Annotated in this window: 53 protein-coding genes and 3 pseudogenes (1 of these 56 only partly in view); 7 read left to right on the top strand and 49 right to left on the bottom strand. The window is 43.1% G+C overall.

The genetic code is table 11. The features are described 5' to 3' along the window. From LKD36_RS06975 to LKD36_RS06940, 8 genes are all read right to left on the bottom strand, one after another. Positions 1–1943: the 5' portion of a PcfJ domain-containing protein gene (locus LKD36_RS06975; protein WP_118668488.1), read on the bottom strand. Its footprint begins 244 nt before the window's first position; 1943 of the gene's 2187 nt are visible here — the first part of the coding sequence; the start codon lies at positions 1941–1943; its stop codon lies beyond the left edge, outside the window. A 1-nt stretch (position 1944) separates the two neighbouring features. Further along, complete coding sequence (locus LKD36_RS06970; RefSeq protein WP_050624134.1) at positions 1945–2487, bottom strand: DUF7666 domain-containing protein; 543 nt, start codon at positions 2485–2487, stop codon at positions 1945–1947. A 25-nt stretch (positions 2488–2512) separates the two neighbouring features. Next, on the bottom strand, positions 2513–3433 hold the full coding sequence (locus tag LKD36_RS06965; protein ID WP_182439116.1) for a PcfK-like family protein: 921 nt from the start codon (positions 3431–3433) through the stop codon (positions 2513–2515). A gap of 72 nt (positions 3434–3505) precedes the next feature. Next, on the bottom strand, positions 3506–3754 hold the full coding sequence (locus LKD36_RS06960) for a hypothetical protein (RefSeq protein WP_025529719.1): 249 nt from the start codon (positions 3752–3754) through the stop codon (positions 3506–3508). Between the two features lie 15 nt (positions 3755–3769). Beyond that, entirely contained in the window at positions 3770–5563 is a 1794-nt protein-coding gene (locus LKD36_RS06955) for a YodL domain-containing protein (RefSeq protein ID WP_118668487.1), read from the bottom strand. Positions 5564–5605: 42 nt separating this feature from the next. Next, entirely contained in the window at positions 5606–6763 is a 1158-nt protein-coding gene (locus LKD36_RS06950) for a hypothetical protein (protein WP_118668486.1), read from the bottom strand. Between the two features lie 69 nt (positions 6764–6832). Further along, positions 6833–9106, bottom strand: coding sequence for an SF1B family DNA helicase RecD2 (recD2, locus tag LKD36_RS06945; protein ID WP_118668485.1), 2274 nt, complete (start codon positions 9104–9106; stop codon positions 6833–6835). Between the two features lie 14 nt (positions 9107–9120). Then, the gene (locus tag LKD36_RS06940; protein WP_118668484.1) at positions 9121–10188 is read right to left on the bottom strand and encodes a YqaJ viral recombinase family nuclease; all 1068 of its coding nucleotides are present in this window, start codon (positions 10186–10188) and stop codon (positions 9121–9123) included. A 915-nt stretch (positions 10189–11103) separates the two neighbouring features. Between LKD36_RS06940 and LKD36_RS06935 the strand changes: the two genes are divergently transcribed. Together LKD36_RS06935 and LKD36_RS06930 are read left to right on the top strand one after the other, a co-directional pair. Continuing rightward, on the top strand, positions 11104–11304 hold the full coding sequence (locus tag LKD36_RS06935) for a hypothetical protein (RefSeq protein ID WP_003501914.1): 201 nt from the start codon (positions 11104–11106) through the stop codon (positions 11302–11304). Positions 11305–11356: 52 nt separating this feature from the next. Beyond that, the gene (locus LKD36_RS06930; RefSeq protein ID WP_006874387.1) at positions 11357–12589 is read left to right on the top strand and encodes a site-specific integrase; all 1233 of its coding nucleotides are present in this window, start codon (positions 11357–11359) and stop codon (positions 12587–12589) included. 128 nt (positions 12590–12717) lie between these two features. Here LKD36_RS06930 and lysS read toward each other — a convergent pair whose 3' ends face one another. The 11 genes from lysS to LKD36_RS06875 all read right to left on the bottom strand — a co-directional run bounded on the left by lysS (position 12718) and on the right by LKD36_RS06875 (position 21803). Beyond that, entirely contained in the window at positions 12718–14772 is a 2055-nt protein-coding gene (gene lysS, locus LKD36_RS06925; protein ID WP_308459190.1) for a lysine--tRNA ligase, read from the bottom strand. Positions 14773–14783: 11 nt separating this feature from the next. Continuing rightward, on the bottom strand, positions 14784–15266 hold the full coding sequence (gene greA, locus LKD36_RS06920; protein ID WP_308459189.1) for a transcription elongation factor GreA: 483 nt from the start codon (positions 15264–15266) through the stop codon (positions 14784–14786). Positions 15267–15323: 57 nt separating this feature from the next. After that, a complete protein-coding gene (locus tag LKD36_RS06915; protein WP_308459188.1) occupies positions 15324–15743 on the bottom strand; it encodes a hypothetical protein in 420 nt (139 codons plus the stop codon). 40 nt (positions 15744–15783) lie between these two features. Next, the gene (gene dusB, locus LKD36_RS06910; RefSeq protein WP_308459187.1) at positions 15784–16746 is read right to left on the bottom strand and encodes a tRNA dihydrouridine synthase DusB; all 963 of its coding nucleotides are present in this window, start codon (positions 16744–16746) and stop codon (positions 15784–15786) included. After that, positions 16743–17078 carry a DUF6145 family protein gene (locus LKD36_RS06905; RefSeq protein ID WP_118770509.1) on the bottom strand — a complete coding sequence of 112 codons (336 nt, stop codon included), beginning with the start codon at positions 17076–17078 and terminating at the stop codon, positions 16743–16745. The genes dusB and LKD36_RS06905 overlap by 4 nt, the downstream gene beginning before the upstream one ends. A gap of 12 nt (positions 17079–17090) precedes the next feature. After that, a complete protein-coding gene (locus tag LKD36_RS06900) occupies positions 17091–18077 on the bottom strand; it encodes a biotin--[acetyl-CoA-carboxylase] ligase (protein ID WP_308459186.1) in 987 nt (328 codons plus the stop codon). Continuing rightward, complete coding sequence (locus LKD36_RS06895; RefSeq protein WP_118770507.1) at positions 18074–18343, bottom strand: hypothetical protein; 270 nt, start codon at positions 18341–18343, stop codon at positions 18074–18076. The genes LKD36_RS06900 and LKD36_RS06895 overlap by 4 nt, the downstream gene beginning before the upstream one ends. A gap of 15 nt (positions 18344–18358) precedes the next feature. Beyond that, on the bottom strand, positions 18359–19345 hold the full coding sequence (gene argF / locus LKD36_RS06890; protein WP_308459185.1) for an ornithine carbamoyltransferase: 987 nt from the start codon (positions 19343–19345) through the stop codon (positions 18359–18361). A gap of 91 nt (positions 19346–19436) precedes the next feature. Next, entirely contained in the window at positions 19437–20354 is a 918-nt protein-coding gene (locus LKD36_RS06885) for an SPFH domain-containing protein (protein ID WP_118770505.1), read from the bottom strand. Then, positions 20351–20806: an NfeD family protein gene (locus LKD36_RS06880; RefSeq protein WP_308459184.1), complete on the bottom strand. Its 456-nt coding sequence runs from the start codon at positions 20804–20806 to the stop codon at positions 20351–20353. Before LKD36_RS06880 ends, LKD36_RS06885 begins: the two co-directional genes overlap by 4 nt. Positions 20807–20876: 70 nt before the next feature. Further along, positions 20877–21803, bottom strand: coding sequence for a tRNA-dihydrouridine synthase family protein (locus LKD36_RS06875; RefSeq protein WP_308459183.1), 927 nt, complete (start codon positions 21801–21803; stop codon positions 20877–20879). 167 nt (positions 21804–21970) lie between these two features. On the opposite strand from LKD36_RS06875, the gene LKD36_RS06870 reads away from it, so the two are divergent. Further along, a complete protein-coding gene (locus LKD36_RS06870) occupies positions 21971–22405 on the top strand; it encodes a MarR family winged helix-turn-helix transcriptional regulator (RefSeq protein ID WP_308459182.1) in 435 nt (144 codons plus the stop codon). Positions 22406–22466: 61 nt separating this feature from the next. Here LKD36_RS06870 and LKD36_RS06865 read toward each other — a convergent pair whose 3' ends face one another. From LKD36_RS06865 to LKD36_RS06765, 23 genes and pseudogenes are all read right to left on the bottom strand, one after another. Next, positions 22467–23465, bottom strand: coding sequence for an ABC transporter permease (locus tag LKD36_RS06865; RefSeq protein ID WP_118770526.1), 999 nt, complete (start codon positions 23463–23465; stop codon positions 22467–22469). Between the two features lie 6 nt (positions 23466–23471). Further along, positions 23472–24578, bottom strand: coding sequence for an ABC transporter permease (locus tag LKD36_RS06860; RefSeq protein WP_118770504.1), 1107 nt, complete (start codon positions 24576–24578; stop codon positions 23472–23474). Beyond that, positions 24571–26103, bottom strand: a complete 1533-nt coding sequence (locus LKD36_RS06855; protein WP_308459181.1) for an ABC transporter ATP-binding protein — start codon at positions 26101–26103, stop codon at positions 24571–24573. Before LKD36_RS06855 ends, LKD36_RS06860 begins: the two co-directional genes overlap by 8 nt. 127 nt (positions 26104–26230) lie before the next feature. After that, complete coding sequence (locus LKD36_RS06850) at positions 26231–27499, bottom strand: BMP family ABC transporter substrate-binding protein (protein WP_308459180.1); 1269 nt, start codon at positions 27497–27499, stop codon at positions 26231–26233. Between the two features lie 223 nt (positions 27500–27722). Continuing rightward, on the bottom strand, positions 27723–30887 hold the full coding sequence (locus tag LKD36_RS06845) for a DEAD/DEAH box helicase (protein WP_308459179.1): 3165 nt from the start codon (positions 30885–30887) through the stop codon (positions 27723–27725). Positions 30888–30964: 77 nt separating this feature from the next. Then, complete coding sequence (locus tag LKD36_RS06840; protein WP_308459178.1) at positions 30965–31558, bottom strand: VanZ family protein; 594 nt, start codon at positions 31556–31558, stop codon at positions 30965–30967. 427 nt (positions 31559–31985) lie between these two features. Then, complete coding sequence (locus LKD36_RS06835; protein ID WP_308459177.1) at positions 31986–32300, bottom strand: TfoX/Sxy family protein; 315 nt, start codon at positions 32298–32300, stop codon at positions 31986–31988. Positions 32301–32319: 19 nt separating this feature from the next. Then, a complete protein-coding gene (locus LKD36_RS06830) occupies positions 32320–32952 on the bottom strand; it encodes a GyrI-like domain-containing protein (RefSeq protein WP_308459176.1) in 633 nt (210 codons plus the stop codon). A gap of 5 nt (positions 32953–32957) precedes the next feature. Beyond that, positions 32958–33374, bottom strand: a complete 417-nt coding sequence (locus LKD36_RS06825; RefSeq protein WP_308459175.1) for a VOC family protein — start codon at positions 33372–33374, stop codon at positions 32958–32960. Further along, positions 33371–34288 carry a helix-turn-helix transcriptional regulator gene (locus tag LKD36_RS06820; protein WP_308459174.1) on the bottom strand — a complete coding sequence of 306 codons (918 nt, stop codon included), beginning with the start codon at positions 34286–34288 and terminating at the stop codon, positions 33371–33373. Before LKD36_RS06820 ends, LKD36_RS06825 begins: the two co-directional genes overlap by 4 nt. 180 nt (positions 34289–34468) lie before the next feature. Further along, positions 34469–34666 carry an RNA methyltransferase gene (locus tag LKD36_RS17480; protein ID WP_331465184.1) on the bottom strand — a complete coding sequence of 66 codons (198 nt, stop codon included), beginning with the start codon at positions 34664–34666 and terminating at the stop codon, positions 34469–34471. Between the two features lie 275 nt (positions 34667–34941). After that, a pseudogene (locus LKD36_RS06810) lies at positions 34942–35112 on the bottom strand (PDDEXK nuclease domain-containing protein); the annotation flags it as partial. A gap of 1 nt (position 35113) precedes the next feature. Beyond that, complete coding sequence (locus LKD36_RS17550; RefSeq protein ID WP_308459172.1) at positions 35114–35215, bottom strand: DUF1016 N-terminal domain-containing protein; 102 nt, start codon at positions 35213–35215, stop codon at positions 35114–35116. Positions 35216–35317: 102 nt separating this feature from the next. Next, positions 35318–36199 (bottom strand): DUF6414 family protein, encoded by an 882-nt coding sequence (locus LKD36_RS06800; RefSeq protein ID WP_118770500.1) that lies wholly within the window; start codon positions 36197–36199, stop codon positions 35318–35320. Between the two features lie 22 nt (positions 36200–36221). After that, the gene (locus LKD36_RS06795; protein ID WP_308459171.1) at positions 36222–36422 is read right to left on the bottom strand and encodes a hypothetical protein; all 201 of its coding nucleotides are present in this window, start codon (positions 36420–36422) and stop codon (positions 36222–36224) included. Between the two features lie 237 nt (positions 36423–36659). After that, the gene (locus LKD36_RS06790; RefSeq protein ID WP_308459170.1) at positions 36660–37652 is read right to left on the bottom strand and encodes a virulence RhuM family protein; all 993 of its coding nucleotides are present in this window, start codon (positions 37650–37652) and stop codon (positions 36660–36662) included. Positions 37653–37998: 346 nt separating this feature from the next. After that, a complete protein-coding gene (locus LKD36_RS06785; protein ID WP_308459169.1) occupies positions 37999–39864 on the bottom strand; it encodes a hypothetical protein in 1866 nt (621 codons plus the stop codon). A gap of 158 nt (positions 39865–40022) precedes the next feature. After that, positions 40023–40880: a macro domain-containing protein gene (locus LKD36_RS06780; RefSeq protein WP_308459168.1), complete on the bottom strand. Its 858-nt coding sequence runs from the start codon at positions 40878–40880 to the stop codon at positions 40023–40025. Further along, on the bottom strand, positions 40877–41485 hold the full coding sequence (locus tag LKD36_RS06775; protein WP_308459167.1) for a hypothetical protein: 609 nt from the start codon (positions 41483–41485) through the stop codon (positions 40877–40879). The genes LKD36_RS06780 and LKD36_RS06775 overlap by 4 nt, the downstream gene beginning before the upstream one ends. A 230-nt stretch (positions 41486–41715) precedes the next feature. Then, positions 41716–42069 carry a recombinase zinc beta ribbon domain-containing protein gene (locus tag LKD36_RS17545; RefSeq protein ID WP_334301339.1) on the bottom strand — a complete coding sequence of 118 codons (354 nt, stop codon included), beginning with the start codon at positions 42067–42069 and terminating at the stop codon, positions 41716–41718. After that, entirely contained in the window at positions 42069–42530 is a 462-nt protein-coding gene (locus LKD36_RS17475; protein ID WP_331465192.1) for a recombinase family protein, read from the bottom strand. Before LKD36_RS17475 ends, LKD36_RS17545 begins: the two co-directional genes overlap by 1 nt. Before the next feature lie 66 nt (positions 42531–42596). Next, positions 42597–42983: pseudogene (locus LKD36_RS17470) on the bottom strand (recombinase family protein); the annotation flags it as partial. A 37-nt stretch (positions 42984–43020) separates the two neighbouring features. Beyond that, the gene (locus LKD36_RS06765; RefSeq protein WP_308459166.1) at positions 43021–44607 is read right to left on the bottom strand and encodes a phage portal protein; all 1587 of its coding nucleotides are present in this window, start codon (positions 44605–44607) and stop codon (positions 43021–43023) included. A gap of 211 nt (positions 44608–44818) precedes the next feature. Here LKD36_RS06765 and LKD36_RS06760 point away from each other — a divergent pair, with 211 nt between their 5' ends. Continuing rightward, the gene (locus LKD36_RS06760; RefSeq protein WP_308459165.1) at positions 44819–45340 is read left to right on the top strand and encodes a type III toxin-antitoxin system ToxN/AbiQ family toxin; all 522 of its coding nucleotides are present in this window, start codon (positions 44819–44821) and stop codon (positions 45338–45340) included. 48 nt (positions 45341–45388) lie between these two features. On the opposite strand, the pseudogene LKD36_RS06755 reads toward LKD36_RS06760, so the two are convergent. Next, positions 45389–45622 (bottom strand): annotated as a pseudogene (locus LKD36_RS06755) (terminase TerL endonuclease subunit); the annotation flags it as partial. Between the two features lie 58 nt (positions 45623–45680). Between LKD36_RS06755 and LKD36_RS06750 the strand changes: the two are divergent. From LKD36_RS06750 to LKD36_RS06740, 3 genes are all read left to right on the top strand, one after another. Further along, positions 45681–45860, top strand: a complete 180-nt coding sequence (locus LKD36_RS06750) for a helix-turn-helix domain-containing protein (protein ID WP_308459164.1) — start codon at positions 45681–45683, stop codon at positions 45858–45860. A 191-nt stretch (positions 45861–46051) separates the two neighbouring features. Continuing rightward, the gene (locus LKD36_RS06745) at positions 46052–46438 is read left to right on the top strand and encodes a BlaI/MecI/CopY family transcriptional regulator (protein WP_007885363.1); all 387 of its coding nucleotides are present in this window, start codon (positions 46052–46054) and stop codon (positions 46436–46438) included. Position 46439: 1 nt separating this feature from the next. Next, on the top strand, positions 46440–48236 hold the full coding sequence (locus LKD36_RS06740) for a BlaR1 family beta-lactam sensor/signal transducer (protein ID WP_308459163.1): 1797 nt from the start codon (positions 46440–46442) through the stop codon (positions 48234–48236). A gap of 43 nt (positions 48237–48279) precedes the next feature. On the opposite strand, the gene LKD36_RS06735 is transcribed toward LKD36_RS06740, so the two are convergent. The 6 genes from LKD36_RS06735 to LKD36_RS06710 form a co-directional block, all read right to left on the bottom strand. Beyond that, positions 48280–49791 carry a WD40/YVTN/BNR-like repeat-containing protein gene (locus LKD36_RS06735; RefSeq protein ID WP_308459162.1) on the bottom strand — a complete coding sequence of 504 codons (1512 nt, stop codon included), beginning with the start codon at positions 49789–49791 and terminating at the stop codon, positions 48280–48282. A 56-nt stretch (positions 49792–49847) separates the two neighbouring features. Further along, entirely contained in the window at positions 49848–51113 is a 1266-nt protein-coding gene (locus tag LKD36_RS06730; protein ID WP_308459161.1) for a DUF6070 family protein, read from the bottom strand. A gap of 4 nt (positions 51114–51117) precedes the next feature. Next, positions 51118–52392, bottom strand: a complete 1275-nt coding sequence (locus LKD36_RS06725) for a DUF6070 family protein (RefSeq protein ID WP_308459160.1) — start codon at positions 52390–52392, stop codon at positions 51118–51120. Further along, positions 52392–53633: a DUF6070 family protein gene (locus tag LKD36_RS06720; RefSeq protein ID WP_308459159.1), complete on the bottom strand. Its 1242-nt coding sequence runs from the start codon at positions 53631–53633 to the stop codon at positions 52392–52394. The genes LKD36_RS06725 and LKD36_RS06720 overlap by 1 nt, the downstream gene beginning before the upstream one ends. Beyond that, on the bottom strand, positions 53581–55704 hold the full coding sequence (locus tag LKD36_RS06715) for a penicillin-binding transpeptidase domain-containing protein (protein WP_308459158.1): 2124 nt from the start codon (positions 55702–55704) through the stop codon (positions 53581–53583). The genes LKD36_RS06720 and LKD36_RS06715 overlap by 53 nt, the downstream gene beginning before the upstream one ends. Positions 55705–56276: 572 nt before the next feature. Continuing rightward, positions 56277–57602: a hypothetical protein gene (locus tag LKD36_RS06710; RefSeq protein ID WP_308459157.1), complete on the bottom strand. Its 1326-nt coding sequence runs from the start codon at positions 57600–57602 to the stop codon at positions 56277–56279. Positions 57603–57671: the final 69 nt, after the last annotated feature.

Genomic DNA, 57671 nt, shown 5'->3' with positions numbered 1-57671 from the left:
TCAATGTCCTTCTTCTGCCGGTCATATTCCGTCCGTTTCTGCCGCACTGTTCCATCTGGCTCCACTTCCAGCGTGTAATAGGCATGGAAAGGATCAGCCGTTTTACGCAGAAACATCACAAAGCTTTCTCGCCGCTCAATCCGGTCCCAGTAGCGGTCACTGCTGCCTGCACAGTGATGGAGCGCACGCCCCTCGGTAATAATGTCCAGAATACCGTCTGGCACCACTACCATGTAATCCGCATCGGCGTACTCATATTTCGCTTTGATTTCCTGACAGATAGCATTAACATGGGGGAATTTCTCCTCCATCTCCTCGGCCTGCAGTTCAATATCCTTCTCCTGGCATTTGAGCACCAGATCATCGTGGCGCCGCCGCAGTTTTCTGGTGCGATATACGATCTCATCATATACATCCATGTGCAATTTCTTTGCCATGGAAAGATAATCCTCCCAGGTACGCAATACCTCATGGCTGTTTCTCCGGAAGGATGGCATCTGACGCCGTACATAGTTATAGACCTGCACCATGCTCATGCGGTCAGCAATGAACTGGACATCCCTGGGGCTAATGTTCTGCTGACACATCCACAAAAGGACATTATCTGGGATTTCCCTGTCGGTGCCCTTTTCATATTGCAGCCACCGCAGCAGATCACAGCCTCCATTATGGAGCCGAAGTCGCTGAAACCTCCTGCTGTCAAGGCCCAGAGCTTTAATCAGACTCCCGGCACTATGGTTTTTGATTAGTTCACTGACTGTTCCGCAGGAACTGAAACATTCCTTGGTAAGCTTCGGCAGGTTCACCTTGCTGATCTGCTCCATTTGCGGTATCCGTTCAAGCACTGCCAGATATTTTTCCGGGTCAACACTTTTCTGCTTCCGAATCCAGTTGACCAGCCCTGTGCATCGAAGTTCCTTCTGTTCCAGAGTTGGCAGCGTTTTTCCATAGACCCGTCCATCATGTGAACCAGACCAACTATAAGAACAGGGGCTTCCGGAAATCCAGCGCATATTTCGCTGTTTATACAGACCCCAATAGTAGGTTCTTGGTTTTCTTTCCCGGTCATAAATCGTGCGCCGGATTTCCTGACAATAAAGCTTGGAGTTTGGAAGGCTTTCTTTCCCATATGTCCGGTCAGCCTGAAATTCACGAACTACAAAACCGTCTTTGCATCGCTGGATTAGGTAGGCAAAATGTTTTTCTGTCTGCATATACCCCGCTCGTCCATAGGCTTTGAATACCACCGGATGTCGGCAGCAGCTACAGCGGCCTTGTTGATTGTGATGGGGATGCACCTTGATCGGCACTTCCTTTTCGCAGTAGGTACAGTAACCTGTTTTGGCGCCGCCCTTTTTGTAGTGGTAGTAAATGTAATTTTGCCGGATGGCAACCTTATCCACCCAGCGGTTCCAGTCCTTGGGAAGCTCCGGCACCTGTTCCATATCCTTATCCCATGGATCAGTTTCCCGCCGGTGCCGCTGTTCGAGCTGTTCCTCACGCACATTCCGCTGAAACTGCCGGATTGCCTCTACCGCTTTTTTATTGATGTTCAGATATGCCTGTATAGATGTCTCATCTTCCTCGCTGACCCAGTAGGCTTTGGTATACCAGTATCGGCGCTTCCAGTCCAATCTGTCCAGTTTGGCCTCACACCATTTCTGGTTCAGGCTATTATAAGTAATAAATTGCCGCTTTTCTTTATCCAGATACACTTCGTAAGCTGGGCTATTCCCGTCTATGCGAAGATGCTCTGGGAAAAAGAAAGCCACCTTCAATATCCCATCCTGCGTGATGCATCTCAGGTAAACATAATACTCACAAACCTCCTGAACATATCCGTAGGCGATTTTTTCTTTTCTTGGCAAGTCTGACGCCGCGATCTGCTTCATCTCATCCGTCGCTGTCAGCTTGGGAAGTGCCATCAGGGCTCTTTTTTTCATCTCAATTCACCGTCCTTCTTGTCAAATCCACGCCATACCACACATCCGGCAGTAATGTGACACCATCAATTTGTCCTACAGCAACCTGTACGATACTTTCCGAATCCGGCGCTTCCTTCGCAAAAGCAAGGATGTCTCCCAGTCTGCCGGTGGCAACGGGGTCTTTCCCCCGTACCACCGCATAACCGCAGTTCGCCATTGCCCGGTTGGCTGCCACATGGGAACTCCACACCCTGCGCGGGTGATCTACCATGTAGGCCAAACCATGTAAAAACAGCTCCTCTTTGGTTAGCCGCTTAATCACAGTCAACTCCGTACAGGCGATTTTGGAGTCATGCTCATCTTCATCGATGTCGCCGCCGGCGTTGACAATATAATATTCCGAATGCTCCAGGCTGGAATAATAGCTAAGGCAGTCGAGCGGATTTTCCGCACAGTGAAATCCATTTTCCCTGCAATTTGCTTTTTCAGTCGTATTGAGCCCCATCACAAACTGATAGCCACGGCATATCAGCCCGGGGCGAAAACCCTTATAAGCAATCATTCTGCATTTTTCCTCCTTTGCCGGCTCAGCCTGCCTTTGCCATCCCAAAATCCAGCAGCGACATCTGCCCATCCTGAGAAGGCTTTTTTTCCTCCTGCTTGGGTGCCGCCTTGGGTTCCGTCTTTTTCTTCTCTGCCGCCTTCTTGGGTTTGCTCTTTGCAGAGGACTTCCCAGCATACGGCTTGGGAACAAACTTCTCCTCATCCTCATGGTCTTCCTTGGCATCAGGGTCACGGAAATAATCTTCCGCCCACTGATAGCACATATCATCCGGCACATCGCAGCCATATGTCTGCTGTCCGGGACCAGGGCGGGTTCCGCTTGCTTTTAGTTCATCCTGCACATAATCCCATGCCTTTCGGTTGATGTACTGGAAACAGCGGATCATGTTCTTTTTCGGATGCATCGTCAGACGGGCAAACGCCGTATCTTCCATACAGAGCATCTGGATATGCTCGGACACACATTCCTTCATATTTCGCCGTGTCAGTTTTTCTACATCGGTACTCACCCTCTGGGTAGAGGCCGCGATTACTTCTTCATCACTCATCGCTTCCAGACGGGCGATTTGCTCCTGCTCCGCGGCTTTCTTCGCCTGCTGTTTGGCGTCAAATTCCGCTTTGCGCTGGGCTTCAGCCGCCTCATGCTCCGCACGCTTTTTTTCTTCATCTTCTGCGGCGGGCGGTTGTGCCGAATTCCCCTCCTCAGCAGACTTCTCTTCCCCAGCAGGCGCTACTTCATCCGCAGGTTCCTCCTCTGCATCAGCCAAAGCAGTCTCACCGGCAGAAACCGAAGCCGCCGATACTGGGACAGTGTCTGTACCTACAGGCGGCACAGGCAAAGATTCCATCTCCTCCAGCTCAAAGGCTTCATCATCCTCAAAGGCTGCAGACGAATCGAACATACTGTTTTGCTGCTCCATTGCTATTTCTGAAAAAACACCCATTGTAAAATCTCCTTTCGCAAAAAATGGCATGGAGTAGGCCGTTATGACCCTTTCCATGCCATTGTGTGTTGCTCACAGCACATATAAAAGTGTGCTGAAGCTGTCAAAACAGTAGCAGACCACGCCAGTATACTGCCTTGACCATTCCTTGATTTTGTCCTGCACCTCCTGCGCAGTCTTTTGATTGCTCATGTTCCAGGGTGGAGGTACCGTTACGGTAAAGTAGCCATTCTCCAGACAACTTCTGACATCTGCCGGAAGATTGGAGCACTGCTCATACAGTGCTGTAATCTGGCTTTTCTTCTTTTCTGCAATACGCATCTGACCCCTATCCCTTCATTCCTGTTTTTGAGCAGGCTCCGGAAGTCTTTTACACAAGAATGGGGAGAAGCGTACCGGCGCAAAATCCCGGCAGTCATTCACATAGAAGTATGTGCGTTTGCCTTGGCAGTCCAGTTCCACCACATCAGATGGAGCCAACGGACGGCCTCTGTAATCTTCCGGCAAATGCTCATTAAAGTCCAGGAACAGGCGCCCCAGCACTTCCATGTCATTCTGCCCCTTTGGGCAACAGACCTCTGCGCTCCATACCGTCTGATAGGCGGCAGCAGGCGGCTGTTCATATCCAGCCTTACGCAGTGCATCCAGTTGCTTGAACGCGAAAGGTACCGTCTGTGTCTCACCCAGGCAAAGCTGGTAAATGCAAAACCTCCGGAAAACTCTCTGGCTGTCCAGAAGATCCTTCAGCACCTGATTGCCCTGAGCAAGAAATATCTGATACTCTTCCTTTGTCAGCCCCAGATACTCTGTCAGGTCCAAATCTTTCTCCGCTCTGGTGTGCCAAAGCTCGACGCAGCCATCTATATAAGTAAAATCACACTTACCGCACAGATATTGCTGCTTAAAATTCATTCTCTGCACCTCCTTTTCCCTCTGTTCTTTCTCCCGAAGGGCAAGCTGCCAATCATCAAACCCTTTATAATTCGGATTCCAGGTCAGCCGACGACATGCCATTCCATTTTTTCGGGCCATCAGATAGATCTTAGATGCCCCATTAGAGGTCATTTGGTTACTGTACTTATCCATATCATGAGCCTCAATGATCTCCTCAGTGCCATTCTGTGCCAACAGTGCAAACAGCGTATCCAACTGGCTTGTGTTGTTTGCGCCGGCAATCGCCGCAAAAGTCCGGTTTGTCAGGCAGTGTGAGATGTCTGCTTTCAGCAATCCCTCAATGACATAGACCACCCGAGCAGATGGATTGCCGATAAAATGTACCGGGCTCCCGGATGTGACACCCATATTTTTGGACGAGGACGAAAACCAGATGTATTTGGCTCCTGACTTATCCGGTGGATCATCTTTTTGCTTGAGCGGACTATCCAAAAGTATCTGCAGGCCATGTATCATACCGTCGTATCCCACAGCTGGAATCAAAATCCCTGCGTTTTTTCGGTAGAAGTTCATGGTCCAGCGCCCGCTGTCATCCAGATAAAAGCCGGGCACCCCCTCCACCTTGCATCCCTGTTTCATCAGCCGCTCGGTAATGGAGCGGCAAAGGAAAGGGGGTGGAGTGCTCTTGAACCCAATCCGGTCGATCTGTTCATCCGACAGTCCCCGTTTTGGGGAGTGCAGATGGTTGCGGTGGGCAGGCTGAAGAGGCAGCATAGCGAGCAGCAGCGAAAGCGTTTGATGAATTTCCTGTCCGCTGGCCCGTTCTGCTTGCTGCACTGTTTTTAGTTCGCCCCTCCTCTCATATCCGGCAAGGTCGGTCTGAGTCCCCGAAACCGGGGACCCAGTGCCAGCCTGCTGGTTTCCTGCCATCTCATATCCAGAGTTCGGCCGTTCCCTGTGAAAATCGTTGCACAGGGCTTCTCCTATCTCCCAATACGCATCGGATGTAGTCGTATTGTTTAGCCGCGCATAAAGCGCAAGCATACCGCCATGCTCATCACAATAATTGCACCGCCAGACATTTTTGACGAAATTCACATTCATCTTGCCGCGGCGGTCACCACAAAACGGGCAATCCACATATACACTGTTTGCCTGTCGGCGTCTGATTCGTAGATGTAGAAGTTCCACTACATCCATAATACCGAACGGAAAATCTCCTGGATATGAGTCCATCTGTTCTCCCTCCCTTCTTGGCCCCATAGATGGGGCTGCTTATCATCCGGCTTTCTGTGCGGCCATACCATCGAGCATGATCTGCGCCGCAGCACGAACGATATTGTTGGTGCTCTTGTTGCCTGGGGTGAGGTAGAATTTCAGACTCACCGGACGCTCCTTGGCAACTGTTGCCATGGTCTTTCCTTTGCTCAGACCGCTATCCACCACCACATTCTGCGCTTCTTCAAAGGTCATTACCTTCAAGATGTCTTCTACCGGAGTGCTCTCCGTATAAGAAGGCGCCACAGGCTGATCGGGTGCTTCCTGTTGGACAACAGGCGCCACAGGCAGTTCTTCCGGTTCATCCGATTGGAATACGGAGGCGGCCGGCTGCTCAGACGCATCATCCTGTTTTGGACTGCTATCCAATGTAACCTCGCGGCTCGGTACCGGCAGCTCCATATTGGGAGCATTCTCCTCTACCTTGCCGGCAGGCAGTGTATCCATATTCTCCTTCTCTTCTGCAGCCATCTGCTGGACAGTGGGCTGTACCGGAGAAACCGGGGACTGTTCATTCTGAACCGGCTTTGCCGCAGGTTTCTGAATAGGCGCCGGACGAGCAGGCGCATTACGGCGCTCTACGGCGTTCTGAGGCGTTCTCTCCAGCTGGGCATGAACTTCCCCACCAGATTGCCGCAGCGCCGCTCCAGGGGCTTCTACGGGCCTCTGCGCCGCATTTGGCATCGGTTGCTGGATATGAGCTGTCCCGGAAAGCGGAATACTGCTTCCAAACACCTTGCCCGTACTGTCAACAGCAACATCGGCAAACTGCAGACCAAAACCGGCATCCGACAGCGCAGCACTCAATGCCTCATCCTGGGCAGCCTGCACATAGTCGGTACCTTCTTCCGCACTGTGCTGCGAGATGTAACTGCTAATGGGCTCTGCATCACTGCGGTCCAGATAGACTCTGGCCTCCATAATCGCAAGCTGTTCCGTGATCCGCAGGGTAGTCAGTTTCATGCGGCCCTGGGGGTGGCGCAGACGGAACCACAGTTTCTGATAAGGCAATTCCAACTGCAGCATTTCCTCATTTGTCTTTCTGGACACCTTATGGCGCAGAAATTTGAGCGGGTCAAAGCCCGGCACCTTGTTCAGTTCTGCCACTGCCGGAATTGTTTTGTACATCATAGGCATCGGATTACTTTTTTCGTTCATGTTGGAAACTCCTTTCTGACATAAAAATAGGAGACGCCAAGTGCTATTTCTGCATCTGACCTCTCTTTTTTAACTTGCGTTCTTCAATTGTTCTTCCAATGCAGCTGGAATGGGGATACCGGCTTTCTTTGCGTAGGCTTTGAAATACATCTGGATACGCATACCCAGCAGCGTATTTCGCTTTCCAATCTCATTACGATGGATTGCCATAAACAATACCTGTTTCTGCCCAATCAGCACCACCCGCTTTTTAGCGCGCGTGATTCCAGTGTAGAGCAGATTACGATACATCATGATAGTGTGCGCTTTGAGCAGCGGCATAATGACTGTTTCATACTCAGAGCCCATAGCCTTGTGGATCGTAGTAGCATAAGCCAGATCCACATTGCTCAAATCATCTACGCCATATTCCAGCGTCCTGCCAGCACCAAAATCCATGCCGATCTTTTTGCCCTGGTCAGTGTCCTTAATATACCGGATGAAACCCAAATCACCATTAGATACCTTTTCTGTGTTCTTGGTCTGCATGATGCGGTCATTGATCCGGAATATCTTGGGGCCAAACTTGATTTCCTCCTCCGCAGAGCGGAATGGGTTGACCAATTCACGAATGGTCTCATTCAGCTGTTCCGACGACGCGGCGCCTTCTGAACGGAAAGGTGAAAGAATCTGCACATTCTCAATGCCACTCTCCTGTATCTCCAAACAATACCGTTCTGTAATCTTTTCAGCGGTGTCTTCCTGACTATCACCAGACACGAAAACAAAGTCCGGTCCGTAAAACAGTTTGGTATTGCCCTCGTTGATAAATTTGGCATTATAGGCAATCAGACTATCCTTCGACTGACGGAAAATCTGATCCAGCACCGTTACTGGGACGATTTTGGTTTCGATGATTTCACGAAACACATTTCCGGCTCCTACGCTCGGAAGCTGATCTGGGTCGCCTACCAGCACGATTCTGGCATTTATCTTCATGCGTTCAAAAAATTTCTCAGCAAGCCACATATCCACCATGGAAAACTCATCCACAATGATTAAATCGGCCGACAGTGGCTCTGACTTTCTGTTCCGGCTACCCTCATCCTCTTCACTGGTCAGTCCCAGACCACTGTGTAATGTTCGGGCATCCTCAAAGCCGGTACTCTCCGACATCCTGCGGCTTGCCCGACCGGTAGGTGCCATAAGAGCAATTTTGCCATCAGGGTACAGCCGCCGGTAAACCTCAAGTATCGTCCGCAGCACTGTTGTTTTACCAGTACCAGGAGAACCCGTAATCACTGACAAGCCATGCCTAAATGCTGCATAGACCGCAGCCTCCTGCTGTGCAGACAAGCGCAGTCCCATTTCAACCTTGACCTGTTCCAGTACCGGCGCAATATGCTCTACTGGCATCTGGGCGACCAGACGCTGGGCGATCCGGCGCGCCGTTTCGTCCTCTTGGGCAAACACTCTGGGAAGATAGATATTATCCTTCACGGAAACGATTGCTCCATTCAGGATCATTTCCTGCATCATATCCCTGACTTCCTGCTGATGCAGGCGAAGCTCCGGTACAGGTATCTTCTCATTGAGCAGTTTCAGCGCTGATTTCTCCAGTTCTTCAGAACTGATGTACAGATGGCCTCGTTTACTCTTGCCCTCATCCAGCGCACAAAAGACAGCCCCTTTGATACGCATAGGGTCATGGAGATTGCCCCCGCTCTTTTGTACGATTGCATCTACCCGCCGAAATCCAAAGCCGGAGATCTGGCAAAGCTCAAATGGGCTCTTTTCCAAAATCTCTACGCTGGTCGGGCCGAAATATTGATATATTTTCAATGCCGTCTTGGGAGTAATCTTAAACGGTGCCAGCAAGGTCATAATTCCTTGGAGCATACGGTTTTCTGCATAAGAAGCTTTGATGTCCTCCAATTTATTTTCCGTAATGCCCCGGATCTCCAACAGCCGCTCCGGCTGGTGTTCCAGAATATCCAGTGTGTCCACACCGAACCGCTCCACAATGTCTGCGGCGGTTTTGGGACCAATCCCTTTGATAAGCCCGGAGGCAAGATAGCCCTCTACGCCGTTTTTTGTTCTGGGCACAATTTCACGCCACTGCTCCACCTGGAGCTGGACACCATACTTGCCTTTTGCCCATTCCCCATCCAGTTCCAACTCTACCGCATCTGTCCGTGGAATCTCATACCCCACAGCTGTAAAGCGGATCAAATGGTCTTTGTACCGCCTGTTTGACCTGGCCTCAGCTGGCACGCTCTGGTCTGCGGTTTTTACACTGACGATACAAAACTTATTGGCAGGATTATAAAAAATCGTCCCGTCGTAGGTACCAATACAATTCATCCTTTTTCACCTCACTAAGCGGCCTCCATAATCGAGGCTCTAACACTGAACCGTCTGGATTCGGATACTGTAACAAACTGTTCGTAAATATCCGGATGCTCCAGTTTCAACCGAAGCAGGTTATCCTTGTCGATGATGGACTTGCGAACAGGGGTATAGGTAACCGTATAGTTCACTCCCTCCTGCTCACAGACTGCAGTACAGCTGGTACCCATTTCCGCAATCAACAGCGCCTTCAGACGCTGAATATCCTTGTCGATTTCTTTGGAGTACACCTCTGCATTTTTCTTTTCATCCAGAAGCCGCAAATACTGCATGAGTTTTGCAGTCATATCCAGGTCGAGTGCAACGGCCGGGGCATTTTTATCTGCCGGGCCAAAGTGTTTGCGTGCGCTCTCAATAATCAAGGCCCCACTTTCTGTATAGGGCGGCGGCACATGGCGCTGCACATGGTTTTCCCAGAAATACTGCTCCAAAAAGACCATCTCAGCCTCATACTCGAAATCACGCTTGACCTCCCGGATAATAACTTCCTCCTCGTTGTTACCATACAGGCAGCAAAAGAAACATCGGTCAAGATCCGTTACTGCCATATAATGACGCCCCTGAGATTCATAGTAGACTGGAACAGTCTCCTTCCCATTCATCCACCAGTTATCTCTGGCATTATAGTTTGTGGTCTTGATCTCAAGGATCGCTGTGGTGCCATCCGGCAGTTCCACAAAGTAGTCCACATCAGCCAGCATCCAAGGATACTGTGGGTGCTGGAACATCTTTTTGATTTGGTAGACCCGATATCCGGTTTTCCGCTCGAATATCTTTGCTACCAGAGGCTCCAGCAAATGCCCCATTTCCATGGCAACCCAGTTGCCCTCATCATCTTCCACTGACGCTATGTTCAGTTTGTCGTAGTACAGATCCCTGGCTGTCCGGAATGGAGAAGTGCCAAAGATCGCCGATACATCGCTGCCGCCGATTCCACGGCGCCGGTAATCCAGCCAGTCTTCTTCTGAAATATCTGCCGTTTCTACCAGCACCAGCGGTTCATGCCGCTTTCGTTCAGCACTATTGCTGCCGGACATATCAAATCCCCCTTCGTGATCTTCGGGGCAAAATAACTGCCCTCGCCATTGGTGCAACATTTCGGGGCCGGAGCGAAGATACTGCCTGTCTCTTCATCTTCCAGTCCGTGGAATGTGCCGGCTTGACCCGCCGACCATTCTGCTTTCTTTTCTGCTTCACATTCATGTACATGACCTGCCTTTCTCAGTTTTGATTTATCCTTAAAGCCCTTTCAGGCTTACAGGCAATAAAAAAGCGAGAATGACAGACGGCATAAAGCCTGGCGCCCATAGTTGCCTATGAACCGATGTCATTCTCGCAATGGTGGGTAAATCCCATAAAATAAAAAAAGCCAGCAATATACCGGCCTGAAAAGGCGCAGTGATACTACTGACACAAGTACAAAATTAACAGCGTGTGCAATGCAGTCATTACTCCGCAACACAAGCCCTAAAGCCTGTGTACCCTGACGGGCAACGCACAAAAATCAATTACATTGCAATTCTAACACAATATATAGTGCTTGTCAATTCAAATATTCTATATATTGATTTTTGGATTTTCTTTAAATTTTCTTTCCTCTTTGCAGAAGTTCTTTCTTCCCTGCCTATTTATAGGATGTATCGGATCATTTGGTAATACCGGATGATCCCTACACTCTTTTAGTACCTTGACAAGTTCATAACCTCTATGGGGAGTTATACAGGAATTCTGGACAGTGTGCGATGACCACAGAAGCGCGCCCATAATCGAAGTGCTGCACAGCAGCAGCCTGAAATACACGGCAGAACCGTTCTGGCGTAGGAAATGGCCCCATTAGAGTTCTTTTGTTATTTCAATACCTCCTGACCTCAAGACCGTTTTCATTGTTTTTGTTGAAAACCTTCTTCTACAAATCGTAAGGGATCATTGTAATCGAAAAAAGGAGGACGATTATGGAGAAAAGAAAACCGAATGACCTACCGCCGGAGCAGTGCTTGGCTGTTGATACCGATACCCTTTGCAAACTGTTGTGCTGTGGAAGGCACACTGCAGTACAGATTGGGGATCTTGCCAATGCACGCATTACCATGAACACCCGTGTCCTATGGAGTGTCCAGCGTATCAAAGAATATCTTTATGATATTTCCGGCTAAATAACCATGCCAGTAAGGCGCACTACACTTTTATAATCAGGAGGTACCAGTAATGGCAAAAGTGAGAAAAGACAACAAAGGACGAAATCTTCGGCCTGGAGAAACACAACGGGCAGATGGCAGCTATATGTATGTCTACAAATTAGGCACTAAAAAGAAATATCTTTACGACTCCGATCTCGCAAGTCTTCGTGTCAAAGAAAAGCAGATCAACAAAGATAAGGATGATGGCATCCGTACTCAGGAAGCCATGAAGCTTACCCTGAATGATATGTTCAAGGTCTACATGAATAACAACATCAAACTGAAGCCCTCTACCAGAGCAAATTATCTTTACCTGTGGGACTTCTATGTGAAAGAAGAGCCTTTCGCTAACATGCCTCTGCCACAAATCCACAGAAGTGATATTCTCGCGTTTTATACCAAACTGCTGAAACACGGCTTTGCTATCAACTCACTGGAGAGCATCAACACCATTGTTCACCCTACGCTTGAAATGGCCGTGGACGACGATTACATCCGCAAAAATCCCAGCAAGGGCATTTACCGCAAGCTCAAGACGGATGGCAGCGCTCCAAAGCCTAAACGGCGGATCGCACTCACTAAAACGCAACAGCAGAATTTCCTGCGTTTTATTGCCAAGTCCCCTACATACAGCCATTGGCTCCCCATCATGACTGTGCTCCTTGGAACAGGAATGCGTGTAGCAGAATGTACCGGCATTACCAAAAGCGATATTAACTTGAGCGAAAACACAATCTCGGTCAACCACAACTTAATCTACCGGGTCATTGACGGAAAAGCCGGATTTCACATTACCACTCCCAAAACTGAGAGCGGTACACGAATTATCCCTATCCTCTATCCAGAGGTGGCCGAGCAGCTTCGCCTCCAGATTGAAACCATCGACGCATTGTATCCAGACGATCAACTGGTGTTAGGAGGAGTTCACGGTTTTGTTTTCCGCAACCGAACCGGCTCATTCATGAGCGCCCACAATATCAATCGGGCGATTGAGAGAATCAGCGTAACTTACAACATGGAGGAAATGGATCAGGCTGAACTGGAAGACCGTGAACCGGATCTGCTCCCTCATTTTAGTGTTCACAACTTGCGGCACACCTTCTGTACCCGGCTCTGCGAAAGCACCAACGATGTTAAATTCATTCAGCAAGTCATGGGGCATGCCGATTTCTCTACTACAATGGACATCTACACCCATATTACACAAGAGAATATGCAGGAGAAGGCAAAAAACATTAGTGTGAACATGAAGCTGATGTAAAAAGAAAGGCGAATCTGCATTTTATAAGCAGATCCGCCTTTCATATTGCTTCATCCGGTTTCGTAGGGTCTCGCGCAAAAGTTGTAGAAAAGTTGTAGTAACGCGATTTTTTGTAGTAAATGACCTCTTTAGTACAGCTTTGCTCCTGCCGGAATACTGTCATCCAGCATCAAAAGATTTAAGCCTTCCCGTCCGTCATACTCGTACACTGCGGAAATCAGCATACCCTCGGAATCAATACCCATCATCTTTCTCGGCGGCAGGTTTGTGATTGCCACACAGGTCTTACCAACCAGCTCTTCCGGCTCGTAATACTCGTGAATACCGCTTAAAATGGTGCGTTTCCGGTCTGTTCCGTCATTCAGTGTGAATTTCAGGAGCTTCTTGGACTTCGGCACTGCCTCACAGGCTTCGATCTTAACCACTCTGAAATCAGACTTGCTGAATGTCTCAAAGTCTACATCATCTGCAAACAACGGCTCGATTTTCACCTTGGAAAGATCAATCTGTACGCTTGGCGCGGACACGGTTGCATCCTCTGCAGAACCATTTACCGCTGCTTTTTCGGCTTTGTTTTCAGCCTTCTTTGGGTCCAGGGTCTTCATTGTCGGGAAGAGCAGTACGTCACGGATAGCCGGACTGTCAGTCAGAAGCATAACCAGACGGTCAATACCGTATCCGATACCACCTGTCGGAGGCATACCGATCTCCAGTGCATTCAGGAAATCTTCATCTGTATGCTGCGCCTCGTCATCACCTGCTTCCGCATTTGCATCCTGCTGGGCGAAACGCTCTCTCTGATCAATCGGGTCATTCAGCTCAGAATATGCATTACACATCTCCCATGTATTAATGAACAGCTCGAAACGCTCTACTTTATTCGGGTCGGACGGTTTCTTCTTGGTCAGCGGAGAGATAGACAGCGGATGATCCATGATAAAGGTCGGCTGAATCAGCTCTTTCTCACAGTACTCCTCGAAGAACAGGTTAATGATGTCACCCTTTGTATGACGCTCCTCATATTCGATGTGACGCTCATCTGCCAGTCTCTTAGCTTCCTCATCGGTCTCAACGGCATCAAAATCAATGCCTGCATATTTCTTAATCGCATCGTTCATGGTAAGACGCTCAAAGGGCTTGCCAAAGTCGATCTCAATTCCATTATAAGTAAACTTGGTGCTTCCGCAGACTTTCTCAGCCAGATAACGGAACATGCTCTCTGTCAGTTCCATCATGCCTTCATAGTCCGTATAGGCCTGATACAGCTCCATCAGAGTAAATTCCGGATTATGACGGGTGTCTACACCTTCGTTACGATATACACGACCGATCTCGAAGACTCTCTCAAGTCCGCCTACAATCAGTCTCTTCAGATAAAGCTCAAGGGAAATACGGAGCTTTACATCCTCATTCAGTGCATTGTAATGAGTCTCAAACGGGCGTGCTGCTGCTCCACCTGCATTGGAAACCAGGGTTGGAGTCTCTACTTCCATGAAATCTCTTCCTGCCAGGAAGTTACGGATCTCTTTAATGATCTGGGAACGTTTGATGAAGGTATTTTTTACATCCTCGTTCATAATCAGATCTACATATCTCTGACGATAACGCATATCCGTATCGGTAATTCCATGATATTTCTCCGGAAGAATCTGAAGACTCTTGCTCAGAAGCGTCATCTTCTCTGCATGAATGGAAACCTCACCGGTCTTGGTACGGAATGCATAGCCTTCCACACCATAGATATCACCAATATCAGATTTCTTAAAATCTGCGTAGCTCTCTTCTCCGATGGCGTCTCTTGCCACATAAACCTGAATGGTTCCTTTCAGGTCACGGATGTTACAGAAGGACGCTTTTCCCATCACACGCTTGAACATCATACGTCCGGCGATGGATACATGGATCGGCTGTGCGTCCATGATCGCTCTTCTCTCATTATAATCCGCATTCTGTGCGTCTTTTGCCTGTACCTCATCCATTCCATCAGTGTTCAGCGGTGCTCTTCCTGCGAGAATCTTTGCCTCATGCTCTTCGTAAAGAGCTTTTACATCTGAAGAATGATGGGTCTGGTTGTATTTTGTAATCTGGAACGGATCTTTGCCTGCATTCTGGAGGTCAGCCAGCTTCTCGCGGCGAACCTTTAACAGCTGTCCAAGATCCTGTGTGTTATTATTTCCTGCCACTTTCTCTCTCCTTAGTTTGCTCTGTGAATGCTGAGCACTTTATATTTTACAACACCAGCCGGTGCTTCTACTTCCACGACGTCTCCTACTTTTGCTCCGATCAGTGCTTTACCAAACGGGGACTCGTTGGAGATTTTATTCTGAAGACTGCTGGCCTCGGAAGAGCCCACCAGTTTGTATTCCTCTTCTTCGTTATATTCAATATCAAGGACGCGTACCAGGCATCCGATATTAACCACGTCAAGGTCGACTTCGTCTTCATCAACGACCTCTGCATTTTTCAGAATCTGCTCGATCTGCTCAATACGTGCCTCGATGTCTCTCTGCTCATCTTTTGCTGCATCGTACTCAGCATTCTCAGAAAGGTCTCCCTGCTCTCTTGCCTCTTTGATCTTCTGAGCGATCTCACGTCTCTGGTTTACTTTCAAGTCCTGCAGCTCATCCTGCAGTTTTTTAAGACCTGCATAGGTCATAATATTTTTTTTATCCGCCATGTTTAACACCTTCCAATCTATTCAATAAATCTATTGAGTCAAGTTATTTTATCGTACCTAAGAAATAATGTCAAGGTGCATTTCCCAGTCATGAAGGTCCAGAATCAAGTTCCCTGAGGGTTTTTCTGCTCCTGGCTTCTTCATTGCTACAATCAGTCCCCGACTGTCGAACAGTTCTTCTGCCTGTTCCTCAAACTGTTCTTCCCGCTCTGTTACCAGATACAGCACATTCAATCCTGGAACCAGTTTTTCCAGAATTGCCTGCACCTGCCAGACTGGTTCGTTTTCGTTATCGATCAGAACCAGTTCCAGCTTCTTCAGGGGAATTCCCCGTTCTCTTCGCATTCTGGTCAGTATTTCCGGAGTCATCCTCATATATAGGAAGAAACTCTTCTGCTCCTCCGCTTTCTTCTCGGGTAATGCTTCCATCTGCTTCTGATTCTTCAACCATCTGCGAAACCAAATCCACCATCGCATCTAAAGGCACTTCCGGCATATTGTTTCTATAAACTATATGTCACAGCCCCTGAATTAAATGCTCCAGAGCTTCCAGACTTTCGATCTCATTAACCCGCGCCCGGAGTTTCGCCGAATTAGGATATCCGGCTGTATACCAGGCCACATGTTTTCTCATCTCCCGGATTCCGGTATATACACCTTTATATTCCACCAGCATCCTCGCATGCCGTAGAATCATCGCTTTCACTTCTTCCAGATCTGGCTTTGGTTCTTCTTCCCCAGTCTCCATCCAGTGCAGAATCTGCCGGAAAATCCACGGATTACCCTGTGCGCCCCGACCAATCATGATGCCGTCGCAGCCAGTCGTCTCCATAAGCTGCCTTGCAGCCTCCGGAGAAGTCACATCTCCATTTCCAATGACCGGAATCTTCACCGCTTCTTTTACCTGGCGGATAATGTCCCAGTCCGCTTTTCCACTGTAGTACTGCTCTCTGGTCCGGCCATGCACCGCTACCGCTGCTGCTCCTGCGCTTTCCGCAATTCTTGCAATCTCCACCGCATTGATATGCTCATCGTCAAATCCTTTTCGAATCTTTACGGTTACCGGTTTTTTGATGGCTTTTGCGGTCTTACTGACGATCTCTTCCACCAGCTTCGGATTTTTCATAAGGGCGGAACCTTCGCCGTTGCCAGCTACTTTCGGCACTGGACATCCCATATTGATATCCAGAATGGAAAATGGGCGGTTCTCTATCTTTTTCGCCATCTCACTGATGATATCCGGATCGGAACCAAACAGCTGAAGTGACACTGGCGGCTCCCGGTCATCAATGGTAAGCAGTTCTTCTGTATTCTTGTTATTAAAATAAATTGCCTTCGCACTGACCATCTCCATACAGAGAAGCCCCGCTCCCTGTTCTTTGCACAAAAGACGAAATGGCAGGTCCGTAACACCTGCCATTGGAGCGAGGATCAGATTATTTTTCAGACTTACATCTCCGATCTTCAATGTCTGTATCATTCTTCCACATCCTCACCAAGGAAGAACACTTTATAGTACAGTTCCAGTGACTGTAACAGCTCCGCCTTCTCTTTCCTGATCTGCCGGATCTTCAGTTCACTTCCGATATCATCATAAAGCAGATCTTCTTCATTTGCAGATACTTCCAGCAGAAGATTTCCCTCCTCATCAAAAACCAAGGTCAGCACACCGCCAATATCTTCTGTGAACAGCACACACATAATCTTCAGTTCGTCCTGAATCTGCTGCGGAAGTGCCTTAAAATCTTCATTCAGATAATATTTTTTCTCGTAGGAACTTGCTCCGCAGAGCACTACTCTGTCCTGATACATCTGTTATTTCTCCTATACATATCCATACAATCCACGCACGGACACTTCTCCTGCGTAGACGCAGACCGTTTCACCGTCCGCTTTTTTCACAACTAACTCACCCAGATCATTGATGCCGTCAGTCGTTCCGGTGTATTCATGTCCCGGTTCCAGCACACGGATCTCATGACCGCAGGTGACACAGTTTCTATTATACTCATCCTTCAGCGCAGACAGATCTTCCGTCTTCAAAAATACTTCATAAAGGTCTTCCAGTTCTTCCATAATCGAAGCAATCAGTCCGGCTCTTGCCACCGGATGTCCTGCCGACAGTTTCAGTGAACCTGCAATCTCACGGATCTCCTCCGGAAACTCTGTCTGATTGACATTGATACCGGTACCGATAACCACATAATTGATGTAATCTACTTCCGTATTCATCTCCGTCAGGATTCCACAGACCTTATGACCATCCACAACCACATCATTTGGCCATTTAATTCCTGCCTGAAGGCCTGTCTCCTTCTGAATCCCGCGGACTACTGCCATTGCCATAAGAAGGGTCAGGCGTGAAGCATGTTCCGGACGGATCTCCGGGCGAAGCAGGATCGTCATGGCAATATTGGTTCCCTTAGGTGTCTCCCAGGAACGGCCACGACGGCCCTTGCCACCGGTCTGTTCTTCCGCCACCGCCAATGTTCCATTTACTGCACCATCTTCTGCTGCACGTTTCAGATAATTATTCGTGGAATCCACTGTCTCCAGAAAGATACAGTTTCTTCCCATCCATCTGGAATGCAGACGGCTTATAATTTCCGGAACTGTCATCACATCCGGCACGGCATCTTTTTTCAGCAGATAACCTCTGTTCTTCACGGCTTCTATCTGATAGCCTTCTTCCTGCAGCTGGCGGATTACTTTCCAGACAGCCGTCCGTGACACGCCAAAATGATCACAAAGCTGCTGTCCGGACACATAATCTTCTGCCTCCCGCAGGATCTTCAATAATTCTGCTTTCATAATATTCCCCCCATACTAAGGCCGGCCAGTACGACTGCTGCCCACATAAACCCGGTCAGTACAGCATAGATAAGGCTTCCCAGCCGGTTGTCCATCGTCCACTCCCGGGCAGCACCTGAGCCGAAAATACCGGCTCCTGCCAGAAATGCCAGCAGCATGCACGGCATCCGGTTCTCCTGATCAGATGCTCCGACAAACCACATGGCCAGAATGAAGAGACTCAGCCACACAGATATATTTCTATATTTTTCTAGAAAACCTTTCATGATTCCTCCGGCTTTTTATGCTCCCAGCGTTGCTGCCATCACAGCTTTGATGGTATGCATACGGTTCTCAGCCTCATCAAATACAACAGACTGGGATGACTCAAATACTTCGTCGGTTACTTCCATGGCATCCAGATTAAATTTCTCGCTGATCTGTTTGCCGATCTTGGTTCCCAGATCATGGAACGCCGGCAGACAGTGCATGAAGATTGCCTGCTCTCCTGCATTTTCCATCACTGCTTTATTTACCTGATAGGGAAGAAGGTCATGGATACGCTCTGCCCATACTTCATTCGGCTCACCCATGGATACCCATACGTCTGTATAAATGACATCTGCGTTCTTAGTTGCCTTCTGTACATCCTCTTCCAGCGTGATCTTTGCGCCGGTCTCTTTTGCGATTTCCTGGCACTGATCGATCAGCTCCTGGGACGGCCAGTATTTCTTCGGCGCGCATGCAGTAAAGTCCATACCCATCTTCGCACATCCTACCATCCAGGAATTACCCATATTGTAACGGGCATCACCCATGTAAACGACTTTCACATCCAGATTTCCGAAATGCTCACGAATGGTCAGCATATCTGCCAGAATCTGGGTCGGATGGAACTCGTTGGTCAAACCGTTCCATACCGGAACCCCTGCATATTTTGCCAACTCTTCCACGATCTCCTGACCATATCCGCGGTATTCGATACCCTCATACATTCTTCCCAGCACACGGGCCGTATCTGCAATGCTCTCCTTCTTACCGATCTGAGAACCGGTGGGATCAAGGTAAGTCGTTCCCATACCCAGGTCATGGGCAGCCACTTCAAAAGAGCAGCGGGTTCTGGTACTGGTTTTTTCAAAAATCAGTGCGACGTTTTTACCCCTTAAAGTGTCTACCGGAATCCCTTTTTTCTTCTTGTCTTTCAGCTCTGCAGCCAGATCCAGAAGATAAGTCATCTCTTCCGGTGTATAATCAAGCAGTTTCAAAAAATTTCTTCCTTTTAAATCCATGGTGGTGTCTCCTTTTGTATGTATGTGCTTTCATGCAAACAGGCTGGCGCAACATGCTGCGTCAGCCCGAAATGTGTTTCTGCAATGCGAATTACTTCTCTTTCGCTACTTCTGTAACGGAACTTACCAGTCCGGCAAGCTTCTGAATCTCGGACGGAATAATGATCTTGGTTGCCTGTCCGTCGGCTGCCTTTGCAAATGCCTCCAGGCTCTTCAGCTGGATCACTGCTTCATCTACTCCTACTTCTTTCAGGAAACGAAGACCGTCTGCATTTGCCTGCTGTACTTTCAGGATGGCTGCTGCCTGACCTTCTGCTTCCTTGATCATCTTCTCTTTCTCTGCTTCTGCTCTCAAGATTGCTGCCTGTTTCTCAGCCTCTGCATCCAGAATCGCAGACTCCTTATGACCTTCTGCCACCAGAATAGTGGACTTCTTCTCACCTTCTGCCTTCAGAATTGCCTCACGACGTTCACGTTCTGCCTTCATCTGCTTCTCCATGGCATCCTGAATGGCAGCCGGAGGAATGATGTTCTTCAGTTCCACACGGTTCACTTTGATGCCCCACGGATCTGTTGCCACATCCAGGGAAGCACGCATCTTGGTGTTGATGGTCTCACGGGAAGTCAGGGTCTGGTCAAGTTCCAGATCTCCAATGATATTTCTAAGGGTGGTAGCGGTCAGGTTCTCGATAGCCATGATCGGATTCTCTACACCATAAGCGAAAAGCTTCGGATCCGTAATCTGGAAAAACACAACCGTATCAATTCTCATGGTTACATTATCTTTCGTAATTACCGGCTGCGGCGCGAAATCCACTACCTGCTCTTTCAGGGTCACTTTCTTTGCCACACGATCAATGATCGGCACCTTGAAATGGATACCTACCGGCCAGGTTCCGTTATACGCACCCAGACGTTCCATAACAAGTGCGGTAGCCTGCGGTACCACTTTCACACAGGATGCCAGAATGATCAGAATCACCAGAATCAGTACGCCTACTAAAATCATTTTATTTCCTCCTTTATCTCCTCCACGATAAGCTTCACGCCTTCGATGGCACAGATCTTTACTTTGCTGCCTGCCGGGATAATCTTCAAATCATCCTCGCTTCTTGCTGTCCAGCTGATATCGGCAATGTCAACTTCTCCGGTCTGCGCCAGATTATTGATCTCCTTCGTTGCTACGGCTGTTCTGCCGATCAAACTGTCCGCATTGGTTTTTACCTGTCCCTTTTTCATAAAGCGCATGGCTGCCGGTCTTGTAACCAACAGTAAAATCAGTGACAGTACCAGAAAAATTCCTGTCTGGACTCCCATACTCGCACCAAAAAAGGTAGAGATAAATGCTGCTGCCGCCCCGCCTGCGAACCAGACTGTCGTCAGGCCCAACGTCGCAATCTCAATGGCCAGCAATACGATCACCAGCACAAGCCAGATCACTGCAGAGTTCATTCCTGTCATGCATTTTTCCTCCGTTTGCTGTGATTGTTTTTATTATACAATATTCTCATACGGTTGACAACGAAAGGATTTATGAAACTGTCTGCAGCTTTCCCATCAGCTGCTCATACTCCTGCTGCGTCTGCAGTTTTTTGATCTTCTTCTCCAGTCCCTTCACTTCCGGGAACAGTTTCACCTGATAGAGCCACAACTCTTTCATTTTAAATAGCACGTTCCGGTAACCACCCAGATCCCGTTCCAGATAGCCGTGATAGACCAGATCGTGAAACTCCCAGAATTCTTTCCGTCCGGTTTCCGGATGGAGAAGTCCCGGATTCATGAGAAATCCCCTGCCAATCATCAAACAATCTGTATCCGGCCGCTCTTTCTGAAATTTCTCCAGCTTCTCCTGATTGAACAAATCACCGTTATAGCATATAGGATTTTTGCTCTCCTTTGCCGCCAGATCATACATTTCCATTCTGGGGTAATTCTTGTACCCATCGGTCTGTACTCTTGGATGAATGATCAATTCTTCCAGAGGATAACGGTTGAAAATTTCCAGAAGTCTCGGAAATTCTTCCGGCTTTTCCTTCCCGATTCTGGTTTTTACGGATAATTTCAGTTCTGAACCCAGTGCCTCAAAGATGTTGTCCAGGAAACAGTCCAGCTCTTCCGGAAATGCCAGAAATCCGGAACCTTTTCCTTTGGTCACCACCGTTTTGGACGGACATCCAAGGTTTAAATTGATCTCCTGATATCCATAGTCTTTCAATGCTTTTCCGAGGCGGATAAATCCATCTGCCTTGTTGGTCAGAATCTGCGGTACCACATAAATTCCTTCATTATGTTCCGGCAGGATTTCCTGCAGCTCTCTTGTCTTAAAATCCCGCTTCTCATGAGTTTCCAGAAACGGGATAAAATATTTATCAAGAGGTCCGTATACTTTTGCATGAGCCTGTCGGTAGGTATAAGTGGTAATGGCCTCCAACGGGGCCATATAGTAATGCATTCCCATGATCGTATCACCTTATTCTTATGTTATCGAAATTATATTCTAAAATCCCCCAGTGAGTCAATTTGTTTTCTATGAATACATTCCCGTTGACACATTCTTTGATTCATGCTACGCTACTCAAATATGAACAGTTCATTTTTGAATTATCCGGGAGTGAGGTAAAAACCATGAATGTACGTCTGGAATTTGCAAGAAAAATACGATTGGCATACAATGATTATTGCAAATCTTTATGTAAAGAGATTCATATGCCGCAAACAGCCTTTGATATTCTTATGTTTCTTGGCAACAATCCGGAATGCAAAACAGCCAGCGACATCGTGGAAATCCGGAAAATCAAAGCCAATCTGGTCTCTGTCAATGTAGATAAACTGGTAAAAGAAGGATATCTGACCAGAAACAGTATAGAAGGAGACCGACGAAAAATCGAACTTCAATGTACGGAACAAGCACTTCCCATTATCGAAAAAGGCAGAAAGCTTCAACAGGATTTTGAAACCGTTCTTCTTAAAAACACAAATGAGAACGATCGAAATGGATTTTTCAGGACGCTGGAAATCATCGAAGAAAACCTGGAGCAGCTGACCCCTGAAAATCATTAATACTGCAACAGAAAATCCCCGCGGTCCATACCATCGGACCGCGGGGTTACATTTTCTATCTCTATCGTTCTTCCCTGAAGTAGGCCAGGCCCAGACTTGCAGGCGGCTGACTCTCTCTCTTACTGCGGATGCTGGTCACTACCAGTACCACCAGAGTTACCACATACGGAATCATTTTATATAACTCCTGGAACTCCATATGGTCCATTCCGGTCGGAATATAGAGATACAGGATATACAGTCCTCCAAACAGGAAGGATGCCAGAATGCTGATATTCGGACGCCAGATGGTGAAGATTACAAGGGCGATAGCCAGCCAGCCTCTGTCACCGAAGGCATCGTTGGACCATACGCCGCAGGCATAGTCCATAACATAGTAGAGACCGCCAAATCCTGCGATCATACATCCGACACAGGTTGCGATGTATTTATATTTTGCCACGTTAATACCTGCTGCATCTGCAGTACTCGGGTTCTCGCCGACTGCACGAAGCTGAAGGCCCACACGGGTGTGATGCAGAATATAGGATGCTACCAGCGCAATGAGCACTGCCAGATATGCCAGGAAGCCGTAGGACAGGAACAATTTTCCAAACCAGCCCAGTTTTCCTGCAAAGGGAAGGGTCTTGCTGAAAAATCCACTGGTTGCCGTCAGGGTAATGGAGGGAACATCGCTGTCTACCAGTTTGATCAGCGAACCGCCAAAGAAGTTACCAAAACCAACACCAAATGTAGTCATGGCAAGTCCTGTTACATTCTGATTTGCTCTCAGTGTCACGGTCAGGAAACAGTATAAGATTCCCATGAGCAGCGAGCCAAGCATGCAGCATGCCATCGGAATCAGAATGGCGAGGGTTCCGTTCATGGCAGACGCATCCGGCACAGAATGTTCATAGAAGAAAGAACCAATCACACCACAGATGGCTCCCACATACATAACGCCCGGAATTCCCAGATTCAGATTACCGGATTTCTCGGTCACGATCTCACCGGTACTTCCGAACAGCAGCGGAATGCCCTGCACAATGGCTCTTGGAATAAACGCAAGTAAGAAGTTCAACATGATTTATTTTACCTCCTTCTTCTCTGCTTTTTTACGTGACTGCAGCTGATACGAGATGAAGAATTCACAGCCGATGATAAAGAACAGAATAATTCCCGTCAGGATATCGGAGTAAGACTGGTTCAGTCCGAAGTTTGTGGAAATCTCACTGGCACCACGATTCATGAAAATGATCAGGAAGCTGGAGAATACCATGGTCAGCGGATTGAATTTGGACATCCAGGATACCAGAACTGCCGTAAATCCCTGACCTCCTGCAATGGTTGTGGTTATCGTATGATTGATGCCTCCCACCAGCAGAAGACCAACCAGTCCGCAGATAGCACCGGACAATACCACCGTCCGCATGATCACTTTTTCTACTTTAATGCCAACGTATTTCGCCGTGTTCTCACTCTCACCCACAACAGAAATCTCATAGCCATGTTTACTGTAGTTAAGATAAATATACATAAATGCCGTAATGAGCACTGCCACCAGAATGCTTAAGAGGTATTTGTAACCGAATGCCTGGGGCAGCCAGCCCACATTCGTATTCTGATTGATAATTCCAATCTTTCCGGAGCCCTTCGGCACTTCCCATACAATGGTATAAAATGCCACCAGCTGAGTAGCAATATAGTTCATCATCAGAGTGGAAAGAGTCTCATTTGTATTCCATTTTGCCTTGAAAAATGCCGGAATAAATCCCCAGAACGCACCAGCTGCGATACTTGCCACGACCATGCAGAGGATGACTGCCGCATTCGGAAGCTTGTCCCCCAGACAGATCATGCAGGCTGCAGATGCCAGACCACCGATGAGCACCTGACCTTCACCGCCAATATTCCAGAATTTCATCTTGAATGCCGGAGTCAACGCCAGGGAAATCAGAAGCAGAATGGAAATGTTCTGGAAGGTAATCCAGGTCTTTCTGGCAGAACCAAATGCTCCTGCAAAAATAGATTGATATACCTGAATCGGGTTAATCCCCGTCGTTACGGTTGTAATTATCGCGCAGAGAATCAGCGCCAGCACAATGGCCACTGCCCGGATTCCCAGCGACTGATACCAGGGAATGGCATCCCTCTTTACAATATGGAAAAGCGGTTCTTTCTTTTTCTCATTCATGTTCTTCACTGCCTCCCATTCTGGTCATCATCATGCCGACCTCATTTTTATCTGTCGTTCTGGCATCCACGATGCCGCTGACTTCTCCTCCACAGAGAACCATGATCCGGTCGGAAAGTTCTACCAGCACATCCAGATCCTCGCCGACAAAGATAACAGCCACGCCCTTTTTCTTCTGCTCATTCAGCAAGTCATAAATCGTATAGGAGGAGTTGATATCCAGACCACGCACTGCATAAGCCGTCAGCAGAACGGTCGGTGAGGATGCAATCTCGCGTCCCAGCAGTACTTTCTGAACATTACCACCGGAAAGACGGCGAACCGGTGTGTGAATGCCCGGTGTTACCACTTCCAGACTCTCTACCACATGCTCTGCCAGTTCTCTGGCCGGTTTGCGGTTGACAAAGGGAGTCTTTCCTTTCCGGAAGGAACGAAGCATCATATTATCGGTCAGATCCATATTTCCTACCAGACCCATGCCTAGACGGTCTTCCGGAACAAACGAAAGGGAAACACCCATCTCCGCAATCTTCAACGGATCTTTTCCAATTAACATTTCTTTTGTGCCATCCGGTTCCATATAGGCAATCGTTCCGGACTCTACCGGCTGAAGTCCTGCAATTGCTTCCAGCAGCTCCTTCTGTCCGCATCCGGAGATTCCGGCAATGCCAAGAATCTCACCGCTATTGGCAGTAAAGCTGACATCCTTTAACTTTACCACGCCCTCTTCATTCCGGACAGTCAGACCCTCCACCTCGATTCGTGGTTTCGGATCTACCGGGTCCGGACGGTCAATGTTCAGGGTTACCGTATGTCCGACCATCATATTGGTCATTTCCGTAATGTTGGTCTCGCTGGTCTTCATATCACCAATATACTGGCCATTTCTCAGGACTGCCACACGGTCAGACAAAGATTTTACCTCGTTCATCTTATGGGTGATAATGACAATCGCTTTTCCATCATCTCTCATTTTACGAAGTACACGGAACAATTTTTCCGTCTCCTGAGGGGTCAGCACTGCCGTCGGCTCATCCAGAATCAGAATGTCCGCACCGCGGTAAAGTACTTTTACAATCTCCACGGTTTGCTTCTGAGAAACAGACATATCATAAATCTTCTGCTTCGGATCCACTTCAAATCCATATTTTTCACAGATGTGTGCAATCTTTCCGGATGCTTCTTTAATATTCAGCTTTCCTTCCAGACCCAATACAATATTTTCCGTAGCAGACAGTACATCCACCAGTTTGAAATGCTGATGCACCATACCAATGCCCAGCTTTAATGCATCTTTTGGTGATTTGATAATCTCTTCTTTTCCATTGATAAAGATCTGTCCCTCATCCGGGAAATAAATACCGGAAAGCATATTCATCAGTGTTGTCTTTCCGCTTCCGTTTTCTCCCAGGAGCGCCAGAATCTCTCCCTTATAAATATCCAGATTCACTTTCTCATTGGCAACAACCGCGCCAAAGGTCTTCGTTACGTTTCTTAACGAAACTGCTGCTGTTCTGGTATCCATCTTTCGTCCCCTTTCTATATTAGAACCGTTCCGTCCTTTTTCCCTCATATGGCAACTTCCATATGACGGAAAAAGGGCGGCGCGGCGATAGTCGCTGTGCCGCCCTTTGCAAGGCATTTTATTTTAATTAGAATGCGGTATCCAGAAGGTTGATGCCGTCGATCTGTACATTGAAGTACGGAGCGGAACGGTACTCAGACTCATGGAAATATCCGTCGCTTACTACCTCATGATCCGGGGTGTAATCTGCATCCGTATCCACATCTGCTTCATAACTGGTCATCTCTGCACCATCAACGGTGAATGTAGCGGTATCAAATACATGTAAGGTACCAGCTTCAATCTCAGCAGTTGCTGCATCGATTGCTTCCTGAGTTCCATCTGCTACTGCGCTTCCAAGGCTGCTCAGTTCAACAGAACCGGTAGCCAGTGTTCCGGTCCAGTCAGCGTCGATCTGGGTTCCATCTGCTACACAGTTCATTGCATACTCAAAGTAGGGCTCCCAGTTTACTCTGGAAGATACAAGGAAGGTGTTCGGGCAAGCGCTTTCGGTGCTTCCGTTGTAGGATACGTTCGGTACACCTGCGGTCTCGCATGCGGTCGGAGCTCCCATGGAATCTGCATGCTGGCTGATCAGTACGCATCCGTCCTCGATCAGTTTGTTAGCGCCCTCTTTCTCAGCGGTCTCATCATACCAGGAACCGGTAAAGGTAACGTCCATTGTTACGCTCGGGCATACAGAACGTGCGCCCAGGAAGAAGGAAGTATATCCGGAGATAACCTCTGCATAGGTATAGGCTCCTACATATCCCATCTTTGCCTGATCCTCAGTGATATCTCCGTTTGCGATCATCTCATTTAATTTCATACCTGCAGCGATACCTGCAAGATAACGTCCATCATAAATAGAAGCGAATGCATTGTGGAAGTTGTCAAGTCCCTCTGTATGAGCCTTAGTTCCGGTTGCATGGCTGAACTGTACTTCCGGATACTCTTTTGCAGCCTCGATGATGTAATCCTCATGTCCAAAGCTGTCTGCGAAGATGAAGTTGCATCCTGCATCTGCCAGCTCACATGCTGCATCATAACATTCCTGACCTTCCGGGATATTGGTCTTTGTCATATACTCAATGCCAAGCTTCTCACATGCTTCTTTTGCTGCATTCATGAAGTTCAGATCATAAGTAGAGTTCTCATCATGCAGGAAAATGAAACCTGCTTTTACGTTGGTAACTGCAGCGGTGCTGTCTGCATCTGCTTCCGTGTCAGCTGCCTCATCAGTAGTCTCTGCTGCTGTACTGTCAGTGCTGTCTGCTGCTGTGGAAGAACCGCATCCTGCAAGAGTCATTGCAGTCAATGCCATAGCAGTAAGTAAACTTACAACTTTCTTTTTCATAAATAATCCTCCTGTGTTCCCATTTACGGGTTGTCTCTTATGAGCTGAACTTATGAGCCATAAGATCAGTCGTTCTCTTAATACTTGTTAAGTATAGGCAAAGATTGTAGGAATTGTCAATAGACTTTTCATTTTATCTGAATTTTTTATCCTGTCCGCATACCACTTATAATGCGAGGTTGTTTTTATTATTAAGTATTTCTTATAAATGCAGTCTATCTTCCTACTCTATATTTTTTTCAACGGCATCTGGCATAAAAGTACCCCTTTTATACTTCTCAATTATCTGATATGTATCATTTATTACGTTGCTATGAAGTGACAGATACAGGTTTTTATCTCCAATGATATAAAACTCATTTTTTGCCCGTGTTGCTGCAACATTCATGATATTGGGATTTTCCGTACCTACCGCCCAGTTTGCCGCTCCAACGCATTTTTCGTCTGCACCTAATACGAAAAATACAATCGGTGCTTCCTTTCCCTGAAAGGTATGTACTGTTCCAATATTTGTAGGTTTTCCTTTTTTATCATATCTCGTAAACCCGATTTTCTTTAATTCCCTTGATAATTGATATGCCACATTTTTAAAAGGGCTGATTACATATATGATATCTTTCGTTGGATCATCTACAATATCAGGATTTTCCATGATCATTGTCTGAATTTTTTCTCTTAAAAATTTTCCCTGTTCCGCAACATATTTATCTGACGCACGCCCTTTGATATCATACCATTCAGCAACCCCCGTCTTTTGATCACCCTGTACCATATTTCCGCCATAAGAAATAGCATTGGAGATGTCAAACATCGGATATTTGCACCTTCTGTGTACCCACAAAGGAATTCCGATCCAGTTTTCTTGGTTCAGATCCTTATAAAATCCATATTGGCTTACTTCATCTACCAACGTCTGCGTCGATGCTGTTTCAGACAAATATTTCTGCGAAACACCATAGTATGCTCCAAGCATATTAAGGATATTCGCATCCAGAGTAAGCACTGGTTTGATCTGCGCCGGGTCTCCCACTGCCATAACATGTCTGCTTCTGAAAATAGCACCTACACTTGCCTGTGGAAGTGCCTGCCCGGCTTCGTCAATAAACAAATGCCCCAACGTTTCCTTGCCCATATTCGTACACATTCTTGAAAAGCTGGCAAATGTCGAACCGATAATCGGTATCGTCATATTGATCCAATGCCATGCCTCTGCTATGATATTTTTGTGCTCCAGATAATCTTTTTGTTTACTCCAGATGATATAGGCTGCCTTTATGTTCTTTATATTGGCATACAAAAATTCCTTTCTGACCTCCAATGCCTTAATGAATAATTGTGACTGCAGCCTTCTATATTCTATGCCAAACCATGGATTACTCAATTGTAATGCTTCATAATCCAAATCCAGATTAAGTGCATTGATTTTTAAACCACAAAGTTTCTCCTGAAATCTTTCTATTTTATCCTTCCACTGCTGAATTTCAGTTCTTCGATTTTGTTCCCATTCCGCAAATACAGACTGATCATCTTTGGATTGATTGATCAGTTTTTCGATCTCTATCTGAAAACTCTTTTCCTGTCTTTCTCTTTCAAGCAATCCGGTTCGCAGTTCCCGCTCTTTCTCAATTGCCATTTGAAGCTGATCCGAATACTGCTTATTCTTTTCAGCATACTCTGTCTTACGTTTTCGTGATGAAAAAAATCCTGGCTTTTGAAGCTTTAATGCCTCTATCCCCTGAAGAATCCCATCTTTTTCACAGGCAACCATCTGCAGCTGCAGCACAAAATCTCTGGTATCCTCCTTCAGCTGTTCTATTTTCTTCTGAATATTTTCTATTTCTTTTTCGTTTTCTAAAACAGCCTGCTCTGACTCCGTCTTTCTTCCGATTCTCTCACTTTCAAAATTTCGAACTTTCTCATCTGTCAGTATCTGTAATTTTTTCACCTCTGCGATTTCCTGTGAAACAGACTGAACACTGCTTCGATAAGCGCAGACCTTGTGATACAGGTTGAGAAAGTCTGAATATATACTATCGTTGGATACATATTCCTGCTCAAGCTCATGGACAACATGTTTCAGTACCGTAACGATATAATCCATGTTATCTTTTTTGCCGCCCTCAAGTGAAAACAATCCCCAGAATTTATCCTTGTCTTCTTTCTTTGTAGCTTTTAATACTTCTTTCTTTCCTTTATCACTCTCCACCCATTCTGTCTCTACAAACGAATTGGCTATCTCTTTAAAATAATCTATACTGACAATCTCATCCTGAAACTCTTTATCTATTTTGTCTAATAATGGCAGCTCATCTACAATATTCTGAACTGCACCATGATTCGAACTGGCAACAATAATACCCTTCTCAGCGATTCCCTGTGGAATACAGCCAATGGAAGCATTCTCCCAATATTTCGTTGCCTCCGTTCCTTTTATGTATTGCGATGACATGGTCGCTATTTCATAGGCCTGTTCCACAATAAGCTCGGAAAATATATCTTTTAACAACGTCGTTTTTCCTGTACCAGGAGGTCCATTTACACTTCTGATTTGCTCACTATCAAAACCAATAGATAAATTGACCGCCACCTGCTGCATCAAAGCCAGCGAGAATTGGGGATTACTTGGAAATCTCGCAATCGGATAATTTTCAGGACTCAAAATGCGATAAAAGATCTCCGGATTAAACTGCTCACTTTCCTTTCGACAATTTAAGTTCCTGCGTCCTGCAACATTACCTGTTATATATTTATCTAAATTATGAGTTTGTATCTTTTTTGCTTTTTCCAGATCAGCTATAAAAAAGGAATGCAGATTCGTCGCATCCGATTCCATATTCTTCAACAACTGCAATCTGCAATTTTCAATCGAAATCTTATTTTTTGTCAAAATTGACACCAGAACCTGATTAAAATGTTCCCTGTAATCCTCACCTTCCGGACATGCAAACATTTTCTCAAACTCACATCCCATTTCTTCCTCAAATATCCGGAAATCCCGTTCCTTCGGTATTCGTTTCTTTTTTCTTATGTAATAGCTTTCCGTCAAGAACGTCTTTTTCTCATCAAAATGAAGTTCTTTGTCAAAACACAATGCAAAGGAAAATTTATTACCTGATGTGATTTCCTGTTCTGTTGGCGCCAATTTATATTCTTCTCTTAGAAAATCAATCACTTCCTGAAATGGGAAAATATCAAAATAAATAATAACTCCGCTATGCTTATTTTTTTTGAGTCCCTTCTTCTGTATTTCATCTGCCAGAAGAGAATAATAATCTTGTCTCTGCAGATCATTAAAGTTCAAAATAGTTTTGTCCTTTAAATTAATATCTCCCTCTGACAGATGCTCGACCATAATCCAGGACTCTAATATGTCATTCTTTTTATTCATCAGACCTTCTCCCATTCTATTTCCCCTTATGTCAAAGACTCTTACTATATGCATACATCCTGATAACTAACCCCAAATTACAATACCATTTTCCATAATAAATTTGAAATGAATGGTTGAAAAAAGAACATGATAATCACAACGGAACCACATATCAGGTTAAAGTCACTCTGTTTCGAATTCTCCAGCACTCTGCCTGTAAAGGCTTTTGTAAACCAACATGCAATATAGTAACCTATGATAGTCCCGAGGATATTAGTAATAACATCATCTATATCCGTTGCTCTGCCTGTAAAAAGCTGAGATATCTCGATAAAAAGGGTCGTCAACAATCCTGCCACGATAGTGCTTTTTACATTTCGGAATTTTTCCCATAAAGTTGGTAAAAAGAAACCAAATGGGATAAACAACAATACATTCAGGCAGGCATTTGCAAAATCCGGTATCATATAGATAAATGGAATTACGTTTACTGTCACCTCTATCTTTAACAAAGTTATGTTGGGGAATCCAACCAGTGCTAAAACTGCTGTCATATAAAATGCAAATACCATATAGATCATCGTTCGTTTCCAGCTATGAAAACAGATCTTATGATATATCATCCAGAGAGGAATAATAAAAACAGCTGCTGCCATGACTTCCATCAGTGTAATGTAGATTCTATACATTTCTCTTCTCCTTCACCCCAAAAATTCTTTTCATCTATTCTATCATATTGAGCATTCAAACGTCTCTGTAAATCTGATACTTTTTATCATAATAAGTATCGGGGCAATTGATGACTTTCTAAAAATAGGCAATAAAAAAAGCAACCGCTGTTACTCGATTGCCATGCTGTTACTTTAGCGAAACTATATGCTCTCAAAAATTTGTTAGTATTGCACAAATAGTTTTGTGAAAAATTCTGTTCATTTTCTATCACAAAATGATAATTGACTTTTTAGAAATAGTTGTTCTCAGATTTTCTACAAAATTAGAAAAAGCCCAAACCGCAAGGGTTTGAGCTCCATTTGTACATTCGTAGTTTCTGCTTTTGGGTATAAAATCACCGCTGTTAATATAGAATATTTGTTCGATTTTGTCAAGTCTTAGTTCTTAATGTATATTCTTCTTTTCCGGTAATTCTTCCCACATACTCTCAACCAGTTCACACAAAAACTGCTGATCATCTACATTATCAACCAAAATCATTTCTTTAGCACCATCATACGGCGGTTCCATCCCAGCATCCGGCATCATTTTCACCGCCACCGGAACCGGCTTTACCAAAAGTCTGTCATCATATATTCCACCAAAAACCTTTCCACGGTAATAAAGGATGTATTCGCCCATCATTGCCCTGCTGCTGAGTTCATCCAGTCCTGATAATTGTTCCATAACAAAATCCAAATACTCTTTTGTTGATGCCATATTATTTTTCTCCATACCCTTAGGCTCTATTTATCGGATGTCTGACCACAGTCTTCAGTTTCTCCGATGCCACCTTCCGCGCATCACTCAGATAAATCTCGTGGTGCATTCTCTGATCCGTTATATCAAGTGTATATCCCTGTTCTTCCATAAATCTGTGCATTGCATCTACCGTAGCAGGCTCATCGTCATACGCTCCGATATGCATACACTGTACACATAAGCCCTCCTCATAGGAAAAAAACTCAACCTTAGAAAAATCCTGTTTTTTCTTCGCCGTAGCTTTCCTGACAGCCCAGTCGAAATCTTCCCTGGTAACAAAATCTGGCAAGCGAATAACAGAGATCCACTTAAAATCTTCCTTACGAGCATAATCAATTCCGGATACTCCATTCTGCCACCAGAATCCCTCTAATGGTGGCACGACATAATCGAAATATCCATCAATCTGATGATCTTCCTTTTTGCTCATTTTAATCGTAAATGCAATTCCATACAGAAGGCCGATAGCCTGCTTATATTCTCCATCTTCATCATTTGGATTGCCGCTTCCTCTCACTGCTATATAATTCATTTTCGGGACTCTGACAATAGACGGTGTTCCCTTCGGCATATAAAACTCTTTATATTCTTTTTTATAATCAAATGCCATACTCCTTACTCCTCCAGATCCTTTTCTTCATAAGGCTTATTCCCAGAACCAATCTCTATCAGATTTCCTTCCGGGTCAGCAATATAGCAGGTTCTCTGTCCCCAAGGTTCAAGTTCCGGTTCAAGCACAGATGCTGCACCGTTTTCCACAGCCTTCTTGTATGCCTCGTCCACCTCTTCAAAAGTATCAACATATAGATCTATTTCAAAATGACCATTCAGACCCTTGATATACTCATATCGCCGGTTTGTCATCTTCTCAAAATCATTCCGCCCATACAGTAAAAAAAGTGTTCCGTCTTTTACAAGATAAACATTGGAAGTATTCTCTTCTTCCTTAATTTCAAATCCGAGAACATCCTTGTAAAAACGAATCATCTTTGCCATATCATCAACAAACAACCCAAAACCGTCTAATCTCATTTTCCTAATCCTCCATAGATTTTTAATATTTCCTCTGCATTCCTGCGAATAATGTCCCGCACTTCTTCGGGCTCAAGCACCTCTACTTTTGCTCCAAATGTCATAAGCCATGTCACAAGGTTTTCCATATCCGTATAGTCTGCTGAAAAGAGCAGCCTTCCATCGTCTGTTTCTGTAAAGCAATTCGGTCCAAATTCTTCAACCAGCCGCCACTTCATATTCGGTGTGAAAAGAGCTTTTACCTTTATCCCACCCGGAAATATCTTCTCATTTGACAAATCCGGCATTGGTACATCTCTGCACAGAAATCCACGGTCTGTTTCAACAACACAATCCATACGGTTCAGTTTGAACAGCCTGTAATCTTTACGTTCTAAACACCACCCCCATACATACCAGCTCGACCACTGGAAAACCAGATAATATGGTTCTACCCTTCGATTGCTCTCTCCGGACGGAGCATAATACTTAAATCGTATGATGCGCCTGTTTTCTATTGCACTCTGTATTACCTCGATCTTTAGAGCAAGAGAACCCTTATACCATGAAGATAAGTCAATCAGCATAGAATCTCTTCCACTGATGAACTCTGATGATCCGGTCTGGATTTTCTCCATCAGCTGACTGTAGTATCTGCTTCCGCTCACACTGTCAAGACTCCGCAACCCCGCAAGAATCATCTGCATATCTTTGGAACTCAAAATCGTCCTGTCCATACGATATCCATCCATAATACTAATACCACCGCCGGTACCCTGCGCAGTTTTTATAGGAATACCCGCTTTACAAAGATCTTCAATATCCCGATTTATTGTCCTTCGAGATACCTCAAATCTTTCTGCCAGTTCAGGAGCCGTTGTCTTTTCTTCCTGCAGTAAGATTGACAATATACCGATAAGTCTATCTATTTTCATCGTTTCTTTCACTCCATACATATCATACCTGATTCAACACGACAGCTATATGTCATGTTTATTATATCCACGAAAAAAATTTCTGTAAACAAAAAGCCTCCGAACATCAGGTTTTATTCCCAATGTCCGAAGGCTCAATAACATTAGTTGAATTTTCTCCATCCGATAAGCCAAATTAGCCTATGATTCCCTTGGAATCATCTGAAAATACTTCAACGCCTCTTCAATCTCTATTTCTTTTTCTTTTGGGCATTCCGGCTGTCCGCTCTTCTCAGATTTTGGCTTATTATAGTTCTCTCTTTCTATAATTCCATGCTTCTGCTTTATCTGTGCAATATACAGATTAGATACCTTCATCCCATCATTATACTCTGCCACTTACTTCTTTATCTCCTCATAAGTAGCCTGTCTACGCTCCGCTTCGGTCCGCGCTGGGCAAAGGTCCCCTGGACCTTTAGCGCCTCTCAGCCGCCGTTAAATCCATCTCGTCCATGTCAAGTCTCACATTCACATGATGCTTCGCTTCGTGGAGTTTGGACAATAAACATACCGTCTCCACATGCATACCAAATCAAAACATATCCCCACAAAATCACGGAAATATAATCAATATTTTCTTCCACTGTCTTAATAGATTCCAGAGCTTGATATTCCTATTTTAATTCCCGCAGCAATTCTTCCTCGCTTGGTAAATACAATTTGTATTTTGACGCAAAAATCTGTGTTTCATTTTCAGGTAACGTATACTTAACTACAGACTCACTTTTGTCTGCACACAAAACAATACCAATCGATGGATTGTCTCCTTCATTCATAAGTTCTCGTTCATAATAACTCTTTTAACAAACCTGTACCATACTCAGCTTTTTTATTGCCGCCTTGTTCTTCAATGATCGATTTGCCCATATTCCAGTAGGCTTCAGCCATTGCAAAATTGGCTGTTTGATAGACTTTATTTCTCGCTGTGGTTAAAATATTTTGATTCCTTCATAGAAATTTTGATTCATAAAAAGCTCCCCATTTTTTATATCAATCACCATAATAAATTGCAACCGGATGCACAATATACATCTCATCTATATTTTCAAAGAATACTTTCGTCAATGTATTCATAGAATTTCCTATACTTGAGAAAGTTGAAATTGGGGAATTAGCCTGAGCCATAACTTTATTCGTAATATATCCTACAACAGTTATTTTCCCACCGTACTTAAAAGCTGCTGTTGATATATTATCTCTCATATATTTTTCATCTAAAACCACCGCATAATTCGAAATACACAGTATTCTCGGATATGGAATAATGGCAGCCAACATTTCAACCATCTTTTTTAATGAATCCCAATTTTCATGATTTTTATCAAGAGCTTCCTGTACCGTTTCATTTACTTTATCTTGTACAATTTTACTTCGGCGCTGTTCTCTTGCAAATTCTTCTGTTTGTTTTTCTGCCTCTTTTCTTGTATTCATATCTTGAATCTGTGTAAGCATATCAACAAATCCATCTTTTACAAATAGTTTTTGATAAAACGCAATATCGAAAATATAAAATTCGTCTTTTACAATAAGGAAATCACCAACATCTGCCCCATTTAACAAATTATGCTCATGTAAATAATTCATAAATTGGTCAAACGCATTATCATGCATTATCTTTGTCTGTACATCTCGAACCATTTCGTCATCAGCAACTGTTTTCAAATGTTGATACGTTGCTTGGGCATTTGCATCTACTCCCTTTCCAAATAGTTTAAGAGCTATTTTCCCAGCAAGGCTAGTCGTAACAGAATTTTGCTTATTCACTTTTTTCTGATGCTGCGTTTCTGAATCTTCACTTTGAATCAAGCCATCAAATATTTGTGCCAAATAAGAATTCAATGTATCAGTATCCAGATAAATAAACCTTCTCATCAACTTTTCCTTCCAATTTATATTACGAAATAATCTCAAAATGTCTCAATGCATCCTTTATCGCTTCTACTTTCTCGGCTGTCGGATGTTTTCTAGGATGTTTCAATTCTTCTACTGCATTAGGAGCGTCATACATTGGCAAGCCCAAACTTCTCTTCACCTCTGCTATATACGCAGTATGTACTTTGAAGCCATATTTAGCTTCTATATATTCCTTTATCATCTTGTATGTAACTCGCTCTTTCGGCTTGTATGCCTCGACTCTTTTAGCGATATTATCCGACGGTACTTTGCCCTCACCTTCGCCAAACTCAACTTTTACATTGATATGTCCATGCGGTTTTTTATAGGAAAGCAGTACTACCGTCTCGACTGTTTTTCGTTGAGCAACCGAATTGCTTCGCCTTCAAAGACTTCATAATACACCGGAAATGCCAAACCACTAATTCCAATGATGCTCTCACTGTTTTTTATCTGTTTTCTTCTCCAACATTTTTATTGAATTCAGGTAGTCTTCTTCCACTGTGCTGAGTGTTTGCGCTTTATATTTTTTATATTCATTCGTTGCTTTATCAATAGCCTGTTTGTGTGATATGCTTCCATTTCCCTGCAAAAGCTGTTCCCCACTCATTGTCAGAATCCGATCCAGATGTTCGGCCCAATCTCTCATTGTCATGGCCTGTTCTCGTTCTGCCTGACGTTCTGCAAAATCAAGATATCCAGATACCAACTGTCCCATTGCACGCAATTCTTTTTCAGATAAGTAATTCTTAGCAACTACTGCTTCTTTTAATGTTGGCTGATTACCTTTAAAAGTAGTAAGTCCCATAAATTCTTTTTCTGCATCAGCTCTACTATAGATTACTTCTGCTGCAGTATTTCCGTGAATTGCATAGTGAATTTTATTTTGCACTTTTTTGAAAAATGCAATGGATATTTCCGCTTTCGGATCATAATCTATGCTCGTTGCATAAATTTCCAGGACCTGACGATAAAATACTTTCTCGGATGCACGAATATCACGGATTCTATCCAACAATTCCTTGAAATATCCACCGCCACCTAGATTTTTCAAACGATCATCATCTAAGGCAAAACCTTTTCTCATGTATTCTTTTAAAATTCCGGTTGCCCAGATTCTGAACTGTGTTCCTCGTTTTGATTTTACGCGATAGCCAACAGAAATAATAACATCAAGATTGTAATAGTCTACATTGTAAACTTTTCCATCAGAAGCAGTTGTTGCAAATTTTGCAACAACTGAATCCCGCTGTAATTCACCTTCTGTAAATATATTTTTTATATGTCTGGAAATAGTTGATTTATCTCTCTGAAACAATTCTGCCATCTGATCAATAGACAACCAGACTGTATCACCATCAAAAGTAGTTTCAACTTTTGTCAGACCATCCTCTGTCGTATAAATAATCATATCTGCTTTTTCTTTGTTCATAAATTAATTTTCCTCCAAAATCAGATATATTATCAACGCAAACGAGTCAAGCGGATATTCGCAATCCGCTTTGCTACTTACTTGATTCGGTCAAAAAACAGGAATTCAACATAATCACTATAGTAAAATCATCATTCTGCATCTTTACCATCTTTAATACGGTAGTAATCATCCATATCTACGCTGAGTTTTACCGTGGTATCTGGTTTTCGGTTGCTCAAAAGACACACAGTCTCAACGTGCGGTGAAAGTTACTTCTTATACTAAATAGCGAAACCGTCACCTTTTGCGAAAAGGTTTATACCCCACTTAGGGGGATAGATTTTACCCCTTTTCAAACAATATATTAACCCACATCATGTAGTTGCATAGCCTCCATCGTTTTGCTCACTTCACTTACCAATGATAATGTTTGTCTTTTATTCTTTGCGATATATTCCTGCATTGCTTTTACTCTGGATTTAAACTCCTGCTTAATCTTAATATGCGGAATTTCCTGCTCATCATACGATTGAATATATTTCAGAACATAATCCCAAAAATTCTCATTCGTCAAGTACTCTCTCAATTTGTCACGTAACTCAATTACCCCTGCATATTCGTATGCTGCTTCATAATAAGGATTGAATATCCAATACAACTCCTGATGAGAATCGACATACCCAATAAAATTATTCCTGCGTTTTAGGACATTACCATTTAATGAATTTAATAATTTTTCATAAATTTGTTTCTCTGTACATTGACCACTAAAGGAAAATTCGAGCCAGCGTACAGTATTTTTAATATACTCAACCGCTTCATTTGTGTCTGAGTGTTTTTCCAACAAATGTATTACATACTGAAGGTCCAATAACAACTCAAAAGAAATTCTTTCGTACTCTTCTTCGTTAAAACAATTTCTTCCATGAGCCACTTTATTACGAATCATGCTGTTAAAGTAAAACTTAAAGTATAGTGCTGCCTCTTCTAATCCCATACTTGTATCATTCTTTTCCATTTTGCTTTTCAGATCATCTTTTTCAAACAAATCAAATTGTCCGTCCAAACGATTCTGAATATTGGCATCCACAAACATATCATAAAATAAACCTTCAATTTGGATGACGACCAAATTCATAAAAACAACATAATTTTGATTCTCAAATGAATCGATAATCGTATTTAAGACGTTTTTCCGGTCCTGCAAACAGTACAAACTATCTATTTTCTGCCTCAAATACTCTAACACTTGATGTTCTGAAACATGTTGTTTTAATTCCCGTACATACTTATTCAAATCATGTATTCTCAGGTCTATCCATTGATCATTATCTAAAACCTTTGCTCTTTTTTCTTTACAGAGTTCAATCAATTCTTCTAATCTATTCCAATATGCACCATTACCATTCTGAAAATAAAACTCTTCTATATCATCTATAACCTTTCGCGTCTTAATCATATAGAAAGGCTTATATATTGATTGCACCGCTTTTTTCCAAGATTCCAAACATGTGTCATAATTTTCAAAATTACTTTTATAGTTCTTCAATTCCCCATTATCTTCTTGTGCCACTTCGATTGCTATTTTTCTCAATGAAAAATATGGATCTTCAGTATCTAAGATAATAGTTCCTTCAAAATATGCTTCTATTTTTTCTTTTGCATACTTAAGCATTTCTCGATAAACATAGTTCTCCTGAATTGAATCAAATAGAGCATTATATTCATTTTCTATTTTTTTCAAATCCTTTAGAATACTTTTATTCCCATTATTCCTTGCTTGTAACTGATTTTGCTTTTTTATTAAGCTACCACAACATTGAGGATGCTCCTTGTCTATTTTTATCAGATCATCGATGCACTGCATCTTACTATCTATTTCCGCAATAATAGAATCATATTTATTTTTTATTCCATCATAGTTTTTCTCAATTTTCTGATATTCGTCTACTGGATATGTCTTAAACCGTATAACATGCTCACAAACTAATACACACAATTCTTCATAAGTGAGTCTTAAATATTGCTCCTGACTATAGCGTAAATACATGCAAATAATTTGTTTTATCTGAGTAATATCAACTTCTGCAATTTCTTCCAGAAGCATATTTATTATAACATCACCAATTACTTGAAAATCCCTTTCTTGAATCATCTGCACTTTTTTCGCCAAACACTGTTCATCATGCAAACAATCCAAGACCTTTATATATAATTCTCGTTCGATCACTACCAATCGTCCTCTTTTCTATCTCTATGTATTAAATAAGCTTCTCAAATATACTATTTATTTTACCATATCACCTGTTATTTTACCATCTGCCAAAGAGCAAGAAAAAGCCGATTCGGATATACTGCAACTCCCAATCGGCATTTTTTCAACTTGCATCATGCTTGTGAATCGATTTTATCCAATGAAAAATCTTCATCTCTTCTACATATAATACGCAACTTACGAGGTGATTTTATTTTATGGGAGCTTAATTTATAAGACCAAATTATCATATCAAGCAATTCCTGCTGAGGAATAGATGCACCTGAGCCTCCGTCAAAGCGAGTTAATCCAGCTCCTAAAATCGGTATACATACATCTTGCTGTCCATAATACTTATCTATTTCTTCCCATAATACCGATAAGCACTCCAAATATTCATCACGTGTAAAAAATCTACCCAATCCATTTTTATCCAGTTTAGCAAATGCCAGCAACAGGTCATCCCCATTCGGTACTATTCTCCCTGATTCATACCGTTCTTTGCTCTGATATTTCGATTTAGTCTTAAGCGGCTTTAGCTGTGAGTTTGATAACAGTGATTGAATATTTAGATTCGGATTTGCAGTTAAATATTGCCCACAAATCGAAGTCGGTTTTATATCAGCAGGAGCAGTGCCAACATGTGTTGAAAAACATTCATCAAAATTAATTACTCTTTTACATCTCTTCATTTTGAGCAAATCGCCATATTCCACTGTAATTTTATAATTATTCCCTTTTATACTAACTTTATTTCGCAAAAGTAAATACGCTTTATATCCAAACGCTGCAATAAACCATACAATTACAAAAGTAAGTACACGATTCACGATAATATTGATTTCTGAAGTATAGCCCTCTAAAGTGAATTGTTTAAGAACATCTTCTGATATCAATATAACCTTTCCAAATATAGCTTCCGGAACGAAAGTAAAAACTGCCGAAATGATAGCAAAAGCACAAGCCGCACTTTTCTTTAACAAATCAATCAAAATCCCAGCACCTCTTTTATGTAAGAATAATCTCCTACTTTATCACCTCGATAATTTGTTGTCCAGAAAGGTCTTGCGCAATCTTCATAATTCTTCATATAAGAAGGAAGCCAACCTGATTCTTTTCGAAGAGAATTATAAACCACAATAATTGCTTTATTTTTCTTCTCAGCCTGTTTAAATTCATGTTTCAAATATGAATATGAATTAATGCATCCAACATCATCGTTTTCACCAGGAGTAGAAGTGAAAAATACCTTACATGGTTTCGTACCATTTGTATTTTGTTTATAAGGTGTACAATTACAAGAACTTTGATCATTGCCAGAACGATTACAAGCACTCCCTGCTGTACGCAATGCAGTCTTATCTCCAACAACAAAGATAACTGCAGATGAAGCATTAATTTGTCTGTTAAATTCTTGTTTCAAATCGCATATGCGACAATCAGTATCTTTTGAAACGCTCCCTGATGCTACTTTAGACATATCGATAAAATCAACCTTATGCAGATTATCACTTCCCCATTTGTTCAACTCTTCAACAACGTCACGATCGCCATCGTATTCTGCATAATCTGCACTTATATATACTTGCTTACTCATATTGTTCTATCCTCCCTGTACATAATTGTTTTTGTTAGCACTCTCTTTCATTGAGTGCTAATTTGGATTATATCACTAATCATACAATATTACAAGTAACCAATACATAAATCCACAATAAAAAAGCCGATTAGGAATCGCAACTCCCAATCGGCATCTTTTCTTACTCTTCTTCATTTTTACATTCAAACTCCGTTCCATCCAGGAACACCACCAATAATGTTCCATCCTCAAAAACCTTGATGTGGTCCAGTGTTTTCAGCATGAAGTCCGTGTCCATCTCTGTCAGAGTTTCTGCTCCATCGGTGTATTCTATGAACTTCTCTGCCCGATAACCTTCTAATAGGTTCTCGCTCTGCTTGCTGTGCTGTCCACTGCTCCATGAAATCCTCTCGGTTCTCCACCAGTGCGTTCCAAGCCATCAGATAAGCCTTTATCAGCGTTTCTTCCTCTACGTGACGGTTGGTGCATCCCATGACTCCTTTGACCTTGTACCGTTCACTGCACTGCCACACCTTGCGGTCAACTCCCGTGCTACTCCGCCAGCCCTTCCGTGCAAATACCTTATTGCAGTCTCCGCAAATTATCTTGGATGCAAATGGATTGCTTTCCGGCCGGTGGAATAAGAATTTGTTCCATGTTCCTCCAAGTACTTTTTCCTACGTTTAATCTCAAGCTGAACACATTCCCATATCCGCTTTGAAATGATGGCATCGTGGTCATCCTCCACATAAAACATCTGGATTTCCCCTTTGTTCTGCGTCCGTTTTTGGGTAAGGAAATCCACTGTATAACTTTTCTGCAGCAAGGCATCCCCTTTGTACTTTTCATTTTCCAACATGCTCATTAGAGTTGTAGCCTGCCACTTTGTGCCTCCATCCCAGTTTTTAATCCCTTCCTTTCCAAAAATCCTTTTAATGTAGTCCGTTGTTTTTCCATCCAGAAATTCCTGATACAGCCGCACCACAATCGGCTCCTGCTGCCTGTTTATTACCAGCTTGCCATTCTCGTCCGTATCGTAGCCAAGGAAACGCTTGGTACTCATTTTATGCTTTCCGGTTTCAAACCTCCTGCGGATTCCCCATGTGCAGTTCTCCGAAATGGAACGGCTCTCGTCCTGCGCCAGCGAGGAAAGAATGGTAAGCAGCACTTCGCCTTTTGCATCAAGGGTATTGATACTCTCCTTTTCAAAAATAATTCCAATCCCCAGGTCCTTCAACTCTCACACATAATTCAGGCAGTCCAGCGTATTTCTTGCAAATCGTGAAATGGACTTCGTGATAATCATATCCATTTTCCCTGCCCTGCAGTCTGCAATCATACGTTTAAATTCATCCCTCTTCTTTGTGTTAGTTCCCGAAATTCCCTCATCCGCATAAGTCCCTGCATATTCATAATGAGGATTTTCGCTGATGTAATTGGTGTAATAATTGACCTGATTCTCATAGCTTAATAACTGTTCTTCTTGGTCGGTTGACACTCTGCAGTACGCTACCATTCTCAGTTTCTGTACTGCTTGCGCTGTTCCTGATTCCTCAGTCGAAATCTGCTTTGCTGGTATAACAGTAATGCTTCTTGCCATTCTGAATCACCTCCTTCACTACCGTCTGTTCCGTAATGTTCAATCCCTGCAATTCGGTATCATCAATCCTTATTCCCTTACATTCCTTGACACCCTTTTCGATGTAGGTACTGCAGAGCCACTGGATTTTCTTTTTATAAACCTGTCTGCGCCGGAGCGTTTTTCCACAATAAGGGCAAATCAACATTCCACTTAAGGGATAGCGGTTCTGAAACTTCATTGTGTTGTCCTGCCCAATGTTCCTGTCACGTTTTCTCTGCTCCCTTACCTCCTGTACCTTTTCCCATACTTCCGGCGATACGATAGGTTCGTGATTTTCCGAAATGTAATAACTCTGCTCTTCTCCATTGTTTTTCTTTGTATGGTTTCTTTTGTTTTCAGAGGTGTAATACTTCTGCAGATGAAAATCTCCTTTGTACTTCTCATTGCAAAGCATCCCGTTAATGGTCCCGCTCTCCCATGTGGTTCCCGTCACCGTTTTTACCCCCAAATAATCAAGTAGCTCGCCAATTCTTGACGAGCCAACATTCATCAGATATAGGTCAAGAGCCAGACTGACAATTTCTGCTTCTTTTCGATTCACAATCAAATCCCCATACTCGTTTTTGTCATAACCGAGGAAGCGGGAGGTGGTAATCATCACTTCCCCTCTCTCAAATTTTTTACGAATGGACCATTTATTGTTTTCACTCATGCTCCTGCTCTCTTCCTGGGCAAAAGAAGCAAGGACGGCAAGCATCATCTCACCGTCCCCTGATAGAGTGTTAATGTTCTGTTCTTCAAAAAAAATACCGACACCCAGTTCCTTCAGTTCCCTTGCGAACTTTAGAGCGGTGACGGTATTTCTTGCAAACCTTGATATGGATTTTGTAATAATCAGGTCAATCTCTCCTGCCCTTGCCTTTTCCATCATTCTCTGGAACTGTGGGCGGTTCTCGCAATAACCGGGTATACCCTGATCAGCATATACCCCGATAAATTCATATTCCGGATTTCCGGTAATCAACCTTTCATAAGTTTCCATCTGATTTTCCAGAGAGTCTTCCTGTCTTCTGCTGTCTGTAGAAACTCTGGCATATGCACAAACCCTTTTCTTTTGTAAGACCGAAGAATCCCTTACCTTTGCCGGGTCTTTCAACACACCCGGATGCTCCAACACACCACCGGGATTTGCACCATTGGCAAAAAAACTGACACCGTATTCCTCACAGGCCATCGTCATACCGACAGCATTCCTTGCCATTGCAATAGGTGAGTATCCGATTAGACCATCAAATCCAAGTCCGGGAATATGAAGCACATCCTCCTGCCTTAAGATGATACCTCCCATCTTTTTCATGTTGGGATTCTCATCTGTATAACGGGAATACACATAATAAAGCACTCCATTACTGTCCCTCTCCACACTCATCTTGTTTGGAAGAAGCGGATACAGAGAAAGCACCTCGCCTGACCGAAACCAAACAAACTTTTTATTCCCATCTGCTATCCCTCTCTTTCTTTTTGTATCTGCCTGTGATAAAATCGAATCTATAAGCATCGAAAAAAGTTCATAAAAATTTAGCAATTAAAGACATTGATTTTTTGCTGTAAATTGCATATAATAAAAACACAGATAGAATATCTGTGCAGCGGTTAGAGCGTCCAGTTAAAATGCTCGTTTAAAAGCGGTTAGATTGTCCAATTAAAACAATCGGTTAACAGCAGTGGGTGGAGTAATCCACCCGCTTTTTTACTTTTCAGGAGACTTTATGGATTGGTACGTTGTCGATAAAAAATACATCCATTACCTGACACAGTTTGATTTCCGTGTCGGATATGTGGAATATGGGGAACGTTTGAAACTCCATGTGGGAATTCTTCTTACTATCGGAGATTTCCGCTACTATGTCCCTATTTCCTCTGCAAAACCAAAACATCAGAAGATGTCCAACAGTCTGGATTTCCACAAACTCCAGGATGAATCCACCGGATATCTTTATGCGGTATTAAATATCAATAATATGATCCCGGTTCCTGATAACTGTCTTACACAGTTAAAATATAATCAGGTAGAAAGCTTCCGTTCTTTCAGTAATGAAAAAGAAAAAACAGACTATGTCTACCTGCTCCAGAAAGAAAAAGCTCTAATCGACAATGTTCAGGACACTCTGCAAAATAAAGCCATGAAATTATATCAGAAATGCATTGCCAAACCGGATTCTTCCCTTGCTGCAAGATGCTGTAATTTCAAAATGTTGGAAGAAAAATGCAGTTCTTATTCCGATACATAAATACAACCATGATCTTCAAACCTCTCCATCTGCCGGAGAGGTTTTTTCTTAAAAAACAAGAACTCCCCTGCCATCATATACACTTCCCTCGCTACCCTGATTACGGATTGCACGGTCAAGTGCCATAACGGTTGCTACTGCAGCATCAATTTTCTCTGTAGATTTTTCTTTATCCATTTTGATGTTTCCGGCAGGGTCTTGTCTGACATACACGTTGTCCATCATCCAACGTAGAACCTTATGTCCACCGTGGGCAATTCGCTCCTCAAGTGTCAGCTGCACTCTATTGTAATTCATAATATTTACCATGTAGTGTAAACCAGCACTGAGATGAATTGTAATGCATGACTATGTAAAAAATCTTGCGAAGGTAGTTCGGGCTGCCAGAGAAGAAGACCATCTATCTCAAGCAGCATTAGCTGAACAAATAGGTTGTGATGAGCAAGAGGCAGCCGAGATTCTTTCAGCAATTGAATACCTCTTAGCACTCATACATAAAGGAGGTAATTCAAACGAGTAAAGGAACCAGCTAATCCGTTGTGATTCTGATTCTTTACTTTTTGTTGCCATCTCTAAATCTTACTCTTGTAATATTCAAATTATTACATAAGTAAGATTTCAAGTCAATATGTTTTTTCTGAAATTGACAACCACATAAATAGCGTCTATAATGTATTTATTACATCTGTAAGATTTAAGGAGGGATTTGAAATGAGTGATTTACCACAGATTTCTGAAGCTGAATTTGAAGTTATGAAAATCGTATGGAAACATGCGCCGATCAGTACCAATGAAATAACAGATAAATTATTACAGACCACAAGCTGGAGTCCTAAGACGATACAGACTTTAATCAAACGTCTCGTAACAAAAGGCGTTCTGACTTATGAAAAACAGAGCCGAGTGTTTGTTTATACCCCAGTCGTGAAAGAAAGCGAATACATCGGTCAGAAAAGCAACTCTTTTCTGGAACGATACTATGACGGGGATATTACTGCCATGCTGTCTGCATATATTGAAAATGACAGACTGTCTGAAACAGAAATAGACACCCTCCGTTCCCTTCTTTCCAAGAGGTCAAAAAAAGGAGGAAATTAACGTGGCTAATTTTATGATACGCTTTTTAATATGCAATGTATTTATCAGCGGTATCATCGGAATTCTTTTGATAGCCAAGCGGATATTCAAAAACAACCTGTCCAGCCGGATGCAGTATAATCTGTGGTTTCTGCTTCTTGGGTTGCTGGCAGTTCCCTTTATACCGTTCCGTCTCATCGGATTTCCACAAATCTTCTTGTGGCTTGGCAGCTTAAGAAGCTCTCCTGCTTCTGGTACCGCAACCGCTATGGGAGAAGCTGTGGGAATTCATCCGACCGGAAATACAGACTGGATGAATGATTTCGCACTTTCTGTAAATAGTGAGACACCATCCATTGCCGGATACATATTATTGGGGATATGGATTGTAGGCATTTTTGCAATGATCATATTGGTAATCAAATCCTCGCTCCGCCTACGCACTTTGGAGAAATCTGCACTTCCCCTCCAGAACCCGGAAGTACGCAGACTATATCATCGATGTTTGGAGGAAATGGAAATTCACAGAAATATCCCTGTTTACAGTACTGCATTTTTGAAATCCCCGATTATTGTGGGACTTTTGAAACCGTGTATTTATCTGCCGATTCATCTGATCTCTGATTACAACGAATCCGATATGCGATATATGCTGTTGCACGAACTGCAGCACTATAAGCACAAAGATGCTGTTGCCAGTTATCTGATGAACCTTGCCGGGGTAATATATTGGTTCAATCCTCTTGTCTGGTACGCACTGAAAGAAATGCGTAATGACAGAGAGGTTGCCTGTGACACTTCCGTTTTGAAAATGCTTGAAGAGGATGCTTACGAAGATTATGGCAATACATTGATTAACTTTGCAGAGAAGGTTTCACTTACTCCTTTTCCGTTTGCTGCCGGCCTTGGTGGAAACATGGAGCAGATGAAACGAAGAATTATCAACATTGCCTCTTATGAGAAGCCGACATTTATGAAAAGAATAAAAGGTATGACTGCATTCATGTTGACTGCTGTTCTTCTCCTTGGATTCGCACCTTTTATTTCCACATACGCAGCAGACGGAAGCCACTACCAATGGGATTCCTCTTCTGAGAATGTTTCCTATGTAGACCTCTCCACATACTTCGGAGAATACGAAGGCAGCTTTGTTTTATACGATTTGGAAAATGATACATGGAGCATACACGACAAGGAGCATGCCACCCTGCGAGTTGCACCAAACTCCACTTACAAAATATATGATGCCCTGTTCGGTTTGGAAGAAGGTGTCATTACACCAGAGAACTCCTTTATTGCATGGAATGGAGAAAGCTATCCATTTGAAGCATGGAATGCGGATCAGACCTTACAGTCTGCAATGAATTCCTCCGTGAATTGGTATTTTGAATCTGTGGACGAACAGCTTGGAGCCGCTAACATTTCCAACTATATTGAGGAAATTGGGTATGGAAACGAAAATATAAGTGGTGATTTCTCCACTTATTGGATGGAATCTTCCTTGAAGATTTCTCCAATAGAGCAGGTCGAACTTCTAACCAGGCTGCAGAATAACAGCTTTGGCTTCGCCCCTGAAAATATCAATGCTGTAAAAGATGCCATCTGCCTTTCCTCTTCCGATGCCGGAACATTCTACGGAAAGACCGGAACCGGCCGTGTGGATGGACAGGATGTGAACGGATGGTTTATCGGTTATATCGAAACTGCAGATAATACATACTTTTTTGCTACCAACATTGGTGCAGACAGCGATGCTACCGGAGGCAACGCAACTGAAATAACCATGTCTATCTTGTCTGACATGAATATCTGGAAATAAAGAATCGGGTAAAGGTCAATCTCTGACTTTTACCCGATTTTTCTTAATTCGCTATCTGAACAAGCCCTTTGTATTCCCATGTCGCTCCATAATCAGTTGACTGAAATACAATCCCATCTTTCTCCGCTGCATCTGTGGTAACCGTTATCGTCAATGTGTCGTCCTCTTTTTCAGGCATATTCAGGTAATCAAAATCCTCCACCGTAAATCCGCAATCGATAGCGATTTGCGGTAATTCTGAAACAAGATCCATTGGAAGTTTCATTTCTTCAAAGGTCCTTCCGCCATCGCGAGTGACATATAAGCGGGAATAGGACTGGGATGCGCCTGTAATTCCTGCAACCCCAAAGTTCTCATCATAAAATATTAAACCTTCTGCAACTCCCAATTGTCCACTGAACGGATCATCATTTATGCATTCCCAAGTAGAACCACCATCCATTGTCTTTTCCATTACATAAAATCTGCTTCCGGCAGCTGCATCCGTTATCACCAAACGCCATCCATTATTTTCATCTAAAAAGAAATACATAGTTCCATCACTTTGATCCACAGTCCAACTTTCTGTATCTTTAGCATCCTCCACCTGCTGCATCGTATTCTCCTGCTTCAATTCTTGTTGACTGACGTACTCAGGCTCCATAATATATCGAACAGGTGTGACACTATTTAAATCAGGAATATGCAAAGATACTTCAAACCCAACGATTTCTCCACCGCTTCTAAGCTGAGTAAAATTGCCGGTTCCTGTTTCAGTTCCATCACCATCTGCATCTCCCGAAATATATTGTAAGCCTTCCTCTGAACTAAAAGATCTTCGCCCCATATAGAGTATTTCATAAATCTGCTGCTCTTCAAATGTTTCAGCCCACGCATCTACCTGACTCGTCCAGTCTGAATTGTTCAAAATTTCAATCATTGGAGACAAACGCATATCGTCACTATATTCTCCATTCACATTACCATCTATCCAAACAGTCATATCATTACTGCTGTCTGCGTCATAATCAATAAGATACGTTTTTTTCTCTCCAGCCTCATTTTTTCCATATATGAATGCATAAATCCTTTGAATCGTTCCGTTTTCATCAAATGACACCTGATATTTATTTGCAATATAGAGTTCTTCCGGCAGTTGCAATGCTTCATCCAAATCCATCAGAATCCCTTCTACACCATCCTCAAAAAGATTATTATGCTCCAGTTCTACTTCTTTTTTACGCATCCACTCATCAAGTTTCCAAGACAGTGCCCCGTGATACGGAACTGCAGAATAAACGATACGTCCACCAAAGAATAAAGTTGCTGCTATAAGGAGTATCATTTCCGTATAGAAAAGTTTCTTATTTCCATTATCTCCTGAATTAACTTCTTGATTATGCCTTTTCGAAATCAGCCAGAGAACCACTGTGCCAACCAATCCTATTATACCTAACGCCAACATCGGTATATGCCTTCTCAAGCCACCATATTGACATAGATGCCAGAATTGATACAACATAAATATATATAGTATTAAACTTACTTTTCCCGTGATTTTATAAATATATTTCATGTAAGTCTCCTTTCTTCATATCTGTAAAAATACCATAAAACACCAGTATTATCAAATCATTCTTTAATACGGTATTGGTAATCTGGTATATGCATAATTCCGTCATTTAGGATTTCATTCCCCAAATACTGAAAACTGCCATCCTCTGCAAACCTTACCGTAAGTTCATGGGTTATGACTGCATCATCGCAAATGACCATGTCACAGACCGCCTCAACTGTTAATGTGACTGTTCCATCTTGATTTTCTTTGATGTCGACAACCTCCGGCAGAGAAGTTCCAAAGAAGGTAGGCGCATAATTGAAGCACCCAAGTCTCGCCCAAAGATAGGTCTGGTTTTCCTCATCAAATACTGCGTACTCTCGTATCTGCTCCGCTGTTATGGGAAGATACTCCATAATCAGACTTTCGAACTCTTCTTTAGGAATGCCATTTGGATAATCTTCAGAATTGAACTTTTCACCATATTTCATTCCATACAGATATTCAAACATTCCGTTATAATCCAACTCACTCATATTTTCTACATTCCAGTTGGAACACAAAAGGTTCTGTCCCTGATATCCAAGCCCCCGAACACAACGTTCAGACATTTCACACTGTTCCTCTGTCATAGGTTTTATTCTGATCAGGCAGCTTCCATCCACAATTTCACTGACTTCCGGTGGCTCCGGCACACACAACTCATAGCAGAACCATCCTTTTTCCGTGTATTTCCATTCCTTGAGTCTCGTATATGAAATGTACGAAATTCCCGGCTCGTTGTCAGCATTCCAGATTCCTCTTGTACTTACAACATACATATCCGTTCCATCAAAAATGAATTTCATTCTGCCCAGTCCACCATCGTTGTAGATTTCATAAATTACTACAGAACCGCTTTGCCCTTCCATACATTCTTTAAGAAAACTATCGACACTTTCATAATTCCCCATGTTAGAATACGTTACCATCGTAGCAATTGGATATCCTGCATCCTTTACCTTCTTCTGCATTTCAAGAACCGTTTGATCATCCAAAACAACATTGGATGCTATCCCTTTATCTGCAGTTTCATAAATATCAAGATAATGTTCCATCAGCTTTTTACAGTCAGTCTCAGCTTCTTCCCTTTCCTGTTCATCTACTGGAAGGTCGTAGCCCTTTTCCCATTGTTCTGCAGCCTCTTCCTCGGCACTTTTTGTTTCCTCCGTGGAAGATACTTCTTCCGTATCTTCCACAAGAGATTCACCCACAACGCTATCTTCTTTTCCACAGGCACACAGGTCGCATCCAATCAGAAATGCCATAATCAGCAGAATGCTTTTTTTCTTTAATGCCATAATATCATCCTTTCTTTCTTGCTATCGGCGGCAGTTCCAACTCAATTTGTTCTATAGAATTGGAAAGGTATCTGAAAGTTCCGTCTTCAAATGGCAGAACCACAACCGTATTCCGAAAAACGAGATCAGAATTATAATCCGGCCATACTCCATCTACGATAAGTGTAATCGTTCCATCCGCATTTTTTGTATAGTCAACCACCTCTCCAAAAGGTGGGTATGGGCTGGCATAAATCATCTCATATTCATAGCTGTTGCTGCCCTCAGAATACCCGCAATGCTCTCTCAACTGTTCTACCGATACCGGAAAATAAGTAGTCATTATCCTTTCATATTCCTCTGCCGGAATCTTCCAATCTTCAGTTTTCAGATTTTCGCCCGTAGAAATCCGATAAATATCTTCATACATACAAGGCATCAGAATGTCCTCTACATTGCTGCTGTCCCAATTTGTGACAAGCACATTGTAATTCACATAGCTTAGTCCTGATATGTATTTCTCCGTCAATTCCCGACAGTCTTCCGGAAGCGGTTCTATTCTCCAATACTGTCTCAAACTTGCATGTGCAATCACATATTCATATGCGTAGATAAAATATCCTTTTTCGGTCAGTTTAATCTCAGCCACATTACTTACCAAAGTTCCCTGTATCTCTGGTATACCGCCTTCCTTCCACCGAATTCCTATGTAATAGGTCTGCAGCTCACCTTTCCGATAAATGAAGGTAACTGCTCCAATCAGTCCATCTCTATATACTTCAAATACCGTAACCATCGAGTCCCGTCCATCCAAGTAATCTGCATAAAATGTTTCGATTACTTCATGGTTTTGCATGGCAGTATCTTCTTCAACACTTACCAAACCGCTTCTGCCCAATTGTTCCACCACGGCTTTCCTCTGCTCGTGGGTAAATTCATTAATACCGGAAGAGTAGCTTGGTGCATCTGCAATTACAATATCCTTATAGATTTCTCTGACCGATTCTGCTGCTGACAAAACCGTACTCTGCAGCTGCTCCTTCTCCTTTTCTGAAAGGAGATCATCACTGGCTTGCGGAATAAACCAATATGCTGACTCTGTGGAAATTTCCGCATTCTCGGCTTCTTCTGTTTCTGCTTCGCTATTTTCGATTTCTATAGGTGGCTCCCATACTTCTTCTGCCACCTTTTGCTTTTCTGCATGCAATTTTCCCCAACAAAACACTCCGGCTATCACGAAAATCAACAGCAGCAAAATCGGAAGTCCACATCTTCTAAGCAGCCATTTTACATCTTCCATTATCCGCCTCCGTACAATTCTTCCCATTCTTCCAACGTCAACCGTGGTGTATGCCATGTTTCCTCATAATTATCCTCGGAAGGTATAATTTGATTGGATACATATTGTACCCCTCCGTCCTCTAACGGGCGGACCACAACCTCATGAGCATATACCTTGGAATCACCTGCATAAGGGAATACTACATTAGCTGTAAGTGTAATTGTCCCATCGCTGTTTTCTGTAAAATCGACTACCTCTGAATATGGATATTCCGGGTACTCTACTTCTTCGAAGCCTCTCGGCTTATATTCATAAGTTGAATCCTCCGAATAATAGACGGTTTTGGATTGCAGCGTTTCACTATCAATATTGAAATATTTCATAATAACGCTTTCAAATTCCTCTTTTGGAATCCGATAAACTGCACTTACTGCCAGGTTGTCATCTGCAATATAGGGAACATACTGACCATTTACTTTTGGATAGAGAATGTCATACATATCATAGAAATTCAAAGCCCCGAAATCCTCCTCACTCCAATCCACAATAAACATGTTATTCTGTTCAAAGCCAATCGGGCGGAGATATTTCCGACTCAACTCCCGATATGTTTCATCCAATGGCTGTACCCGCAATGCGGTATGCTCCTCTGCCCCACTCAATGTAAGAACATACAATTCTTCTGAAAACCAGACACCGGAAAACATCAGGTAACCTTCTTCTGTATAATTCCAATACTCCGCCTGATAGCTTCCAGTAACCTCTCTTTGTATATCTCCATTTTCGTACTTGTAATAGCTTCTGACCACATCTACATTTCCGTCTTTTGTGTGTAAATCGTATTTTACAAATCCGCCTAAATAACTGACTTCAAGAATTGTTATTTCTGCTTCTTCCTGTGCATCCACCTTTTCGCAGAATTCCACTACCTTCTCTGGGTCCGTCATGTTAATTTGATTTCTGCTGTCAACAGCCGGATATCCATTTTCTCCAAGGCAATTTACAATACTACGAATCGTTTCCAAATCAGCTATCTTGTTTTCTTCTGCTGCCTTCTTATAAAGATCTATACAGATGTTTATAATTTCTTCTGCGTTCTCCTTAGAATCTTCTGGAATAGCTTGAATATCAATTACTGTTTCCGAAACTGTATCTTCTTCCGGGGGTGCATCGCTACACCCTGAAACACTAAGCATCAGTACAAAACTAATTACTGCTAAACCACTCTTCCAGGACCAGGCCGTCTTTCTTAACAACATATCCACTTCCTCCTCTACCTTTCACATCTTCTACCATGCTGATAATCAATATAGGACGTTCTACCGTATCTTCTGCTGTAAAAATTGCAAACCATCCTAATTCCGTACCCGAAATATCATCCTTCGATGCCTTGATTTCTGCCGTACCTGTTTTTCCTGCTAAAAGAATGTCATCCCGATGAGCTGCATATCCCGTTCCATTAGAATCATTCACAACCTTCTTTGTTCCTTCCAATACACGGCTTGCTGTCTCATTAGAAAAGGCACCCGGAATCCAATACTCAGCTGTTGCTTCATTCTTATATACCAAATAAGGCTTTATGACATTTCCCTCGTTACAGAAAGCAGAATAGATACAAGCCATATGTAACGGATTCACTAAAACCTGCCCTTGACCGTAACCGCTATCAGCTAACTGTATTTCTGTTTCAATTCCCTCTGAATTAGAATACTGCGACTCTGCCATCTTAATCTCAAATGGCAATTCCTCATTAAAACCAAGTCCAGTCAAAGAACTCTCCATCTCTTCTGATCCAATCTTTAATGCTGCCTTTGCGAAATAAATATTGTCGGAATATATCAGGGCATTCTCTAAAATGACTGGTTCATATGCATGGAGTGTTGTTACATAATAGGACCCCCACGATGCATCCTTTTGCCAGCTTAAGCCTACGTTACCGTAATCTTCCATTGGATCGATTGCTCCTGATTCCAAGCCGACCGCAGCGGTAATTGGCTTAAATGTAGACCCCGGACACCATACTTGCCGGAAGCGATTATACATTGGCTTATTCTCATCCTCGTTAAGTGCAGTCCACTGCTCACTCGATAATCCCATAATAAAATCGTTATTGTCATAGGCTGGTGTGCTGACCAAAGCCAATACCTCTCCAGTATAAGGATTCATGGCTACCGAGCAGCTTTTATCTTCCTTAAACTGCTCATACAAGGAAACCTGTAAATCAGTATCTATCGTAAGCTGGATGTCCTGTCCATGCTGTACCAGGATGCAAGCAAGTTCCTCCTTCTCTTTGCCTTCCGAGTTTACAATATAAATCCTGCAACCGTTCTGGCCTTTGAGTTCACTTTCGAACAATCCCTCCATTCCACTTCTACCGATTACACTATTGGCTGTATAGCCTTCTCCTGCATGTTCCTCTAAATCTTCCGCAGTAACACTTTGAACATATCCGACCAAATGTGCAGCTGCTTCCCCTAATGGGTATTCACGCACTTCAACATCAGATATCATCACTCCGGGAATCTCCAGCAACTTTTCATGCCTTTCATTCTCCTTTAGGACTTCTTCATCTGGACTGATAGACATTAACTCAATTTCTTCCACTCTTGGAATCGTTTTAATAGGAACAAAAGAATCATCCTTTACCCACTTTGCAGACAGTTTCTTTTCTATCGCTTCCGGTGTGATTTCCAATAGTTCTGCAATCTGTGCGATTGCTTCCTCTCTGTTTTCCAACTTTCCCGGAACGATTCCAACCGAAGATGCTGTACCTTTTCCTGCAAGGACACGTCCGTTCCTATCCAGAATTTCTCCTCGTTCTGCCTGTGTAGTGGAAACTCTTACTTTATCTGTAGAAGTTAGATTCCGAAAAATCATGGAATCATCCCAAACCAACTTATATCCTTCTTCGTCTTTTAGGAAAAGTGCTTCATTCTCAAAGCTGATAGTTCCTGCAACTGTATCGAAAGAAGTCTGGTAGGTTACCGTCATTTGCTCCTCGTCATATGCAATAATCCGGACAGCCATATTCTGGACTTCTATGCCTTCATAAATAGCTGAGTTGCGTTTTTTGAAATCCTCCTGACTGATACTTCCCGATGCCTCAACGTGCAACATCGCATACATTTCTTCATATTCCTTTTTGGGGATATGATACATGTACTCCACCAGAAGTTCTTCCGGTGTCCTCCAGGCATTTTCTTTTGTTTCCAACATTCCTGCCACACATACCGCAGAAATTACCGCAGCTATTCCTATAACAGCAATCGCAATCCATAGGAGCCTGCTTCTTGTTTTCTTTCGCTTGTTTCTGCTTTTTCCTTTCTTCATATTGACCTCCATTTATTTTCATTGCTGATATGGTCATATTCTATTTTCAATGTACACTATATCTTCAAAATATTACATTTGTAAGATTTTTAGGCAAAAAATTTTCACTTTGCTTGGTATATCGTACTATGCATTCCTCCTTCCTTCTTATTACATGCGTAAGATTTCGTGGTAAAAAAATTTCGTCCGCAATCCTTCTGCACTTGTGTAAATATTACATCAGTAAGATTTGGAAGTCAAGTTATCTTTATATAAAAAGGCTCCTGCCGAGAAGTATCATACATTTTCGCAAAAGTGATACCTTTTAGCAAAAGCCTATTATTCAGTAAGTTTCAAACCACCCCACTGTTTCAATATTCAAATGTTTCATTCAAAAGACCAGAAAACACACGTCCATTATCTTTCTTTATTATCCCACAAACCGCAGAAAATCAAGGTTTCTTTGAAAACAGACAAACGGTTTCAATATTCCCCTGAACTTTGATTTTATACTGCATAGCGAAAGTATGCAATAGGTTTTCAAAGTGGGGCAACATTCTTATCCTCATACTCTAACAATCCACCCTTAACTTCTATACATAAGGATCATTCAATATTTCCTTACCTTCATTTTCATTCTGCAGTAAATCTTTTAAATAGACTTCTAACTCTTCAAAACTCATTCCTCTTTTAAATCCTCTATTTCCATGAATCCAGCGATTCATTTGAGTGTTATCAAACAGCAATTCACATGTTCTTCTAGGGAATTTTCCTAATGCAGAATCAAAAAAATTATCAAATACAGAATAATGATGCGTATGTATAAAATCCTCCCAAGACTTAATCACATCTTCTTCTGGACGAATATCAATAATTTCTATTTCCTCTAAGTTTCTATCTTCTACTGCTCCCCATGCTTGTTTTAACATATCTATAGCCGCCTGATCACTTTTGGGTGCGCTATATCCAAAAATCGTGAGCCTGTATGCTATCTGCAAATACTGCTCCAATTGTATCCAACTCATAGAAATATAGGGATTCAAATTATAATTCTTCTCCTTAATAGGATATAGTAACGGAACTTTCTTTAGCATCTCTCCACAGCGAGAACAACGAGCATAAGGACTTCCTAATACCATATCTTTCTCACATGTTGCAATAGCAACATTCCCATGCAAGAATGCCATCTGTGGTAAGTTATTAGTTATTCTTGTACATCTTGTATATGCTTCAACTAACAAAGGATCCCAATTAAAAGTTGCAACCAAATCTTTTTTGGTAAGACTAAGTAATAAATAATCATAAATTGTAGGTGTATCCGGCAATTCAAATTCACAGAAATATTTTTCTATAGCATCTTCTAGCTGAATACGCTGTAATTCACAATCATTTCTTTCATACATTTCCATGTAAATATCTTCAAGATTGTCACTTGTAGTCTGTATATTAATGCTTGATATAACCGGTCGCATCCCAAGCTTATCAATAAAGCCTTTCATTGCAGATATCTTTTTTCCATTTTTATCGCCATTTGGTATGGTGGCTACACTAGCTCCCGCCCCCAGCAAAACAACATGAGGACTGTTCTTACAATTTCTCTCAAATTGATATATTTGATCTTCAAAGTTATCTTCCAAACCCATTTTATATTCTTCAAACATTGCATCCAATTCCTTTTGGCTTATTGGTTCTCCATTATTACCTATACAAGGATTATATAAAACCGCTTCACCATCCACTTTAATGACACCATCACACACACTTCCCATAACTGCAAGTGTTTCTGCAAAAGCAACCATTCCTTCTCCATTCAATAATGGGCTGCCCACCCTACAGTCTCTACATATTGCATTTTCTAACAATTCTTTCTTATAGTTTTCCTCTACATCTTTCCACTTCTTACCCGCAAATCTTTCCATAATACTCTTCCTACTTTTTAGTTTGCAATTCAGTAATCATTTTCTCATATTCCAACGCTGTAAAACCAC

The sequence above is a fragment of the Hominiventricola filiformis genome (genome assembly GCF_020686965.1).
Classification (GTDB): Bacteria; Bacillota; Clostridia; order Lachnospirales; family Lachnospiraceae; genus Hominiventricola; species Hominiventricola filiformis.
Note: the sequence above shows the minus strand (reverse complement) of the source record. Positions and strands in the feature narration are given on the sequence as shown.

Excerpts from the sequence above, each read along its gene's own strand:
- LKD36_RS06970 (WP_050624134.1), bottom strand. The coding sequence starts at position 2,487 with ATGATTGCTTATAAGGGTTTTCGCCCCGGGCTGATATGCCGTGGCTAT.
- LKD36_RS06965 (WP_182439116.1), bottom strand. The coding sequence starts at position 3,433 with ATGGGTGTTTTTTCAGAAATAGCAATGGAGCAGCAAAACAGTATGTTC.
- LKD36_RS06960 (WP_025529719.1), bottom strand. The coding sequence starts at position 3,754 with ATGCGTATTGCAGAAAAGAAGAAAAGCCAGATTACAGCACTGTATGAG.
- LKD36_RS06955 (WP_118668487.1), bottom strand. The coding sequence starts at position 5,563 with ATGGACTCATATCCAGGAGATTTTCCGTTCGGTATTATGGATGTAGTG.
- LKD36_RS06950 (WP_118668486.1), bottom strand. The coding sequence starts at position 6,763 with ATGAACGAAAAAAGTAATCCGATGCCTATGATGTACAAAACAATTCCG.
- recD2 (WP_118668485.1), bottom strand. The coding sequence starts at position 9,106 with ATGAATTGTATTGGTACCTACGACGGGACGATTTTTTATAATCCTGCC.
- LKD36_RS06940 (WP_118668484.1), bottom strand. The coding sequence starts at position 10,188 with ATGTCCGGCAGCAATAGTGCTGAACGAAAGCGGCATGAACCGCTGGTG.
- LKD36_RS06935 (WP_003501914.1), top strand. The coding sequence starts at position 11,104 with ATGGAGAAAAGAAAACCGAATGACCTACCGCCGGAGCAGTGCTTGGCT.
- LKD36_RS06930 (WP_006874387.1), top strand. The coding sequence starts at position 11,357 with ATGGCAAAAGTGAGAAAAGACAACAAAGGACGAAATCTTCGGCCTGGA.
- greA (WP_308459189.1), bottom strand. The coding sequence starts at position 15,266 with ATGGCGGATAAAAAAAATATTATGACCTATGCAGGTCTTAAAAAACTG.
- LKD36_RS06915 (WP_308459188.1), bottom strand. The coding sequence starts at position 15,743 with ATGCGATGGTGGATTTGGTTTCGCAGATGGTTGAAGAATCAGAAGCAG.
- dusB (WP_308459187.1), bottom strand. The coding sequence starts at position 16,746 with ATGATACAGACATTGAAGATCGGAGATGTAAGTCTGAAAAATAATCTG.
- LKD36_RS06905 (WP_118770509.1), bottom strand. The coding sequence starts at position 17,078 with ATGTATCAGGACAGAGTAGTGCTCTGCGGAGCAAGTTCCTACGAGAAA.
- LKD36_RS06900 (WP_308459186.1), bottom strand. The coding sequence starts at position 18,077 with ATGAAAGCAGAATTATTGAAGATCCTGCGGGAGGCAGAAGATTATGTG.
- LKD36_RS06895 (WP_118770507.1), bottom strand. The coding sequence starts at position 18,343 with ATGAAAGGTTTTCTAGAAAAATATAGAAATATATCTGTGTGGCTGAGT.
- argF (WP_308459185.1), bottom strand. The coding sequence starts at position 19,345 with ATGGATTTAAAAGGAAGAAATTTTTTGAAACTGCTTGATTATACACCG.
- LKD36_RS06885 (WP_118770505.1), bottom strand. The coding sequence starts at position 20,354 with ATGATTTTAGTAGGCGTACTGATTCTGGTGATTCTGATCATTCTGGCA.
- LKD36_RS06880 (WP_308459184.1), bottom strand. The coding sequence starts at position 20,806 with ATGACAGGAATGAACTCTGCAGTGATCTGGCTTGTGCTGGTGATCGTA.
- LKD36_RS06875 (WP_308459183.1), bottom strand. The coding sequence starts at position 21,803 with ATGGGAATGCATTACTATATGGCCCCGTTGGAGGCCATTACCACTTAT.
- LKD36_RS06870 (WP_308459182.1), top strand. The coding sequence starts at position 21,971 with ATGAATGTACGTCTGGAATTTGCAAGAAAAATACGATTGGCATACAAT.
- LKD36_RS06860 (WP_118770504.1), bottom strand. The coding sequence starts at position 24,578 with ATGAATGAGAAAAAGAAAGAACCGCTTTTCCATATTGTAAAGAGGGAT.
- LKD36_RS06855 (WP_308459181.1), bottom strand. The coding sequence starts at position 26,103 with ATGGATACCAGAACAGCAGCAGTTTCGTTAAGAAACGTAACGAAGACC.
- LKD36_RS06850 (WP_308459180.1), bottom strand. The coding sequence starts at position 27,499 with ATGAAAAAGAAAGTTGTAAGTTTACTTACTGCTATGGCATTGACTGCA.
- LKD36_RS06845 (WP_308459179.1), bottom strand. The coding sequence starts at position 30,887 with ATGAATAAAAAGAATGACATATTAGAGTCCTGGATTATGGTCGAGCAT.
- LKD36_RS06840 (WP_308459178.1), bottom strand. The coding sequence starts at position 31,558 with ATGTATAGAATCTACATTACACTGATGGAAGTCATGGCAGCAGCTGTT.
- LKD36_RS06835 (WP_308459177.1), bottom strand. The coding sequence starts at position 32,300 with ATGGCATCAACAAAAGAGTATTTGGATTTTGTTATGGAACAATTATCA.
- LKD36_RS06830 (WP_308459176.1), bottom strand. The coding sequence starts at position 32,952 with ATGGCATTTGATTATAAAAAAGAATATAAAGAGTTTTATATGCCGAAG.
- LKD36_RS06825 (WP_308459175.1), bottom strand. The coding sequence starts at position 33,374 with ATGAGATTAGACGGTTTTGGGTTGTTTGTTGATGATATGGCAAAGATG.
- LKD36_RS06820 (WP_308459174.1), bottom strand. The coding sequence starts at position 34,288 with ATGAAAATAGATAGACTTATCGGTATATTGTCAATCTTACTGCAGGAA.
- LKD36_RS17550 (WP_308459172.1), bottom strand. The coding sequence starts at position 35,215 with ATGGCTGAAGCCTACTGGAATATGGGCAAATCGATCATTGAAGAACAA.
- LKD36_RS06800 (WP_118770500.1), bottom strand. The coding sequence starts at position 36,199 with ATGAGAAGGTTTATTTATCTGGATACTGATACATTGAATTCTTATTTG.
- LKD36_RS06795 (WP_308459171.1), bottom strand. The coding sequence starts at position 36,422 with ATGATAAAGGAATATATAGAAGCTAAATATGGCTTCAAAGTACATACT.
- LKD36_RS06790 (WP_308459170.1), bottom strand. The coding sequence starts at position 37,652 with ATGAACAAAGAAAAAGCAGATATGATTATTTATACGACAGAGGATGGT.
- LKD36_RS06775 (WP_308459167.1), bottom strand. The coding sequence starts at position 41,485 with ATGAGTAAGCAAGTATATATAAGTGCAGATTATGCAGAATACGATGGC.
- LKD36_RS17475 (WP_331465192.1), bottom strand. The coding sequence starts at position 42,530 with ATGAGTACCAAGCGTTTCCTTGGCTACGATACGGACGAGAATGGCAAG.
- LKD36_RS06765 (WP_308459166.1), bottom strand. The coding sequence starts at position 44,607 with ATGCTTATAGATTCGATTTTATCACAGGCAGATACAAAAAGAAAGAGA.
- LKD36_RS06760 (WP_308459165.1), top strand. The coding sequence starts at position 44,819 with ATGGATTGGTACGTTGTCGATAAAAAATACATCCATTACCTGACACAG.
- LKD36_RS06750 (WP_308459164.1), top strand. The coding sequence starts at position 45,681 with ATGCATGACTATGTAAAAAATCTTGCGAAGGTAGTTCGGGCTGCCAGA.
- LKD36_RS06745 (WP_007885363.1), top strand. The coding sequence starts at position 46,052 with ATGAGTGATTTACCACAGATTTCTGAAGCTGAATTTGAAGTTATGAAA.
- LKD36_RS06735 (WP_308459162.1), bottom strand. The coding sequence starts at position 49,791 with ATGAAATATATTTATAAAATCACGGGAAAAGTAAGTTTAATACTATAT.
- LKD36_RS06730 (WP_308459161.1), bottom strand. The coding sequence starts at position 51,113 with ATGGCATTAAAGAAAAAAAGCATTCTGCTGATTATGGCATTTCTGATT.
- LKD36_RS06725 (WP_308459160.1), bottom strand. The coding sequence starts at position 52,392 with ATGGAAGATGTAAAATGGCTGCTTAGAAGATGTGGACTTCCGATTTTG.
- LKD36_RS06720 (WP_308459159.1), bottom strand. The coding sequence starts at position 53,633 with ATGTTGTTAAGAAAGACGGCCTGGTCCTGGAAGAGTGGTTTAGCAGTA.
- LKD36_RS06715 (WP_308459158.1), bottom strand. The coding sequence starts at position 55,704 with ATGAAGAAAGGAAAAAGCAGAAACAAGCGAAAGAAAACAAGAAGCAGG.
- LKD36_RS06710 (WP_308459157.1), bottom strand. The coding sequence starts at position 57,602 with ATGGAAAGATTTGCGGGTAAGAAGTGGAAAGATGTAGAGGAAAACTAT.